This window comes from Streptomyces parvus, assembly GCF_032121415.1.
Lineage (GTDB): Bacteria > Actinomycetota > Actinomycetes > Streptomycetales > Streptomycetaceae > Streptomyces > Streptomyces globisporus_A.
Window position 1 is genome coordinate 2216244 of sequence record NZ_CP135079.1, and the last position, 56525, is coordinate 2272768.

A 56525-nucleotide genomic window follows, 5' to 3' on the forward strand; every position below is an offset into this window, starting at 1 on the left:
AGCAGGACATGTACCCCTGCCCGCCGGACAAGCCGCTCCCCATCGCGCGCCGCACCCGCGAGTTCCTCCGCTCCTGCGGGCGTCCCGGCTCACCCCTCTGATCCCGGGTGCTCGCTGCTTCGTCCCGGTGCCGCGCTTCATCCTTTCTGTCACAGCAGTAACCGTTTCGGCACACATATCTCCGTTACGCGGGTTTTCTGTCACAGCCGGTCGACAGCCCCACCCCGCCTGCCGCCCGGGGTCGTTCAACCGAGCACAGGCTGAGCGATCGTCGGCTTGGGAAGTGCAGAGAGGTGTCATCGATGACGGACAGAACGCTCTGGTCCTACAAGGACATTGCCGCGCACATCCAGGTCCAGCCGGACACCGTCCGCTCCTATCGCAAGCACGGCCTCCTGCCCCCGCCCGACCAGGTGAAGAACGGGAAGCCGTACTGGTACGGAGACACCGTCCGCGCCTGGGTCGCCTCGCGCCCCCGCAACCGGGGGCGCTGACGCCCCGCTACCGCTGGTCGGCGGGGCTGCGGAAGAGGGCCGTCCAGAGGAACGACTCCCCGAAGAGCGGGGATTGGGGTGCCTCGTCGTTCATCCGGCGCAGTTCGATCTCCGTCAGCCCGGAGAAGACGCGGCGCAGCTCGTCGTCCGTGTAGGCGAGTCCGCCGTGCAGGCCGCCCGTCAGGTAGAGCTCGGCGTCCGGCAGTTCGGAGCCCATCCCACCGTGTCCGGCAGCGAAGCAGGTGAGCGCGAAGTGGCCGCCGGGCGCGAGGCAGCGCTCCAGGAGGGCGAGATAGCTGATCCGGCGGTGGGGCGGCAGATGGTGGAAGCAGCCCGAGTCGTAGATCAGGTCGTAGGGGCCGGCCAGGGCGGCCCCCTCCGCCGTCAGGGCGAACGCGTCCCCGTGGTGGAACCGGATGGAGCCGGCTCCCGCTTCCTCGGCCCGCTCCCGGGCCCAGGCCAGCGCCGCCGGGGAGAGGTCGACCGCGTCGACGTCGAAGCCGAGCGCGGCCAGGTGGAGCGCGTTGCGGCCGGGCCCACAGCCGAGTTCGAGCGCGCGCCCCGGGGCGATCCGCCCTTGGCGGAGGTGGGCGTCGAGGTTCTCGTCGGGCTTGTCCGCGAAGAACGGCACCGGCCGTGAACGGTCCGCGTAGAACTCGTCCCACCAGGACGCCCCACCGGCCGTCCACCGGTCCGCCTCCGGGGCGAACAGGCCGTCCATCAAAGCCAATACGTCATCGGTCGTCGATACGTTCCGGTTCATCCGGGCCCCCTTCTCCGTTGAGGAAACTTTAGGCTGGATGAGTATGAAATCCCAGGTCAGCGGCGTTCCACGGATACCACCCGCGGGCCTGTGCAGCCTCCCTGGCGGGCGGAGGGGCCGGGCCCCCGCCCGCCACCCTTCCGGTGGCGGGCGGGCCCCTCCTGCCGCGTCCGGAGGGCATTCCCGGCCTCCCCGAGGGCCCTTTCCGGACGACTTTCTCCGGGGATCTCAGCGTCGCGCCGGTTCGCCGACATCCCTGCTCGTGCCCGGCATCTCCTCGTTCTCCGCTGTCGGTTCGGGGGCTTCCGGCCCGCCCCGGCCGCCCGGGTCCGGCACAGCGGCGGGGGCGGCGGCCGGGGCGGCCTCCCCTTCGCTCAGGCCGAACCTGCGGTGGAAGGCCCGCAGGGGCGCGGGGGCCCACCAGGTGGAGCGGCCCATCAGCTTCATCACCGCGGGGACCAGCAGACTGCGCACCACCATGGCGTCCATCAGGACCGCGAGGGCGATGCCGAGCCCCAGCATCTTGGTGTTGGTGACCCGTGAGGTGCCGATGGCGACCATGACGACCGCGAGGATCACGGCGGCCGCGGTGATCAGCCCGCCGGTGTGCCGGAGCCCGAAGGTGACGGAGTGCTCGTGGTCGCCGGTGCGGTCGTACTCCTCCTTGATCCGGGATATCAGGAAGACCCCGTAGTCCATGGAGAGTCCGAAGGCCACGCAGAACATCAGGACGGGCAGCGTCGTCTCGATGTCACCCGTACTGGTGAAGGCGAGCAGTCCGGAGAGATTCCCGTCCTGGAAGACCCAGACCACCGCTCCGAACATCGCGGTCAGGCTGAGGGCGTTGAGCACGACCGCCTGGAGCGGGATGAGCACGCTGCCGGTGAGCAGGAAGACCAGGAGCAGCGTCACGACCACGATGATCGCCAGGGCCCAGGGCAGCCGGTCGGCTATGGCGTCCTGGGAGTCGACGAGGACCGCCGCCGTGCCCGTGACCGAGATGTCGAGCGAGGAGGCGGCGGACACGGCCCTCAGGTCCCGTACGAGCTGCTGGGTCTCCCCGCCGACGGCTTCGCCCTCCGGCAGCACGCTGTAGTGGGCGACGGGACCCTCGGTGACCGGTCCTCCGACCCGCAGGACGCCGGGGAGCTGTTCGATCCGGTTCTTGAGATCCACGTGGTCGGCGGTGGAACCCTGTCCCTCGGCCAGCACCTCCAGGCCGCCGCCGGGGCTGCCGGGGAACCCGTCGCGGAGGTGTTCCTGGACGACCCGGGACTCCGCGGAGGCCGGCAGCTGGCGATCGTCCGCCGTGCCGAACTTCACGCCGAGGAACGGCAGTCCGAGGAGCAGGAGCCCGACGGTCGTGACGATGGCGAAGACGGGCGCCCTGCGCATCACCAGCGCGCCCAGCCACGCCCAGCCCCGGCCGGGAGACGCGTCGGCACCCCCGGCGGCACCCGCCCCGGGGACGCCGGCCCCGGCACCCGCCGGGTCCGCCCCGGCCGTCGCCGCCTTCTTCCGACGGCGGAGGAGCCGGCGCAGGTCCAGCGAGTTGATCCGGGGGCCGAGCAGCATGAGCGCCGCGGGCAGCAGGATCAGTGCGGCAGCGGCGGCCAGGAGGACCACGGCTATCCCGGCGTAGGCGAAGGACCGCAGGAAGTACTGCGGGAAGACGAGCATGGCCGACAGGGACACCGCCACGGTCAGCGCGGAGAACAGCACCGTACGCCCGGCGGTCCGCAGCGTCGCGCCCACCGCCGTCCGGGTGTCCGCACCTGTCGCCAGCTCCTCGCGGAAGCGGCGGACGATGAACAGGGCGTAGTCGATGGCGAGTCCGAGGCCGAGGGCCGTGGTGAGGTTCATCGCGAAGACGGAGACGTCGGTGAACTCCGTCAGCCCCCGCAGCACGGCGTTGGTGCCGAGGATGGCGACGATGCCGACAGCGAGCGGCAGCATCGCGGCGACGGCGCTGCCGAAGACCATGACCAGCAGGACCAGCGTCACCGGCAGGGCGATCAGCTCGGCCCGCAGCAGATCCTCCTGGATGATCGTCTGCATCTCGTGCTGCACGGCGACGGGCCCGCCGAGGGAGACCGCCACCGGCCCCCGCTCCCCCGCGAAGGCCGGGGCTATCCGGTCGAGGGTCTCGCCCGCGGTCTTCTCGTCGCCCCCGATCCGGGCGGCGATGATCGCCTCCTGACCGTCCTCGGAACGCAGGGCGGGCGACGCGGTCTCCCAGTAGGACCCGACGCCCGATATCCCCGGCTCGGCCTTCAGCCGCTCCGCCAGACGGGCGGCCTCGGCGGCCACGGCCGGGTCGTCGACGCCCGCGGAGCCGCTGTCCACCAGCAGGAGCAGATTGGGCTGCGAGGCGGGGAACTCCCGGGCGAGCACCTCCGTCGCGTAGGTCGACTCGGCGTCGGGGGCCTGCCAGCCGCCGCTGCCCATCCGGTCCGCCACCCCGCTCCCGGCGAACACGGCGAGTGCGGTGATCACCAGCGCGGCCAGCAGCGCGAGCCGTGGCCGGGCGGTGACGAACCGGGTCCAGCCGCCGACCTGGGGCGGCGCGGAACGGTTGACTTCGGGCATGGTGCGGTGTCCCCTTCACCGAGACCCGGGCAGCGCAGGGCAGCATGGGTCGGTCATTGCCGTTTATCGTGGCAAACACGAGCAGTCGCTCGCGTTTCTTTAGAATGCGAGCGGCCACTCGTGTTTGTCAATCGCGTCATGAGAGCTGGGGATGGACCGTGCCGGAGGCCAAAGCCAACAAGACCGCCGCCGAGGCCGCCGTCGAAGCCGCCACCGAGGCCGCCGGGGACACCGCCGACGAGGCGCCGGGCCCCACCCGCCCCCGCCGGCGGCGCCAGGCCCGCGGCGAGGCCCGGATCGCCCAACTGCTCCGGGCCGCCGCCGACGTCTTCTGCACCAGCGGCTACACCGCGTCCAGCACCAACGCCATCGCCCGCGAGGCAGGGGTCTCACCCGGCACGCTCTACCAGTTCTTCCCGAACAAGGAGGCCATCGCCGTCGAGCTCGGCGACCGACTGCTGGACCGCTGGCGGGACACCTACGGCGCCGCCTTCGCCCAGAGCCACACGGAGCTGCCGCTCGACCGCATGCTGGACGCCGTCCTCGACCCCCTGATCGCCTTCAACTGCGAGAATCCGGCGTTCTTCGTCCTGATGCACGGCTCGGAGATCCCCGGCCGGATCACCGAGGCGCACGACACGCTGCACGCCACGATGCTGACGCGGGTCGAATCCGTGCTCGCCGACTACCTCCCGGACATGCCCGCCGCCCAGATCCACCGCACCGCCGAGATGGCCTTCATGGTCTTCAAGGCCGGACTGGACCTGATCATGGCCACCGAGGGCGAGGAGCGCGCGGCCTACATCCAGGAGCTGAAGACGGTGATGTTCCGCTATCTGGATCCCCTGGTCGGGCACGACGCGTCGTGTCCGGCGACGACGGAGCGCCTTGATACCCCCTAGGGGTATAGTATGGATGAGGCGGGGCGCCACGGGGGCCTCTGCGGTCCCACGCGTCCCGCCGTGCCGCCCGAAACGTGTTCGCGAAGAGGAGAACGTCATGACCGCCGAGACCGGCACCACGCCGTCCACCGGTTCCTGCTGCTCGCCCACCGGTTCCTGCCACGACGGCGCGGCCGACGTGCAGATCGAGCAGACCGACTCGGTCACCACCGTGTACCAGGTCAAGGGCATGACCTGCGGCCACTGCGAGGGGGCCGTGTCGGAGGAGATCTCCGGGATCGCGGGCGTCACCTCGGTCGCCGCCGTCGCCTCCACCGGCCTGGTCACCGTGACGTCCAAGGCCCCGCTGGCCGAGGACGCCGTCCGTGCCGCCGTGGACGAGGCCGGTTACGAACTTCTCGGCCCGGCCGCCTGAGAGCCGGCGCTCCGCCGCACCACCCGTCCGCCGTCGGGCCGGCCGCACCAGCCGATACTGGTGGGGTACGGCCCGATCTGCGTTTTCCAGGAGTTCCGGACATGGCCAGCACAGCAGCAGCCGACTTCCCGGCCGCCGACGCCTCCGAGGCCGAGCTCATGATCGGCGGGATGACCTGCGCCTCGTGCGCCGCCCGCGTCGAGAAGAAGCTCAACCGGATGGACGGCGTCACCGCCACGGTGAACTACGCGACCGAGAAGGCCCGCGTCACCTTCGGGGAGGGGCTGAAGCTGGGGGATCTCGTCGCCACGGTCGAGAAGACCGGCTACACGGCCCGCCCCGTCGCCCGGCCGGCACGGAGGACGGCATCGGCGGGACCCGATGCCGCCACCTCCGCGCCCCCGCCCCCGGCGACTCCCCCGAGCCCGGACCCGGGCCCGCCTTCGGCAAGGTCCACGGACACGGACCCCGACCTGTCTCCCCCGGCAACGCCCCCGGACACGGATCCGGCACCGGCCTCTCCCGCGACGCCCGGCACCGCCCCTGCTCCGTCCCCCGGCACGGCTCCGGCCGCTCCCCCTGAAGCCGCCCAGGAGGCCGCCCGGAACTCCGCGCCGGAGTCCACGTCGGAATCCGTATCGGAATCCGTGTCGGAGTCCGCGTCGGAATCCATCCCCGACTCCATCGCCCGGGACGGCGAAGCGGAGCAGGAGGCATCCCTCGCCGCGCTCCGGCAGCGGCTCGTCGTCTCCGCCGTGCTCGCCACCCCCGTCGTCCTGCTCGCCATGGTCCCGGCGCTCCAGTTCGACTTCTGGCAGTGGCTGAGCCTCACCCTCGCCGCACCCGTCGTCGTCTGGGGCGGCCTGCCCTTCCACCGGGCCGCCTGGACGAACGCGAAGCACGGCGCGGCGACGATGGACACGCTGGTCTCGCTCGGCACGCTCGCCGCGTTCGGCTGGTCGGTGTGGGCCCTGTTCCTCGGCGACGCGGGCTTGCCCGGCATGCGCCACGGCTTCGACCTCACCGTCGCGCGCGCCGACGCCACCTCGACGATCTACCTGGAGGTGGCGGCCGGTGTCATCACGTTCATCCTGCTGGGCCGCTACCTGGAAGCCCGTGCGAAGCGGAAGTCCGGTGCTGCGCTGCGGGCGCTGATGCACCTGGGCGCGAGGGACGTCGCCGTGCTCAGAGGAGGCCGGGAGGTACGTGTCCCGGCGAGCACGCTCGTCGTGGGCGACCGTTTCGTCGTCCGTCCCGGGGAGAAGATCGCGACGGACGGGACAGTGGTCGAGGGCTCCTCGGCCGTGGACGCCTCGATGCTCACGGGCGAGTCCGTGCCCGTGGAGGTCACCGCCGGCGACACCGTCACCGGCGCCACCCTCAACGCCGGCGGACGCCTCGTCGTCGAAGCCACCCGCGTCGGCGGCGACACCCAACTCGCCCGCATGGCCGAACTCGTCCAGGACGCCCAGAACGGCAAAGCCTCCGCCCAACGCCTCGCCGACCGCATCTCCGCCGTCTTCGTCCCCATCGTCATCACCCTCGCCCTCGCCACCCTCGGCTACTGGCTCGGCAACGGCGCCGGACTCACCGCCGCCTTCACCGCAGCCGTCGCCGTCCTCATCATCGCCTGCCCCTGCGCCCTCGGCCTCGCCACCCCCACCGCCCTCATGGTCGGCACCGGACGCGGAGCCCAACTCGGCATCCTCATCAAAGGCCCCGAAGTCCTGGAGACCACCCGCCGCGTCGACACCATCGTCCTCGACAAGACCGGCACCGTCACCACCGGACGCATGACCCTCCAGACCACCCACACCACCCACACCACCGACACCACCGAAGCACTCCGGATCGCCGGAGCCCTGGAGAACGCCTCCGAACACCCCATCGCCCAAGCCCTCGCCACCGCCGCCACCACCGCCACCGGCCCCCTCCCCACCCCCGAGGACTTCACCAACATCCCCGGCCTCGGCGTCCAGGGCACCGTCGAGGGCCACACCGTCCTCGTCGGGCGGCCCCGCCTCCTCGCCGACGCCGGCATTCCCCTTCCGCCGGCGTTGTCACGGGCCCTGGAGGAGGACGAGGCGCACGGGCGCACGGTGGTCGCCGTGGCCTGGGACGGGGAGGCCCGGGGCGTGTTCGGCGTGGCGGACGCGGTCAAGGACAGCAGCGCGGCCGCCGTGGCCGAGCTGCGCGCCCTGGGGCTGGAGCCCATCCTGCTGACCGGCGACAACCGGGCGGTGGCGGAGGCCGTCGCGCGTGAGGTGGGCATCGACACGGTCCACGCGGAGGTGCTCCCCGAGGACAAGGTGAACGTCGTCAAGCGCCTTCAGGCCGAGGGAAGGGTCGTCGCCATGGTCGGCGACGGGGTCAACGACGCCGCCGCGCTGGCCACGGCATCCCTGGGACTGGCGATGGGCACTGGGACGGATGCGGCGATCGAAGCGAGCGACCTCACACTGGTTCGTGGAGATCTCAAGGTGACAGCTGACGCAATCCGCCTTTCCAGGCGTACGCTGGCCACCATCAGGGGCAACCTCTTCTGGGCCTTCGGGTACAACGTTGCGGCCTTGCCCCTGGCTGCGAGTGGCCTGCTCAACCCTATGATCGCGGGAGCCGCCATGGCGTTTTCGTCCGTGTTCGTCGTCACGAACAGCCTCCGGTTGCGTGCCTTCACGTAACTTCCACAAAGAGATTTAGATCACACCGATTTCAGGGTAACCATCCGGTGGGTTCGCGAGTCTTAGAGTGCGATTGCCAAGGATGTCTTGGGGGACGTCCGACGGAGTGTCTTGGGGGACGCTCCTGATGGCATGCGTTGGCCGGGGCACGTGCACCGGGGAGCTTTGAGCGGCCCTCCCGTGCGTACGTACCCCGGCAGATCGCGGCACAACAGAACAACGGGAGCTTCGGCTCCGTGCAGACGCCCGGCCGGATCCCGTGGGGGGAATCCGCTCCGGGATATGGGAAGCGCCCCGACCGTCGACCCGTGGGGGGATCGACGGCGGGGCGCTTCTCCCTTCTCCCTTCTCCGGCAGGAAGCGTGCGGCCCCGGCGAGCCCCCGAAACGCCCGGCAGGCCCTCGAAACGCCGAATCGCCCCGGACACCGCGCTCTGTGCGAGGCGCGGTACGCGGGGCGAAGGCAGTCGGCCGAAGAGGCCGGGGCACTACGGGGCGGTCACGAGGTCCGGGTCAGCGACCCTCGACCGGGACGAAGTCGCGCAGGACCTCGCCGGTGTAGATCTGGCGCGGGCGGCCGATGCGGGAACCCGGCTCCTTGATCATCTCGTGCCACTGGGCGATCCAGCCGGGCAGTCGGCCGAGCGCGAAGAGCACGGTGAACATCTCGGTCGGGAAGCCCATGGCCCGGTAGATCAGACCGGTGTAGAAGTCCACGTTGGGGTAGAGGTTGCGCGAGACGAAGTAGTCGTCGGAGAGCGCGTGCTCCTCCAGCTTGAGCGCGATGTCGAGCAGCTCGTCGGACTTGCCGAGCGCGGACAGCACGTCGTGCGCGGCAGCCTTGATGATCTTGGCGCGCGGGTCGAAGGACTTGTACACCCGGTGGCCGAAGCCCATCAGGCGGACGCCGTCCTCCTTGTTCTTCACCTTGCGGATGAAGGAGTCGACGTCGCCGCCGTTGGCCTGGATGCCTTCCAGCATCTCCAGCACCGACTGGTTGGCGCCGCCGTGCAGGGGGCCCCACAGCGCCGAGATGCCGGCGGAGATCGAGGCGAACATGTTCGCCTGCGAGGAGCCGACCAGACGCACGGTGGAGGTCGAACAGTTCTGCTCGTGGTCCGCGTGCAGGATGAGCAGCTTGTCCAGCGCCGAGACGACGACCGGGTCCAGCTCGTACTCCTGGGCGGGGACCGAGAAGGTCATGCGCAGGAAGTTCTCGACGTACCCGAGGTCGTTGCGCGGGTAGACGAAGGGGTGGCCGATCGACTTCTTGTAGGCGTACGCCGCGATCGTCGGGAGCTTCGCCAGCAGGCGGATCGTCGACAGGTGGCGCTGCTGCTCGTCGAACGGGTTGTGGCTGTCCTGGTAGAACGTGGAGAGAGCGCTGACGACCGAGGACAGCATGGCCATCGGGTGGGCGTCGCGCGGGAAGCCGTCGAAGAACCGCTTGACGTCCTCGTGCAGCAGCGTGTGCTGGGTGATCTCGTTCTTGAACGCCGCCAGCTCGTCGACCTTGGGGAGGTCACCGTTGATCAGCGTGTACGCGACCTCGAGGAACGACGAGCGCTCGGCGAGCTGCTCGATGGGGTATCCGCGGTAGCGCAGAATGCCCTGCTCGCCGTCGAGGTACGTGATGGCGGATTTATAGGCGGCGGTGTTGCCGTATCCGCTGTCCAGCGTCACCAGGCCGGTATTGGCCCGGAGCTTCCCGATGTCGAAGCCCTTGTCGCCGACGGTGCTGTCGATCACCGGGTAGGTGTACTCGTCATCGCCGTACCGCAGTACTACAGCGTTGTTGGTGTGCTCGCTCACGTCATCCCTCACCGACGTAGTGCCTCTTCTTCGAGGTGCCCTGACTGTCTTCCACCCTCCCCCATTCGGCTCAGGAGAGTGCACTCGGGGTCGTCCATTGGACCTACTGGCGGCACTGAGTGCCGCCAACTTACTCATCCTGCCCCCTTGACTCCGGTTCCGGAAGACCTCCGTGATGTTTCCCACCGATTTGATCGATCATTTTTGCGCAGGGGTCACGAGAAGTCTTCGCCGGAGCCGCCCCGGAGCCGGAAATCCAGTGCCGTACAGCGCCTGCCTGCGGAAACCGTGCGGACAGCCTGGCCGATCGCCTTACGTGACCCGACGAGCACGACGAGCTTCCTGGCGCGGGTGACGGCGGTGTAGAGCAGGTTGCGCTGGAGCATCATCCAGGCACTGGTGGTGACGGGGATGACGACGGCCGGATACTCGCTGCCCTGGGAGCGGTGGATCGTCATGGCGTACGCGTGGGCCAGCTCGTCCAGCTCGTCGAAGTCGTAGCCGATCTCCTCGTCCTCGTCGGTGCGGACGGTGAGCCTCTGTCCGTCCGGGTCGAGGCCGGTGACGACGCCGACGGTGCCGTTGAAGACGCCGTTCTCGCCCTTGTCGTAGTTGTTGCGGATCTGGGTCACCTTGTCGCCGACCCGGAAGACCCGGCCGCCGAACCGCTTCTCGGGGAGGTCGGGGCGGCCCGGGGTGATGGCCTGCTGGAGCAGTCCGTTCAGATGGCCCGCGCCGGCCGGGCCCCGGTGCATCGGGGCGAGGACCTGCACGTCACGGCGGGGGTCGAGGCGGAACTTGGCCGGGATGCGACGGGCCGCGACATCCACGGCGAGCTTGCCCGCGTCCTCCGTCTCGTCCTCCACGAAGAGGAAGAAGTCGCTCAGACCCTGGGTGAGGGGCGGCTGTCCCGCGTTGATGCGGTGGGCGTTGGTCACGACCCCCGACTGCTGGGCCTGCCGGAAGATCCGGGTCAGCCGGACGGCGGGGACCGGACTGCCCTCCGCGAGCAGATCGCTCAGCACCTCCCCCGCCCCGACCGAGGGCAGTTGGTCGACATCGCCCACGAGGAGGAGGTGGGCACCGGGTGCCACCGCCTTCACGAGCTTGTTGGCGAGCAGCAGATCGAGCATCGACGCCTCGTCGACGACGACCAGATCGGCGTCCAGCGGGCGGTCCCGGTCGTACGCCGCGGCCCCGCCCGGCTTCAGCTCCAGCAGCCGGTGCACGGTGGACGCCTCGGCCCCGGTCAGCTCGGAGAGGCGTTTGGCGGCGCGCCCGGTGGGGGCGGCGAGCACCACCTTGGCCTTCTTCGCCCGGGCCAGCTCGACGATCGACCGGACGGTGAACGACTTGCCGCAGCCGGGGCCGCCGGTCAGGACGGCCACCTTGCGGCTGAGCGCGAGGCGTACGGCCTGCTCCTGCTCGGGCGCGAGATCGGCCCCCGTACGTGTGGTGAGCCAGGCCAGGGCCCGGCCCCAGTCGACGTCTTTGAAGGCGGGCATCCGGTCCTCGCCGGTGTTCAGCAGCCGCCTGATCTGCCCGGCGAGGGACAGCTCGGCCCGGTGGAAGGGGACGAGGTAGACCGCCGTGATCGGCTCGCCGCCCTCGGGCGACGGCACCTTCTCCCGTACGACGCCCTCCGGATCGGCGGCCAGCTCGGCCAGGCACTCGATGACCAGCCCGGTGTCGACCTGGAGCAGCTTGACGCCGTCCGCGATGAGCCGTTCCTCCGGGAGATAGCAGTGCCCCTGGTCGGAGGAGTGGGAGAGGGCGTACTGCAGACCGGCCTTGACCCGCTCGGGACTGTCGTGCGGGATGCCGACGGCCTGGGCGATCTTGTCGGCGGTGAGGAAACCGATGCCCCAGACGTCGGCGGCCAGCCGGTAGGGCTGGTTCTTCACGACGGAGATCGAGGCGTCCTCGTACTTCTTGTAGATGCGGACGGCGATGGAGGTGGAGACGCCGACGCCCTGGAGGAAGACCATGACCTCCTTGATCGCCTTCTGCTCCTCCCACGCCGCCGCGATCATCTTCGTGCGCTTGGGGCCGAGGCCGGGGACCTCGACGAGCCGCTTCGGTGCGTTCTCGATGATGTCGAGGGTGTCGACGCCGAAATGGGTGGTGATCCGGTCGGCCATCACCGGGCCGATGCCCTTGATCAGCCCGGAGCCGAGATAGCGGCGGATGCCCTGGATCGTGGCGGGCAGGACGGTGGTGTAGTTCTCCACGGTGAACTGCTTGCCGTACTGGGAGTGCGAGCCCCAACGGCCCTCCATCCGCAGCGACTCGCCGACCTGCGCGCCGAGCAGCGCACCGACCACGGTGAGGAGGTCGCCGACCCCGCGCCCGGTGTCGACGCGGGCGACCGTGTACCCGTTCTCCTCGTTGGCGTAGGTGATCCGCTCCAGGACCCCTTCGAGGACGGCCAAGTTGGACATGGCCCGACGCTACCCGGTGCCGCTGACAGTGCGGCGGGCCGACCGCGGCCCACTGACCGCCGCCGGAGTGACCGGGCTCCGCGCCACCCCGCGTGGGACTCAGCGTGCGCTCTCGCCCCTGCTCCGGGCGGCGTTGAAGCGCGCCTTCTTCTGACGGTTGCCGCAGGTGTTCATGTCGCACCACTTACGCGTACGGCTCTGGCTGGCGTCGAAGAAAGCGGCCCGGCACGTCGGTGAGGCGCACAGGGCCAGCTTTCCGTCCCGTTCGCCCGCGATGACGTCGACCGCGTCGGCGGCGATCACGCCGAGGGCGTCCTCCACGGAGGAGGAGCCGAGCCGCCAGCGCCGCTCCCCCTCGGGGGTCAGGACCGCCGCCGCCCGCCCTTCGACGCTGCGGTCGCCGATGACCTGCACCGCGGCGGCGGGCAGAGCCTCCCCGAGCGCGGCGGCCGTCGCGGCGGCGTGGATCGACTCCCTCAACTCCCGCGCGAGGTCGAGCTGTTCAGGAGTGCAGGAGTCCACGGCGAGGCCGTACACCGCCAGCCAGTCGATGAGCCGCCGCGGAACGGGGATCCGCTCCACGGCATCGCCGTAACGCTCCGACAGGGTCCCCGTGAAGCTCGTCGCCAGCACGGTGCCGAGGCGGAAATCAGGAAAGCCAGCACGCATGGAACCACCTTAGCCGGTTGCGGGGCGCCGCAGAGGGCTGTTAGAACCGTCTTAGCCGGTTCACGAAGGGGCGGCGCCGGTCCGGATCGATGGCAGGCCGGCGGCGGCGCCCACGATCGCCAGGAGCCCCCCATGCCCCGCCCGACCAGCGACGTACACACAACCAGCGATGTACACGCCTACGAGACCCACGCGTCCGACGCCGAACTCGACGATCTGCGGGCGCGCCTGGCCGCCGCGCGGCTGCCGGAGGCCGAGACCGTCCGGGGCGCGCCGCCCGGCCCCCGCCGATGGGACCAGGGCGTTCCGCTGGCCGACCTCGCCGATGTCGTGGAGTACTGGCGTACGGGATACGACTGGCGGGCGTTCGAGGAGCGCCTGAACCGGATGGGCCAGTTCCGTACGACCCTCGACGGGCTGGGCATCCACTTCCTGCACCGCCGGTCCGCGCGCGCGGACGCCGTGCCGCTGCTCCTGACGCACGGCTGGCCGGGCAGCGTGGTCGAATTCCTCCACGTCATGGACGAGTTGGCGGACCCCCAGGATGCGGAGTCACCGGCGTTCCATGTCGTGGCCCCGTCGCTGCCGGGCTTCGGTTTCAGTGACAGGCCGGCCACCACCGGGTGGGGTACCGAGAGGATCGCGGCCGGGTGGGTGGAGCTGATGGGGAGGCTCGGATACGGCCGGTTCCTGGCCCATGGCGGCGACTGGGGCGGCAACATCACCACGGTGCTGGGCGGCAGGTTCCCGGACGAGGTGCTCGGCGTCCACTCCACGTTCGCCGAGGCCCCGCCCGGCCTGACCACGGACGGGCTGACGGAGGCCGAGCGCAGGTGGACCGAGGAGACCCGCGACTTCTGGGGCCGCCGCGCGGCGTACGCGAAGCAGCAGGCGACGCGCCCCCAGACCATCGGCTACGCGCTCGTCGACTCACCGGTCGGGCTGCTCGCCTGGATTCTCGACAAGTTCGCCGAGTGGTCGGACACCGAGGACAGCCCGTTCGAGACGATCTCCCGGGACCGCGTCCTCGACAACGTCACCCTGTACTGGCTGACGCGGACGGGTGCGTCGGCGGCCCGTATCTATTACGAGAGCCACGCCTCCCTCGATCCCGCGCTCCGGGTCGACGTGCCGTCGGCGATCACCATGTATCCCCGCGACATCGAGAAGACTCCGCGCCCCTGGGCCGAGGAGCGGTACCGGAACATCGTGCGGTGGCGGTCGCCCGGTTCCGGGGGCCATTTCCCTTCGTTGGAGATGCCCGCCTTCTTCGTCACCGATCTGCGGGAGGGCCTCGCGGCGGTGCTGGCCGCCCGCGAGGCCGCATGAGCCGTCGGATCACATGAGCTTGCGGCGGCCGGTCTCCTCCTGAGGCCGCCCACCGCGCGGTTCGGGCCGGTCCGGCAGGAGCGCGTCGAGCCGGGAGCCGCGGCTCTCCACGACGCGCACGATCTGTTGCAGCGACTCGGTCAGCCTGCCGGCGAGGAAGCGGACCTGTTCCCCGGTGGCCCCGTCGTCGGCCAGCAGGTCGGTGGCATGGCCGAGCAGTTCGTCCGCCATGTCCAGTTGGATGCTCTCGATGTCGTCGGCCATCCGCGAGACATGACCGGTGCCGTCCCCGACGACGTAACAGGGCTTTCCGCCCTCGCCCGACCACGGCAGCAGCCGCATTTCGGAGACTTCGACGCGGTCGCCGCTCACGCTCATGCCGCGCCCCCGCCCACCCGGCCGAGGTGAACACCGTGGGCGGCGATCAGCAGTGCCCCGCCCCGGATGCGCCGCCGCCTCGCCTCGGCGGCGCGTTGCTCTGCCACCCGCTGCTCGTGCGCCACGAAGTACGGGCGCACCAAGGGACTGTCCTCGCCGCGCGGAGGGCGCTCGCCGGTGCGGAAGGCGGTCGGCCCTCCGACGTAGGCGCAGGAGTAGGGATAGACGTGGGCGTACGGGTCGAGCGGGTGCCGTTGACTCCGTACGGCGGGCAGCAATCGCCGCACCGGCTTCAGGAGCCGGGCGATAACGTGCTTCATGTCAGCCTGCTTTCTGGGGATGGCCATGCCCCCGGACCGGTTGCGTCGGTCGCGGGGGTCTCGCTTTCCTCGTCGGGGGTTCAGCTTCGTTCCGTAGTGAACCCATCACAGAGTGGGGTCATCCGTCGCTACGCTGCCAGGGGGTCGGGGATGACAGCGCGTCCGTCAAGACGGGGAGTCGGAGCACATGGGCACGAAGCAGGGGCCGCGCACGCCGAGGCAGAAGTACGGCGAGGAGCTGCGGCTGCGGCGCGTCGCGGCCGGGCTGACGCAGGAGGCCCTGAGTGAGATGGTCGTGTGCTCACCGACCCTCATCAGCCATTACGAGGCGGGGCGGCGGCTGCCCAGTCCGGATGACGCACGGCGGATCGACAAAGCTCTGGGGCCGGACGGGTTCTTCGAGCGGTGGCTGGAGGACCTGGAGACCAAGTACACCGACCATTTCGCGGCCGTGGCGGAGCTGGAGCAGCAAGCGGTGCTCATCCAGCAATTCGCGCTGACACTCGTACCCGGTCTCTTGCAGACGGACGATTACGCACGAGCCCTGTTCCAGGCGTACCGGCCCAACCACCGGCGGGAGGAGGTTGACCAAGACGTTGTCATTCGAACAGAGCGTGCCCGACTCCTCGACGGCCCGATGAATCCCGTGATGTGGACCCTGCTGGACGAGGCGGTGCTGCGACGGCGGGTCGGTGGCCGGCAGGTCATGGCCACGCAGCTGCGCAAGGTCGCCGACATGGCAGAGTCCGGGCGACTGCGGCTGCATGTGCTGCCGTTCGAGGCCGGAGCTCACTCACTCCAGCAGAGCCTGTTGACGCTGATGAGCTTCGCGGACTCCGCCCCGGTGGCGTATGTCGAGGGCTTTCAGACAGGCAACCTGATGGATGATCCACGCTTGGTGGCGTCCAGTCGCTCAGCCTACGATCTCGCTCTGGGCGATGCGTTGTCGCACCAGGAGTCGGTGGCCCGCGTGCGGGCCGCAGCGGAGGAGCACGAGCATGGTCACCATTAGGCGGAGCGTCGCGGACCCGTCCACCCTCACCGGCTGGTTCAAGTCCAGCTACAGCGGCGGGGACCAAGGCGAGTGCCTTGAGGTCGCCCGCGGCCATGCCGCCGTCCCCGTCCGCGACAGCAAGGCCGCCGACGGTCCGGCCATCGTCTTCTCGGCCGACGGATGGTCGTCCTTCGTCACCGCGCTCAAGGGCGGGCGCCTCTCGGCCTGATCGCTCAGCCCATGCTCGCCGCGACCTCGCTCCGCAGCCGCGGCAGCTTGTCGTGCAGGATGCCCGGGCAGAGGGTGTCGCCGAAGTCCTTGTGCCCGTAGAGGCGGCTGGGCGCGATGCCGTACTGGTGGCAGACGTACGCGCAGAGCGCCACCAGGACCTCCCACTGGGCCCGCGGCGGCTGTGCGCCGTCGTGGTACGCGCCCTCGTTGGCGATGCCGATGGCCTGGTCGTTCTGGCCGGACGTGTGGGCGCCGAGGACGAAGTCGCTGCCGCCGCGCAGGGTGCTGAGGCTGCGGTGGCGGCCCTCGGTGATCCAGCCGCCCCGGCTGACGAGGAAGTGGTAACCGGTGTCGGTCCACCCGTTCTCGTCCATGTGGAGGTCCTGGACCCAGTGGGCGTGGCGGTGGGCCTGGGCGCGGGAGACGTCGGCGGTGTCGGCGCTGACCGTATGGTGCACGATGATCTTCGCCGGCCGCTTGCCGACCAGGCTGACCGGGGTCCGCGGCGGACGGGCCTGCCACTGCGCCGTGCTGTCGATGTCCGGTTCGACGACGGCGGCGCGGGCATGGGCCGTGCCCGGTAAGGCGGCTGCGGCCAGGCCGCCGGCTCCGGCGAGCAGGATGTGGCGACGGGACGGCTGCGGAAGGTTCACGGCGGGCTCCTGGTGGGTGCGTGGGGGCAAGGCGGAGGAGGGCGGCGCCGCGTCGGCCGGGTGAGCCGCCGACGGGCTCACCCGGCCGACGCGGGGGCTGGGAGGTTACGCCGTGTTGTTGGCGAGGGCCTGGAGCCGCGCGAAGCTGCCGTTGAACTTGTTGCGGTCCACGTCGCCGGAGACTCCGCCGACCCGGCCGGTGGCCGTGTACTGCCAGATCGTCCAGGTGGGGAAGCCGCTGGGGACGGTCGGGCTGGCGGTGCCCCAATGGGCGATCCAGAGCGGCGACTTGGCGGCCATGCCGGTCCAGCTGCCGGTGCAGGTGTTCCACCAGCTGGCCGTCGTGTAGATGACGACGTCCCGGGTGGTGCGCGCCTTGTACGTGTTGTAGAAGTCGTTGATCCACGTCCGCATCTGGGTCGTGGAGAGGCCGTAGCACATGGCGCCGTACGGGTTGTGCTCGATGTCCAGCACCCCGGGGAGGGTCTTGCCGTCCCCGGACCACCCTCCGCCGCTGCTCGCGAAGTAGCCCGCCTGCGTCGCCCCGTTGGAGACGTCGGGGCGGGCGAAGTGGTACGCGCCCCGGATCAGGCCGGCGTTGTAGGAGCCGGTGTAGTTCGCGCTGAACCGGCTGTCCTTGAAGGTGGTGCCCTCGGTGGCCTTCATGTAGGCGAAGTCGATGCCCGCGGCCTTCACCGAACCCCAGTTGATCGCCCCCTGCCAGTGGGAGACGTCGATGCCCTGGACGCCGCTGGTGTCCATCGGCGTGACCCCGCCCGCCGCCGAGGACGACGCGGGGCCCTGCTCGATGCGGGTGCCCGCCCCCATCCACGCCTGGCCGGACCGGACCGGCTCGTCGGGTGCGGGCGGCGCGGCGGCGGCCGTGCCCGTTCCGGTCACGATCAGCGCCACGGCAGCGCCGAGCGCACCGGCCGGCAGAGCGCATCGGGATCTCTTGAGTCGGCGGGACGGAGAACGGTACGCGAGCATGGCCACCTCCGGGCACGTTGACGAGGACGGGGCGCGCACGGCATGGCATCCGATAATCGGATGCCATGCACATGTCATGAGTAATGCACGGGCACGGAAAGGCGTAAAGGGGCCTTTGGGTCTAGACCTGTGCCGCCGTCCCCCACCTGCGAGAACGTCCCGGAAGGGCGAAAATTTTCATTCCTGAAGGCTGCGGCCGTCACTGCCGGAGGCATGCACACGCCGACCGGCTTGCAGGACATGTCGTACGGGTGCGGCGGGCGGGCCCCCGGCACGCGGTGACAGCGGGCCCGAGCCGCGGGCTCCGGTACCGGGACTCAGACGGTCCGCGTCAGCTTCTTCGCCGTGCTGCAGTGGACGCCCCGACCGTGCCGCCACAACTGCACGGTCGTGAGGGCGAACAGGGCCGTGAACGCGACCAGGAAAACGCCCGCGATCCCGACCTGCCGACCGCCCGGGTCCCGGTCTGCCTGAAGGACGAGAACCAGCAAGGAGATGAGCATCCCGCCGAGGTAGACCGGCCGGATCCGCCGCAACTGCCGTACGGCACGGGGTGCGAGAGCTACACGCTTCGAGGTGGCCATGCCCGCCGGATACCCCGCGTCCGGCCGGCCAGTCACCGGGGCGCCCATTCGCTTCACCGGACCCGGACACAATTCGGTGGCCGGTCCCCCGGCCCCCTTGTTACGGTGCTCGCTCCTCGACCGCGGGACCGACCGCGGGTGACCTCTGGGCGCGAGCCCTGGAAAGCAGTTGATGTATGCCCCGGCCAGTGATTCCGAGCCTCCCTCGTCGCGCCTGTGGCGCCGGGGCGACCGGGCTTGACCGTCCGCGGCCGCCGTACGCGACCGACTGCTGACACCTCACGGCCGGCTGCCGTCGCGCAGCCGTCCGGCCCCGCTCCCCGTACGCCCCTGACACGAGGGGTGCTCGGTACTTCCCTGCTGCTTCGTTCCTCATCTTCGGCAAGGAGTATCCGGGTGTCCCACGACCACCCCCAGCACCGCTCAGCCATGTCCTCCCTGGACACCTTCACCTGCGTCCGCTGCGGACTGACCGTCGCCGCGTACGCACCCGACGGCAGTCGGCGCAACCACTGCCCCAGCTGCCTGCACTCGCAGCACCTCGTCGACCACGTCGAGGGCGGCCGCTCCGACTGCGAGGGCCGGATGACCCCGATCTCCATCGCCGTGCTGCGCACCGGCGACTGGATGGTCGTCCACCGCTGCACCCGCTGCGACGAGCTGACCTCGAACCCGGTCTGCGCGGACGACAACCAGCTGATCCTGATGCGGATGGCCGTACGTCCGCTGGCTCAGCCGCCCTTCCCGCTCGAAGCCTTCGGTGACCTGTGAACCGGGCGACCGGGAGGCTCCGATGACGCGGCGGGGACCCCGGCGGGGATCGGGACGACGTGCGCAGCGGGCCAAGGACGTGCTGCACGGGCCGGCCGGGGCGCGCGGTGACGCGTTCCGGTGCGTCGGCTGCCGGCTCGACGTTCCGCTCGCGGCGCCGGGCACCGCTCACCGTAATCACTGCCCGTCCTGCCTGGTCAGCCTGCATGTGGACGGCCGGGTACCGGGTGACAGGGCGGCGGGGTGCCGCGGGCGGATGGCGCCCCTGAGCCTGTCGGTGCGGCAGGACGGGGAGTGGATGCTCATCCACCACTGCCTCGCGTGCGGGCGGCTCAGCGCCAACCGCATCGCGGGCGACGACAACGCGCTGGCCCTCGTCCGGCTCGCGCTGCGGCCGCTCGCGGACGCGGCGATTCCCGTGCGGGCGATGCTCGCCCTGTGACCCGGGGGCCGCCCGGCGACCGCCGGGCGGCCCCAGGTGAACCCTGTCCCTCAAGTCACCCCGGGTCCTCGCCCGTCAGGCCGTCGACCGACTCGCGGATGAGGTCGGCGTGGCCGACATGGCGGGCGTACTCCTCGACGAGGTCCAGGAGGATGCGGCGGAGGTGGGGGCGTTCACCTCCGCGGGTGACATACGCGCCGAGCTGGTCCAGGCCGGCGCCGGTGCTGAGCGCCTCCTCGACCACGGCCCGGGAGCGGGCCGCCGACTCCCGCCACAGGGCGCGTAGTCGGTCGGGGGCATCCTGGGCGGCGGAGCGGTAGGCCCAGTCCGGGTCGCTGGCCCAGTCGACCGCGTTCCAGGGCGCGCCGACCGGGACCCCGAGCCAGAGGCGGGCGAAGTGGCTGTCCTCGACATGCGCCAGGTGCTTGAGCAGACCGCCCAGGGTGACGGAGGACGCGCCGACCGCGGCCCGCAGTCCGTCCGCGTCCAGGCCGGAGGTCTTCCAGGCCAGCGTGGCCCGCTGGCGTTCCAGCGCGCCGAGGACGGCCGCCGCCTCCGTACCGGCGAGGGGAGGTTCGGGCCATTCCTCCGCTGCGCTCTCCGTCATGGCGGCAGATCCTGACGAACGGCGCAAGGCCGGCCGAGAAAGCGGAATGGGGCCCGGCCTCGCGGCCGGACCCCCCTCGCTTTCCCCTCCCGTCGGGCCTTCCCGTTCCCCCCGGACCCCTCCCCGGAAGTCCCGACGCCATGTGTGACCGGGGAGGGTACCCAAAGGTTGCATCCCTTGACGATCTCTTTACCTTCGGTCGCGTACGGCGCTCTCAGCAGGCATGTTGCACGTACCGTTCCGCCACTTCCGCCAGGACCTCCGCCCCGTCGCGGGCCCACAGCGCCTCGTTGAAGATCTCCACCTCGACCGGGCCGTCGAAGCCGGCGGATTCCACTTCCCGGCGGAACGCCCGGAAGTCGACGCTTCCGTCGCCCAGTTGTCCCCGGCCGAGCAGGACGCCCGCCGGGAGCGGGGTGATCCAGTCGGCCAACTGGAAGGAGTGGATACGGCCGCCCCGGCCCGCGCGGGCGATCTGGGCGGGCGCCTGGTCGTCCCACCAGAGGTGGTAGGTGTCCACGACCACCCCGACCTGTTCGGCCGGGAAGCGTTCCGCGAGGTCCAGGGCCTGGGCGAGGGTGGAGACCACGCAGCGGTCGGACGCGTACATCGGGTGGAGCGGCTCGATCGCCAGGCGTACGTCGCGTTCGGCGGCGTACGGGCCGAGGACCGCCAGCGCCTCGGCCACCCGCTCGCGGGCGCCGCGCAGATCGCGGCTGCCGGACGGGAGACCGCCGGAGACCAGGACCAGGGTGTCGGTGGACAGGGCCGCCGCCTCGTCGATCGCCGCCCGGTTGTCGTCCAGGGCGCGGGCGCGTTCGGCGGGGTCGAGGGCGGTGAAGAAGCCGCCCCGGCAGAGGCTGGTGACGGTCAGCCCGGCGGCCGCGAGGAGTCGGGCCGTGCGCTCGACGCCGTACGCCCGCACCGGGGCCCGCCACAGGCCGACCTTGCCGATGCCCGCCTTGGCGCAGCCCTCGGCCAGCTCCGGCAGCGACCACTGCTTGACGGTCTCCTGGTTGATGCTCAGACGGGCCAGGTCCGCGTTGGTCATCGGGCGCCTCCGTGGACGGCGAGCAGCGCGCGCATGCGGTGTGCGGCCAGGTCGGGGTCCGGGAACAGGCCGAGACCGTCGGCCAGTTCGTACGCCGTCGCCAGATGCGGCAGCGAGCGGGCCGACTGGAGTCCGCCCACCATCGTGAAGTGGTCCTGGTGGCCGGCCAGCCAGGCCAGGAACACCACACCCGTCTTGTAGAAGCGGGTGGGCCGCTGGAAGAGGTGGCGGGACAGCTCGACCGTGGGGTCGAGGAGGTCCCGGAAGCCGTCCACGTCCCCCGTGTCCAGCACCCGTACCGCGTGCGCCGCCAGCGGGCCCAGCGGGTCGAAGATGCCCAACAGCGCGTGGCTGAAGCCGCGCTCGTCGCCCGCGATCAGCTCCGGGTAGTTGAAGTCGTCACCCGTGTAGCAGCGCACCCCGCCCGGGAGGCGGCGGCGGACGTCGACCTCACGGGCCGCGTCCAGGAGGGAGATCTTGATGCCGTCCACCTTGTCCGGGTGCTCGGCGATGACCTTGAGGAAGGTGTCGGTGGCCTCGTCGAGGTCGCGGCTGCCCCAGTAGCCCTCCAGGGCCGGGTCGAACATCGGGCCCAGCCAGTGCAGGACCACCGGTTCCAACGCCTGGCGCAGGAGATGGGCGTACGTGGCGAGGTAGTCCTCGGGGCCTCGGGCGGCGCGGGCCAGGGCACGCGACGCCATGAGGATCGGCTGGACGCCGTGCTCCTCGGCCAGGGCGAGTTGCTGCTCGTAGGCCGTGCGGACGTCCGCGAGCGTGACCTCGCCCGCCGACGGCAGCTGGTCGGTGCCCACGCCGCAGGCGATCCGGCCGCCCACCGCCTTCGCCTCGGCGGCCGAGCGGCGGATCAGTTCGGCCGCGCCCGCCCAGTCCAGGCCCATCCCGCGCTGCGCGGTGTCCATGGCCTCCGCGACGCCCAGGCCGTGCGCCCACAGGTGGCGGCGGAACGCGAGCGTGGACTCCCAGTCGACGGCCGCCGGGTCGTCCGGGCCGATGTCCGCGTACGGGTCCGCGACCACGTGCGCCGCCGAGAAGACCGTACGGGAGGAGGGGGCCCCGACGCCCGGCGTCAGGGTGAGCGGGGTGGCGCGGGGGGTGTAGGGGCCCTGCGGGAGGTGGATCGTGGTCGTCATGCCGGCCGCTCCCCGTCGTTGCGCCAGGCGGTCAGGCTGTACGTCACAGCGTCAGCTCCGGGATGTCGAAGCGGCGGCCCTCCGCGGACGACTTCAGCCCCAACTCGGCCAGTTGGACGCCCCGGGCCCCGGCCAGCAGGTCCCAGGTGTACGGCGCGCCCTGGACGACGTGGCGCAGGAACAGCTCCCACTGCGCCTTGAACCCGTTGTCGAACTCCTGGTTGTCCGGGATCTCCTGCCACTGGTCGCGGAACGACTCGGTGACCGGGAGGTCCGGGTTCCAGACCGGCTTCGGGGTCGACGAACGGTGCTGGACACGGCAGTTGCGCAGTCCGGCGACGGCCGAGCCGTGCGTCCCGTCGACCTGGAACTCGACCAGTTCGTCGCGGTTGACCCGTACCGCCCAGGAGGAGTTGATCTGCGCGACGGCCCCGCCCGCCAGCTCGAAGATGCCGTACGCGGCGTCGTCGGCGGTCGCCTCGTACGGCTTGCCCTGCTCGTCCCAGCGCCGCGGAACATGCGTCCGGACATGCGCGGTCACGGAGGTGACCTGGCCGAACAGCTCGTGGAGCACGTACTCCCAGTGCGGGAACATGTCGACGACGATGCCGCCGCCGTCCTCCGCGCGGTAGTTCCACGAGGGGCGCTGGGCCTCCTGCCAGTCACCCTCGAAGACCCAGTAGCCGAACTCCCCGCGCACGGAGAGGATCTCGCCGAAGAAGCCGCCGTCGATCAGGCGCTTCAGCTTGCGCAGGCCCGGCAGGAAGATCTTGTCCTGGACGACGCCGTGCTTGATACCGGCGTCCCGAGCGAGGCGGGCCAGGTCGAGGGCCCCCTCGACGTCCGTGGCGGTCGGCTTCTCGGTGTAGACGTGCTTGCCCGCCGCGATCGCCTTCTTGATCGCCTCCACCCGGGCGGAGGTGACCTGGGCGTCGAAGTAGATCTCGACCGACTCGTCCGCGAGCACCGCGTCCAGGTCCGTCGACCACTCGGTCAGACCGTGGCGCTCGGCGAGTTCCTCCAGGGCGTGGGCGCGACGGCCGACGAGCACGGGCTCGGGCCACACCACCTCGCCGTCGCCGAGATCCAGGCCCCCCTGTTCGCGGATCGCGAGGATCGAGCGCACCAGGTGCTGCCGGTATCCCATGCGTCCCGTGACGCCGTTCATGGCGATGCGCACTGTCCTGCGTGTCACGAAGTTCCCTCCATACAGCCGTAGCAAGCGCTTTCTACGGAGGATGACGCTAGCCTGCCGACAGCGGCCGGACAAGAGGGGGCCGCACGTGACCTCACGGAGGACAGCGATGACAGTCACCCTGGCGGATGTGGCGGCCCGCGCCCGGGTGTCCCCGGCCACCGTCTCCCGCGTGCTGAACGGCAACTACCCGGTGGCGGCGTCGACCCGGGAACGGGTCCTGCGCGCGGTGGACGACCTGGACTACGTGCTCAACGGACCCGCCAGTTCGCTCGCGGCGGCCACGTCCGACCTGGTCGGCATCCTGGTCAACGACATCGCCGACCCCTTCTTCGGGATCATGGCGGGGGCGGCGCAGACGCAGATCGGCGGCCCGGGGGACGGTTCGGGACGGGCGGGGGGCGAGAAGCTGGCCGTCATCTGCAACACCGGCGGCTCCCCGGAGCGCGAGCTGACCTATCTCACGCTCCTCCAGCGCCAGCGCGCCGCCGCGGTCGTCCTCACCGGCGGCGCGGTCGAGGACCCGGCGCACCAGGCCGCGATGGCGGCGAAGTTGGCGAAGCTCGCGGACGCGGGCACCCGGATCGTCTTCTGCGGGCGGCCCCCGCTGCCCGATGGCGACGCGCTCGTCGCCGCGCTCGCGTTCGACAACCGGGGCGGCGGCCGCCGTCTCACGGAGCACCTGATCTCGCTCGGCCACCGCAGGATCGGTTACGTCGCCGGGCCCCGGGAACGCACCACCACCCGCCACCGGCTGGAGGGCCACCGGGAGGCGCTGCGCGCGGCCGGGCGGGCCGACGGTTCCGGTGAGCAGGGGGCCGACGACGACCGGCTCATCGTGCACGGGCCCTACGACCGGCGCTCCGGGTACGAGGCCACCCTCGAACTCCTGCGCAGGGCACCGGACGTGACCGCGATCGTCGCCGCCAACGACACCGTGGCGCTGGGTGCGTGCGCGGCGGTACGGGACCAGGGGATGCGCATCCCGCAGGACATCTCGGTCGCGGGCTTCGACGACCTGCCGTTCTCGGTGGACGCCGTACCGGCCCTCACGACGGTCCGGCTGCCGCTCTTCGAGGCGGGCGCCCGGGCGGGACGGCTCGCGATGGGCAAGGAGAACCCGCCGCCCGGTGGCATCGCGACCATCGCGGCCGAGCTGATGGTCCGGGGGTCAACGGCGGCGCCCCGGGGCTGAGCCGGTCCCGTACGACAGGCGCTGAGCCGATCCGGCCGGCAGGCCCTGGCCCGGGTCGTTCGCAGGTCGTGGGGGCGGTTGCGGGCCGGAGGGCGAAAGATGGGGGTGGCTCCCCCATGTGCCCGTACCCCCTCCCCCGCCACGATGGGCGCGGGCGGCCCGCACGGGGCCGGCCCGGGACCGGGGAGGTGCGGTGCGATGGCGGAGAAGAACCTGATCGACAGAGGTACGAGCCGTCTCCCCGCCCCCGGTGACACCTCGCCCGTCCTCGACCCCCTCGCCCCGTTCGCGCGTGCGGCCTCGGAGCCGTGGTGGCTGCCCGGTGTCGTCGGGGGCAGCACCTCCGGCGAACCAGCCTGGGCGGCCTTCGCCCGGGAGGCGGTCGCCGCCGCCCCGCGCGATGTGGTGGTCGCCGACCGTGCGTACCCGGGGCTCAGCGGCTTCCGGCCGATCGTCGCGCCGTTCGTCGAGGTGGCGGAGGGAAGGCTCCGAGAGGCGCTGGCGGATGCGGGGGCTGGGGTGGACGGCCTGGTGGCGGACGGCCGAGCAGCATCCTCCCCTGCGGCAGCCGGCCCGGGGGCGGGCGGCGCGGTGGCAGCTGGCCCTGCGGCACCCCGCCCGGCGGCAGCCGGCCGAGCAGCAGGCTCCCCTGCGGTAGCCGGTCCTGCGGCAGACGGCCCCTCTCCCCTCCTGGCCGACTTCCGGCGGCAACTGACCCGGCGGCTGGCCCGCATCGCGGCGCGCACGCTGGTCACCGAGTTGCACGAGGCCCGGCGGCTGGGCCGGTTGAGCGGTGCGGGGCCCGAGGAGCGCTTCCGGGACTTCGTCGCGCTGACGGCGCGTCGCGACGGCCTCGACCGAATCGTCACCGGCTATCCCGTGCTGGCCCGCCTCCTGGCGACGTCCTGCCTCAACACCGCCGACGCCTTCGCGGAGCTGGTCGCGCGGCTCGCCGCCGACCGGCATCTGCTGGCCCCGGCGGGGGTCTTCGGCGACCGGGGCGGTTGCCCGGACGGAGCGCTCCGCACCTACGCGGGGCCGGGGGCGCTCGCCGGGGTCGAGGCCGGTGCGGGCGACAGCCATCGCGGTGGGCGGTCGGTGATGCTCCTGCGGTTCGCCGACGGCACCCGGCTGGTCTACAAGCCGCGTCCGCTCGCGGCGCACCGGCACTTCAACTCCCTGGTCGAGTGGTTCGGTTCGCTGCCCGACGCCCCCGACCTGCGGGTGCTGCGCGTCCTGGACCGGGGGGAGTACGGCTGGGCCGAGTTCGTCGAGGAGCGGCCCTGCGCATCGGAGGCGGAGACCCGGCAGTTCTACCGGCGCCAGGGTGCGCTGCTGGCCCTGCTGCACGCGCTGGACGGCACGGATCTGCACCACGAGAACCTGATCGCCTGCGGCCCGCACCCGGTGCTGGTCGATGTGGAGACCCTGTTCCACCCGCCGCTGGGGCCCGCCCGTTCCGCCGACCCGGCCGCCCGGGCCCTGCACGACTCCGTCCACCGGGTGGGCCTGCTGCCCCAGTTGCTCGTCGGGGACACGACCGCGCTCGACATGTCCGCCATCGGCGGGGGCCGGGCGGCCTCCTCCCCCATCGAGACCGCCGACTGGGCGGAGGCCGGGACCGACCGCATGCGGCTGGTGCGGCGAGCGGGGCGGTTCACCGAGTCCGCCAACCGGCCCCGGCTCGGCACCGAGGCCGCCGACCCCTCCACGTACACCGAGGCCCTCTGCGACGGGTTCCGCGCCGGGTACACCGCGATCCACGACCACCGCGACGAACTCCTCTCCCCGGACGGGCCGTTGCGGCGGTTCGCCGGGGACGAGGTGCGCGTCGTGCCCCGCCCCACCTGGACGTACACGACGCTGCTGGACGAGTCGACGCACCCCGACCTGATGCGGGACGCCACCGAACGGCACCGGGTGCTGTCCCTGCTGCGCACCCCGCTCCTGGGCGTGCCCGCGCTGTCCGGTGTGGAGGACGAGGAGATCGCCGAGCTGTGGTGCGGCGACGTGCCGGTGTTCGCCACCCGGCCGGACTCCGCGGAGCTGTGGAGCGGTACCGGCCGTACGGTCGCGGGTCCGGTGCCCGACGGATCCGCGTCCGGGGCGGACGCCCCCACCGGTCTCGCGCGCGTCGAGGCGAAGGTACGCGCGATGGACACCGTCGACCGCCAGGACCAGGAACGGATCATCCGGACCGCCATGGTGAGCACATCGCCCCGGCCGCCGCACCGGCCCGGACCGGGCGGCCGGGCGCCGAGTGCGGCGACCGCGCCGGAGCCCGAGCAACTGCTCTCCGCCGCACGGTCGGTGGGCGACCAGCTCGTCTCCCTCGCCTACCGGCACGAGGGCCGCACCAACTGGATCGGGCTCGAACTTCTCGGCGAGCGCTACTGGCGGCTCACGCCGATGGCGGCGGACCTGGCGGGCGGTTACACCGGCCCCGCGCTCTTCCTTGCTCAACTGGCCGCGCTCACCGACGTATCCCGGTACGCGGAGGCCGCCCGCGAAGCACTCGCCCCCGTCCCGGGGCTGCTGGACGCCCTGCACGGGCGGGCCGACGAGCTCGGAGCCCTGGGCTCCGGCGCTTACGCGGGCCTGGGCGGCATCGCGTACGCGCTGACCGAGGTGGGCACGCTGCTCGGTGACCCGGAGGTGCTGGACCTGGCCGGTCCGGCCGTCCGGCTGAGCTGTGCGGCGAACGCGGCCGAGGACGGGTACGGGGTGCGCGGCGGTGCGGCGGGCGGGCTGGTCTCGCTGCTCGCGGTGTACCACGCCACCGGCCGCCCGCAGGCCTGGTGGGGCGCCGTGCGCTGCGCCGACCGGCTCGCCGCCGCACCTGCCCCCGACACCGGAGGCTTCGCCGACGGGGCCGCCGGGATCGGCTGGGCGATGCTGCGCCTCGCCGGGGCCGGGGGCGACGCCCGCCACCGGAGCGCCGGGCTGGCGGCCCTGCGCCGGGCGACCGCGCTGACGGACGCCGCGACGGTTCACGGGCCCGCCTGGTGCGAGGGGGCGGCCGGGGTCGCGCTCGCGATCGCGGACAGTCCCGCCGCACGGGAGGACCCGGAGCTGTCCGGCTGGCTGACGTCGCGCTCCGCCGAGCTGGCGGACATCGCTCCGCTCGCCGACGACAGCCTGTGCCACGGGGAGTCCTCACTGCTCGAACTCCTCGCCCACAGCGCCCTGCCCGCACTCCTGCCCGACGTACGAGCCGCGTGGGTGCGCCGGGCCGGGATGCTGCTGGCCTCGGCGGACCGGGCGGGACCGCGGTGCGGGACGCCCGGCGGCGTACCGCACCCGGGGCTGCTCACCGGGCTCTCCGGAATCGGGCACGGGCTGCTGCGGGCGGGGTTCCCCGACCGGATCGGCTCCGCCCTGCTCCTGGACCCCTCCCGCGCCCCCTGACCCACCGACGCACCGTCCCGTACCCGTGCCCCGGCACCGAGTACCCGTCATCCAGCGCCAAGTACCAAGCACCCCGTTCCCATCACCGATCAGCAGAGGATGAGGCAGAGATGAAGCAGTTCGGCGAATCGGCCCTGCAGGCGTCCGGCGACATCGCTCACGAGGGCACCCCGGAGCACCCGGCCGGGCAGATCTCCCTCGGGTCCACCGGAGGACTCGGTGCGCGCAGCAGACTCCTCAGCGCCTCGGAGGGCGAGAGCGGCTTCAGCCACGACCTGCCCTGGACCACCATGACAGCCCCGTGGTGACCAGATCCGGCCAACTCGACGGCGATTGAGCCGAATTGGCCCACTGCCGTGGGAGTTGTCGCTCCAGTAATCTGCGGCCATGCGAGCCACTTCGCCGGTCATCGTCGGGCGGGACGAGGAGATCGGACTGCTGAGCAGCGCCCTGGACGCCGTGCAACGGCGTTCGGGGCGCGCGCTGTTCCTCCTCGGGGAAGCCGGTATCGGAAAGTCCCGGCTGGTGGGCGAGTGCGCCTACCGGGCCTACGGGCTCGGCATGCCGGTGCTGCGCGGCCGGGCCACCTCGACCGGACTCGTCGTGCCGTTCCGCCCGCTCGTGGAGGCGCTGGCGTCCCGGTTCCGGGCGGCCGGCACCCCGACCGATCCGGAGCTGGCGCCCTACCATCCGGCGCTGGCCCGGCTGGTCCCGGAGTGGCGCCGGGCCGGGTCACCCGGGTATCCGGAGACGGTCGTGGAGCTGGCCGAGGCGCTGCTGCGCCTGCTGTCCGTGCTGGGCAGGGACGCGGGCTGCACGATCCTGCTGGAGGATCTGCACGACTGCGACACGGAGACCGTCGCGGTCGTCGAGTACGTCATCGACAACCTCGCCGACCTGCCCATCCTGTTCCTCGGCACCCTGCGCCCCGAGCCGGGCCCCGCGCTGGACCTCGTACGCTCCGCGGAACGCCGACACGCCGCCAGCGTGCGCGAGTTGGGGCCGCTCCACGACGACCAGGTGCGGACGCTGACGGGCGCGTGCCTGGAGGCCGGGCCGCAGGAGATACCGGAGGCGGTGCACCGGCGGCTGGCCGAGCGCGCCGCGGGCAACCCGTATCTGCTGGAGGTGCTGCTGGCGGACCTCCTCGACACCGGCCGGCTCCGGCGGACGGACGGCGTCTGGGAGGCGATGGAGCAGCCCGGCGGTTCCATCCCCTCGGACATCGTGCGCAGTTGGGCCCGGAGGCTGGAGCGGCTGGACGAGCCGGTACGGGATCTCTTACTGGCGTCGGCCACGCTGGGCAGCCAGTTCTCGGTGACCGTGCTCCAGACCGTCACCGGATTCGGGGACCGGGCCCTGTTCACGCATCTGCGGTCCGCTGTGGAGGCCGGAGTCATCGCCCCGGACGGTGCCGCCCCCGACCGCTACACCTTCCGGCACTCGCTCACCGCCGAGGCCCTGATCTCCTCGCTCGTCCCGGCCGAGCGTGCCTCCCTGGCCCGCCGGGCCGCCGCGGCCATCGAGCACTCCGGGGAGCCGCTGGACGAGGACGGGCGGCAGCTCGTGGCCTCGCTGCAACTGGCGGCGGGCGACCGGGCCGGGGCGGCCCGCCAGTTCGCGGAGGCCGGAAGACGCATGCTCGCTTCGGGAGCGCACGGCTCCGCCGTGGTTCTACTGGAGCGGGCGCACCCCCTGGCCGCCGAGGCCGACCGGGCCGCCGTCGCCGAGTCGTTGGCGGTCGCCCGGGCCGAGGGCGGCGATCTCGACGGCGCGCTGGCGCTGGCGGAAGCCCTGCCGCCCGTTCCGGCGCGTTCCGAAGCCGCGGCGCGGCGCGGACAGTTCCACATCGACCTCGCCTGGGCGGCGGTGATGGCGGAGCGCACCGCCGATGCCGCGCTCCAGGTCGAGGCGGCCCGCGTGCTCCTGGGCCCGACGCCGCCCCCGGGCCGCCGGGCCGCGCTCGTGGTGGTCGACGGATATCTGGCGCTGCTCCCCGGGCTCCCCGGGAAGGGGCGGCCGTACCGGGATCCGGCGGAGACCGAGCAGGCCGTCCAGAAGGCCGCCGAGACCGCTGAGGCCGAGGGACTGCCCGTGGTGGCTTGCCAGGCCTGGCAGTTGCTGGCGCTGCTGCGGCGCGAGGAGGGCTTCGACGCGGCGGACGCCGCGCTGGAGCGCATGCTGTCGATCTCCACCGAGCACGCCCTGCCGGTCTGGCGGGTGGAGGCGCTGGTGCGGCTCGGCGCGAACGCCTTCATGCGGACCGGGGACGCTTCCCGGCTGCTCTCCGCCCGGGCGGCGGCCACCGATCTGGGCGCGCTGCTGCTGACCCGTACGGTCGACGGGCTGCTCGCGATGAACGCGGTGCTGTGCGCCCGGTGGGAGGAGGCGCAGGAGATCATCGACCGCTCGGCCGGGGCCAGTGCCCGGGTCGGCGATCTGTCCGCCCACCGCTACCTGCTGCTGGCCGGGGCGACGATGGCCGCGCACCGGGGGCGTCGGCGGGACATGGACCGGGCGCTGGCCGCGTTCCGGCGGGCCGGTGGCGAGCAGTCGCTGCTGGTGCCGCTCCGGTCGGGGCTCTGCCGGGCGTTCGGGGCGCTGCTGGAGGAGGACCGGGAGCGGGCGTCGGCGGGCCTGGACGAGGCGCTGGCCTGGGAGTTGGACCACCCGAGCTACTACTACCTGAGCGGGCGGTACGGGCTGCGCCCGCTGCTGCGGGTCCTCGCGGGGCAGGCGGACCGGACGGAGCTGGAGGAGGCGCGGGCGGCTCCCGGCGGCTGCCTGGCCTGGAACCGGCAGTTCCTGGACCTGGCCGACGCGGTGCTGCTCGGCCGGAAGGGGGACCCGGCCGGGGCCGCCCGGCTGATGGCGTCCTTCGTGCAGCGCTCCGCCCCCTTCCCGGTCGCCCACCACCTGGGGCTGCGGCTGGTCGCGGACGCGGCCCGGGCGGACGGGTGGGGCGAGCCGGTGGCGTGGCTGCGCACCGCCGAGGAGTTCTTCTACGGGGCCGGGGTGCAGCCGGTCTCCGCCGCCTGCCGGGCGGCGCTGCGGCAGGCCGGGGCGAGCGTGGGCCAGCACCGGGGCGGCTGGGACCGGATCCCGTCGCCGCTGCGGACCAGTGGGGTGACGCCACGCGAGTACGAGGTGTTCGTCCTGCTGCCCGAGCGGCCCGGGAACCAGCAGATCGCCCGTCGGCTGTCGATCTCGCCCCGCACGGTGGAGAAGCACATGGCCAGCCTGCTGAACAAGACCGGCCGCGCGGACCGGGCGGCGCTGTGCGAGTTCGCCGCCGAGTGCGCCGCCGAACCGGCCTGAGCGCGGCGAGCAGGACGTACCGCGCCCCGTCCCGCGGGCACGCGGGCACAGGGGCCCGGGGCAGCACGCACGGGGGCCGCGCCGCGGACGTACGGGCATGGGGGCCGGGGCGGGCAACATGGGGGTGCCGGACGGTTTCGGTCGGGTGCCCGGGCGGAAAATGCGGGCGGGACCCCGATGTGCGGGGGCCCGGGCGGCAGCAGGATCGGCCGTGCGTACGGTCCAGTCCGCCGCCCGTCCCCCTCCCGGAGGCCCGCTGATGACCCGACCTCCCGTCCGTACCGGTGCCGCCGGTACCGTGCACTTCTCCCTGCTCGGTCCGCTGACCGCCCGGCGGGACGGCCGTGAGCTGGCGCTCGGCCCGCGCAAGCAGCGCCTGGTCCTCGCCACCCTGCTGGCGCGGCCCAACACCCCTGTTCCGGTGGACGTGTTGACCGACGCGGTATGGCCGGACGATCCGCCCCGCACCGCCCGTAAGAACCTCCAGGTGTACATCAGCGCCGCCCGCGCCCTCCTGGGCCCCGGCGGGGACGGCGGCACGGACCGGCTGGTGCACGGTTGCGGGGGCTATCTCCTGCGCATCGCCGAGGACGAACTGGACACCCTGCGCTTCGGGTCGCTGGCCCGGGCCGGGCGGGCGGCGGCGGAGCGGGGCGATCTTCCCGGCGCCGCCCGGCTGCTGCGCCAGGCGCTCGACCTGTGGGAGGGGCCGCCGCTGAACGATCTGCGGGACTCGGCCGGGGTGGCCGACGAGGCGGACCGCCTGGAGGCCCGATGTCTCACGGTGTACGAGGACTGGGCGGAGGCCGAGATCGAGTTGGGCCGGGCCGCCGTCGCGGTGGACGGGCTGCGGGATCTGGTGGAGCGCCATCCGCTGCGGGAGCGGCTGCGGGCCGCCTGGATGAACTCCCTGCACCAGTCCGGCCGGCAGGCCGAGGCGCTGGCGGTGTACGACGACTACCGGCAGCTGATGGCACGGGAGTTGGGCCTGGAGCCGAGTCCGGCGATGGCGGCGTTGTACCGGTCGATGCTCGGCCGGGGGCGTGAGGCGCGGCGGCCGGCCGCGCCCCGGGAGACGCCGAGCCCGGTGGCGCTGCCCGCCGGTACGGGGGCGTTCACCGGCCGCCGCGAGGAGCTACGGGACCTGCTCGACGTCCTGGGCGGTGGCGAGGAGCGCGTGGTGGTCGTCTCGGGTCCGGGCGGTGCGGGGAAGTCGGCGCTGGCGGTCCGGGCGGCGCACCTGCTCGCCGACCCGTTCCCCGACGGCCGCGTGCACGTCCGGGTGCGCGGGGAGGACGGCGCGGCGCGCGGCCGGGCGGAGATCCTGGCGGAGCTGGGGCGCTGGTGCGGGGTGGCGGCGGCAGGCGCGGAGGCCCCCGCGACGCCGGCAGGCGCTGAAGCCCCCGCGTCGGCCGGTGCCCTCGCGGTCCTCGCGGAGGCCTGGCAGGAGTGGCAGGCCCGGCACCGGGCGCTGGTGGTCCTGGACGACGTGCCGGACGAGGCGTCCGTACGAGGGTTGCTGCCCCGGTCGGGGAAGTGCGCCGTACTGGTCACCGCCCGGGGGCAGTTGTCCGGACTCGCCCCGGTGCACCGGATCGCGCTGCCGGCGCTGGCGGACGGGGAGGCGCTGGAGCTGCTGGGGAAGCTGATCGGCGCCGGGCGGCTGCGGACGGACCCGGGGGCGGCGCTGCGGATCGTCCGCGCCTGTGGAGGGCTGCCGCTGGCGGTGGAGGTGAGCGGGATGCGGCTGGCGGTACTGCGGCATCTGCCCTTGGCGGAGTACGCGGACCGGCTCGACGACCCGTCGGCCGCGCTCGACGAACTGGTCGCCGGGGACGTCTCCGTACGGGAGCGGATCGCGTCCGGCTGGCACGACCTGGCCGATGGCAACCGGTGGGTGCTGGGGCGGCTGGCCGGGCTCGCCGATGAGGGATGCTTCACCCTGGACCGGGCCACGGTGGCGCTGGGCTGCGGGGAGCGGGCGGCGATCCGGGCCGTGGAAGCGCTGATCGACGCCGGTGCGGTGACCTCCCCCGCAGGCGAGGTCACCGCGCATGCGGCGCTGTACGAAGTGCCGCGTCTTCTCTGCCTGTTCGCGCGCGAGCAGCGGGCAGCGGGCGAGCAGCGGGCAGCGGGCGAGCAGCGGGCAGCGGGCGAGCAGCGGGCGGCGGGCGAGCAGCAAGGGCCGGGGGACCGGACCGGCGCGCCTGCCGCCCCCGCCCTCAGCCCAGGGTGAGCAGCTTCAGCAGATCGTGCGGCCGGTGGCCGTCGCCCCGGGGGGCATGCCCTTCCGGTGCGGCGGCTCCGTCGGCGTCCGCTCCGGCGAGGAAGTGCAGGGCGAGCAGCAGCCCGGCCGCCCCGGTGGCCAGGTCGGCGGAGCAGCGCCGCAGCCGGGACCCGGGCACCAGCAGCCGGTTCCCGTCGGCGACCAGGTGCCAGGACAGGTTGCGCACGGAGGCGAGGACCTCGGGCCCGGCCGGGCCGCCGTCCTCCAACTGGCGGGCGGTGGAGACGAGTCCGGCGCGTCCGGTGAACAGCCCCGGCTCGCGCACGAACTCGTTGCCGCAGCCCTTGCGCACCCCGGGCAGCAGTCCGGCGAGCGCGGGCGCTTCCTGTCGGGCCAGGTAGGCACGGGCGACCAGGGCGAAGCCGCCGCTGCCCTGGTCGAGGTAGAGCAGGTGGCGGCGGCCGTCCTTGACCTGGACCGTGCCGTCGTCCATCGCGACGCAGTGGCCCGAGTCCCGGTACAGGGCGGTGCGGGCGGCGCGCAGCAGCCACTCCTCACCGGTGAGCGCGTGCAGTTCGAGGTGGAGGAGCGCCGCCCCGCTGAGCCCGCGCAGCAGTCCGGCCGACGGCGGGGCCGCCGGTCCGCCCGCCACCGTCTCGCCCCGCACCAGGCAGTCGAGGTCCCAGGCGGTGTGCAGGGCGGTGTCCAGCAGCTCCGGGTCCGGGGCGCCGGGTCCGGCCGTGGCCAGGCGGACGGCGGCCAGGGCGATGCCCGCGCGCCCGGTCAGCAGGTCGGCCGAGGGGGACGGGCGGGTGGCCTCGACGGTCCGGGCGAACAGTTCGCGCGCCTCGTCCGGGCGGCCGAGCAGCGCCAGTGTCACCGCTGTGCCCGGCAGCCCCTCGTAGAGGCCGCCCGGGGCTGCGGGGTCGCGGCGGCGGGCGGTCTCCGCGAGCCAGTCGGTCCAGTCGGCCGGGACCGGGGCCCCGACGCGGTGGAGGGCGTAGAGGACCCCGGCGGCGCCGTGCGCCAGATCCGTACCGCCGGTGGCGAAGCCCTTGGGATCGCCGGGGAAGAGCCGGTCGCGGCGCTCGGGCGTCGCGCCCGCGCGGATACCCGCGATCAGCCGGGCGCGCAGTTCGGCCCAGTCGGGCACGGGCCCGCCGAGGAGGGCGGCGATCTCGCCCTCCCGGTCGGCGGCGCGCTCCGCCGCCCGCAGCAGGGCGGGGCGGGCCGGGCCGGCGTCGGGTGCGAGGCCGTAGCGCTCCCTGGCCCAGGACTCCAGGGAGAGCGCCTTGGCCCGGTCGTGGGAGGCCATCTCGGTCAGCGGCATCAGCATGGTGAGCCAGGTGGCCCACAGGGCGTAGGCGTCGGCCTCCGCACCCGGGGTGCCGGGCGGGGCCTGGAGGCCGGGAGCACCGGCCAACGGGGTCTGTTCGTCGTCGAGTCCGGTGGCGTACTCGAAGTCGACGAGCGCGAGCCGGCCGTCGGGCCGCAGGATGATGTTGGAGGGGTGCAGATCCCCGAAGCGCAGGCCCCGGCCATGGATCTGGCGCAGTGCGTCGGCGAGCTGCCCGGTCACCTGGTCCACCCACGCGGTGTACGGGGCGAGTTCGTCCGCCGTACGGGCTCCGCGTACCAGCGCGAAGCGGGCCACGATCTCGTCGAGCAGGGTGGGCCCCTCGACGTACTCCGTCATCAGGAACCGGTGCTCCCACACGGTCCGTACGCCGTACACCTCCGGTACGCAGTCGAGCCCGGCCAGCGCCGTGAGGGCCCGGTGCTCGCGCTCCAGCCGGGCCACGGCGTCGTCGCCCACCGCGTCGAGCCCGCAGTGCGGGCGGGCCTCGCGCAGCACGACCCGGTGGCCGGTCTCCCGGTGCCGGGCGAGGTAGATGCCGCCCGCGTTGGAGAACTGGAGCGCCTCGGTGACGGTGTACGGGAAGGAGTCGTCGCGTGCGGCTGCGCGGGCGGCGAGGTGGGGCCGCAGCAGTTCGGGCACCTTCACCCAGGCGGGCGTGCGGAACACCACGCCCCGTTCGTCGGGCACGAGTTCACCGGAGGGATGACGCAGGGCGGGCACCCGCTCGCCCCGGGCGTCGTGGCACCAGCGGTCGACGAAGGAGCCGTACCGTACGTAGACGGGGGCGTCGCCGATGCGCAGATCGCTCAGGATGTACGGGCCCCGGCGGCCGGACAGGGTCGTGGTCAGTTCGTCGAGCAGGCGGGTCAGGGCCGTCTCGTCCGGCGGGTAGAGGGTGAGGAACTTCCCCGCGCTGCCCCGGGACATGTACTTCCCCGACATCAGCAGGAGCGCCTGCTCACTGCGGAGGAATTTGAACGGGACCCGGTGCCGGAGGCAGATCGCGGCGGTGTCGCGGAGGGTGCGGGCCGCCTCGTCGGGGACGGTCGACACGTGGATCTTCCAGCCCTGTTCGGCCGGATCGCAGCCCTCGGGCAGCAGTGACGTCCACAGCCCGCCGGCCACGCGCCGCCATCCGTCGGGCGGCTCGGCCGTGTCGAGTCGGTAGCGGGTCTCCTGGTCGGGGAGCCGGGCCGGGGTGTCGTAGTACCGGCGGTCGGCGAGGCAGTACAGCTGGGTCTCCTGGATGCCGGGCACGGCATTACCTCCTCAGAGTGCGCCGGGACCGGCGGCGTCGGGGACGGGGCGAGGCGTGGGCTCGCGCGGACCGGGGACGTCGGCCTCGTCGTCCGGTGCGGCGGGGCTCGCGGGCGGCGGGACGGCCCCGGACCGTACGGAGGGGGCGAGCGTCATGACCGCCGCCGAGACGGCCAGCACCGCGCCGACCACGCCGAAGGCGTTGCGCGGGCCGAGCGCGGTCAGCAGCGCGCCGCCCGCGAGCGGGCCGAACGGCTGGACGATCGACGACAGGAAGGAGGCCGCGCTCTGCACCCGGCCGACCCGGTCCTCGGGGGTGACGACCAGCAGGGTCGACAGGAAGCCGATGCTGGCGACGGTCGACAGGCCCATGCACACCGCGCAGAGCAGCCCCGCCACCAGCGGGCTGCTGAGCCAGGCCAGCACCCCCGCCGTCAGCACGCAGCTCCAGCAGGTGACGACCAGGAGGGCCCGGATATGGCGGTCGGGAGAGAGCCGGGGGGCGAGCAGCGCGCCGACGAGAGCACCCGCCGAGACACAGGTGATGACGAAGCCGCCGCCGAGCCCGGAGCGGCCGCCCTCGGAGAAGACGGCGAGCGCGGTGAAGGTCAGGGCGCCGAACGCGAAGTTCATACCGAGACCGAAGACGAGCAGCACCGTACGCAGGTAGGGCAGGCGCCAGAGGAAGCCGAGCCCGGCGGTGAGCTCGTCGCGGCTGAAGACGGACCCGGCCTTCTTGTGGGCGGCCGAGCGGGTGCGCACGAGGGCCACGCAGACGGTCGACAGGAACAGGCCCAGGAACTGGGCGGTGAAGGGCAGCGCCTCGTGGACGCCGAAGAGCGCGCCGCCGACGAGCGGGCCGACCAGCCGGACCGTGGCGGTACGGGCCTGGAGCCGGGCGGTCGCCGTGCCCATCTGGTCCGGCGGTACGACCGCGCGCAGCAGACCGAAGGCGGCGGGGGCGTAGACGCTGTTCAGTACGGCACCGGCGGTGGCGACCAGCAGGACGAGCACCATGGGGGCGTGGCCGTTCCACACGGCGACGGTCAGGGCGGTGACCGCGAGCAGGCTCCCCGCGTCGCACAGCCGCATCAGCCGGCGGCGCTCGACCCGGTCGGCCATGACGCCGCCGGGCAGCATCGTGATCAGCACGGCGCAGATGGAGACGGTCCCCACGGTGCCGGCCTGCACGGCGGAGCCGGTCTCCTTGAGGATGAGCAGGGGCAGCGCGAGTGCGCTCATCTGGCTGCCCAGAACGGCGAACAGGCCGCTCATCCAGAGCAGCCGGAAGTCCCGGTTGGAGCGGAGGGGCGTGGCCATCGGCAGGCTCCCGGAGATCGGCGGGCGGGGGCGTTCGGGGCGGAAGCTCGGGGGGCGTCGTGCGGGGGTAGGCCGGGGCGGAAGCGCGGCGGGGCGGCTCCCGTCGCTCGCGGAGCCGCCCCGTACCGCCTGTCCGCCGGCCGGGCGCCGCGGGGGCGAGGTCTCGGCCTCGTCCCGCCGCGGCGCACGGCCCGGTGGGTTCAGCGCTCGGTTCAGCGCTGCTGCTCGACGACGCTCAGCACGCTGATGCAGTTGCCGTCGGTCGTGTCGCCGCCCTGGACGGAGGTCTCCTGGAGGTCCAGGACGGAGTGCGCCTCGACCTCGGGGGTCTCGTCGCCGGCGGGCTGGGTGTTCTCGGACATGGTGGTCTCCATCCACTCGTCACGGGGCCGAAACGCTGGGGCCGTGCCCCTGGTTCGTGCGGTGTGCGATACGCGGTGTGCGGCGGGGCGAGATCAGTTCTCGACGACGCTGAGCACGCTGATGCAGTTGCCGGGCGGCGCGATGATGTCGCGGTCGGCGTTGACGGAGGTCTCCTGGAGGTCCAGGACGGAGTGCGCCTCGACCTCGGGGGTCTCGTTGGTCTCGTCGCCGGCCGGCTTCGTGTTCTCGGACATGGTGGTCTCCATCCACTCGTCACTGCGGAACCGGTACGCCCGAGGGGAACCCCCGCGGTGTCCGGTGCGGCGGGCGGTGCCTGCCGTTGCCGAGAAAGTTAGGAAGCCGGGCCTGGCAATCGCTTCGCCGCCGGTATGGCACCGGTATCGAGCCAGCTCGCGGCGGCACGGGCGCCCCCGGCGGGCCCGGCCACCACCCCGGGAACCCGCTGCGACCTGGGCCCATACCGCTGCCGAAGCGCCTTCGGACCGTCCTCGAACCGGTGGCCCACAGCCTGGGTACGCGCCCGACGCGCCCCGGCCCCGAAGGAGGCGGCCCGCATGGAACTCGCCGAACTCGTCGCACGGCGGCCCTTCCCCGCCGCAGGCCTGCTGCTCGGCCTCACCCGGCGCTGCCCGCTGAGCTGCGCGCACTGCTCGACCGGGTCGGGCCTGTTCACCCGCCAGGAGCCGGACGCCGCTCAACTGGAGCGCTTCGTGGGCTCGTTCACGGTGGAGAACCGGCCGGACGTGGTCATGCTCACCGGCGGGGAACCGCTGCTCCTGCCCGCGCTCGCCGAGCGGCTGAGCACCCTGGCGCGGGACGCCGGGTCCCGTACGGCCCTGCTGAGCGGCATGTTCTTCGCCCGGGGCGGGAGCGGGCGGGGCGGCGGCCGACGCGGCTGGCGCGGCACGCCGGGCGGGGGGCTCACGGGCGGGCGGGACGGGGCTCCGCGGGGCGGACGGAGGGGGGCGATTCCGCCCGCCATCCTGCGCGCGATCCGTTCGGTCGACCATTTCTCGGCCTCCCTCGACGCCCACCACGAACGCGAGGTGCCGCGGGCCGACGTGTTCCGCGCCCTGCACCTCGTCCGGGAGGAGGGGGTGGCCGTGAGCCTCCACCTCACCGGGACCGGCGGCTCGGACCCGTACCTCGCCGACCTCACACGGGCGGTTGCCAAGGAGTTCGGCGGCCAGGTGCCGTGCCTGGTCAACGAGGTGCGGCCGTTCGGCCGGGCCGCTTCCTGGGCGCGGGCCGCCCGCACCGGACCCGACCCGGCCGCGGCGTCCCCGTGCCCGATGGCCGCCTGGCCGGTGGTCGCCTTCGACGGCCGGGTGCTGGCCTGCTGCAACCAGGACACCGTGGACCGCCGCCCCGTACCGGCCCATCTGGACCTCGGCCATATCGCGGAGGACGACTGGGCGGCCGTACGCCGCCGGGCGCTGGAATCCCCGGTGCTGCGGATGCTCCGCACGGTCGGACCGACGCATCTGGCCGCCCGGTACGGTTCCGGCCCCCGGCCGGGCTCCTACTGCGACGGCTGCCGGGCGCTGGGCGGCGACGAGGCGGTGGCGGCCGGGGCGCGGACGGTGGCGGGCGGCGCGGCCGGGGAGCTGCTGGATCTGACGGCCGCGATGCGCGGCTCCCGGGAGGGGGCGCAGGGCATCGTGCGCCGCCACGGCTGTGCGGCGTACGCGCCGCTGGTCGTCGCGGGCGGGCCGGCCCTGCCGGAGACCGGCGAACGGGACGTCCGATGAGCACCGGCGCCTCCGCCCGGCTGCGGACCAAACTCCTGCTGCTGGAGCCGGAGTTCCGGGGCGCGACGCACCACATGTGGCGTTCCGAAGGGTTGTTGCCGCGCTACCGGACGTATCTGCGCACCATGCACGCCGTCATCCGGGCCTCCGTCCCGCTGATGGAGCTGGCCCTCGACCGCCTCCGCGCCCGCACCGCTTCCGGCGACCCGCTCGCGGCGCCGCTCGCCGCGTATCTGGCGGAGCACATCCGGGAGGAGGAGGGCCATGACGCCTGGCTGCTGGAGGACCTCCGGGCGGCGGGCGGAGCGCCCGAGGACGCGCTCGGCCCGCCGCCCCCTCCGCTGGTCGCCTCGCTCGTCGGGTCCCAGTACTACTGGATCGAGCACCACCACCCGGTCGCCCTGCTCGGCTACATCGCCGTGCTGGAGGGCTACGCGCCCGCGCCCGGCCTGACCGACCGCATCGCCCGGCACACCGGGCTGCCCGCCGCCGCCCTGCGGACCGTACGGGAGCACTCGGTGCTCGACACGGCGCACCTGGACGAGCTGTACGCGCTCCTGGACCGGCTGCCGCTCGGCCGGGACCGGGAAGCGGCCGTGGCGGTCAGTGCCCTCCACTCCCTCGACGCGCTCACCCGGCTGTTCGTCCGGCTCGGGCGCTCCGCGCCGACGCCGTCGCCGCGGGGAGCCGGACCTGTCTCACCGATGGGAGTCACACCATGACCGGACCACCCGAGAACGGCGGACGTCCGCCGCTTCCCCACGCGCTGTACGAGGCGGGCTTCCCCGTCGACCTGCTCACCGAGGAGCAGCGCGAGGTGCTGAGCGGGCTGACTCCGGAGGAACTGGCGCTGCTGCTCGATGTGAAGAGCCGGCTGGACGCCGTGGGACCGGAGGTCCAGGCGCACGGCGAGATCGCCGGGGGCGCGCTGTTCTGACCCCGGCCCGCCCCGGTTTCGCCCGGTCGGCGGCACGGGCCCGGCGCCGCGGTCACCGCCGCCGGGCCCGTACCCGCCCGACATCCCGGAGAGAAGGACCGTCATGAACTGCCTCTCGTGCCAGCAGGATCTGCCGCCGACGGCCCGGTTCTGCTCGTCCTGCGGGACGCCGTGCGCGACCGCCGCTGCCCCCGCCGTCGCGGCCGGCGGGGCCGGACCGGCCGCCGCCGCACCCCCGCCCGGTGACGAACGCAAGCCGGTGACCGTGCTGTTCTGCGATCTCGTCGGGTCGACCGCCCTGTCCGGCGTGCTCGACCCGGAGACGCTGCGCACGGTGACCCTGCGGTACTTCGAGGCGATGAGTGCGGAGATCGTGGCGCGGGGCGGCACCCCGGAGAAGTTCATCGGGGACGCGGTGATGGCGGTGTTCGGCGTCCCGGTGGTCCGGGACGACGACGCCCGTCGGGCGCTGGCGGCGGCGCTCGGGATGCGCCGGGCGCTGGCCCGGCTGAACGAAGAGCTGGACGCCACCCTCGGCATCGAGCTGGCCATCCGGATCGGCGTCAACACCGGTCAGGTGGTGGCGGGTTCGGACCGCACCGCGCGGCAGGCGCTGGTCTCCGGGGAGACCGTGAACATCGCCGCCCGGCTGGAGCAGAACGCGGGCCGGGGCGAGATCCTGATCGGCCCCGGGACCCTGCTCGCCGCCGGTCCGACGGTGAACGCCGAGCCCACGGGGCCGCTGCGGCTGAAGGGCAAGCGGGACAGCGTGGAGGCCCACCGGCTGCTCGCGCTGGGCGCGGACGACCCCGAACTGCTGCGCCGCTTCGACGTCCCCTTCGTCGGGCGCGACGCCGAGCGGCGGGCGCTGGACGCCGCGCTGGAGCGGGCTGTGGGCGCAGGCGCGGCCGGCCTGCTGCGGGTCACCGGGGAGGCGGGGATCGGAAAGACCCGGCTGATACGGGAGTGGCTGGCGGGGCGGTCGGCGTCCGGCGGGCTCGCCCACGGCGCGGGGCGGTGCCGCAGTTACGGGGACCACGGCACCCTCGCACCGCTGGCCGACGCGGTGCGTTCCCTGCTGGCCGCGACGGACTCCGGCCGCCCGGCGGACGCGGCCGAGAGGCTGGCGGTCGACGACGCGATGGCGCTGCTGTCCGGGGGCCTGTTGAGCGACGGCACGCCGAACGCGCCCTTCGAGGACATGTGCGCGGCCCTGACGACGGTCCTGGAACGGGTGGCCCGCGTCCGCCCGGTCGTCCTGGTGCTGGACGACTGGCACGCGGCGGCTCCGCTACTGGTCCGCACGGCGCACCGGCTGGCGGACGGCTCGGGGTGCGCGGGCGTGCTGGTGCTCTGCGCGGGGCGGCCGGACGGGCCGGGCGGCGACGACGCACCGCTCTCCGATGCCGGGACGTTGCTCCAGCTGACGGGGTTGCCGTACGAGGAGGCCGCCCGGCTCGCCGCCGTCCTGGCCGGCCCGGACGGCGGGCCGCCTTCGGCGGACGACCGGCCCCCCGCACGTGACGCTTCGATCCGGCCCGGCGACGACGACGGGGCACCCGGCCAGGACCTGCTCCTGGCGCGGGCCGGGGGCAACCCGCTCTACCTGGAACAGCTCCTGGTCGGCGACCGGGCGGACGCCGGGGGCGGGCCGGCCGGCGAGGATCTGCCGCCCACGCTCCAGGCCCTGCTGGGCGCGCGTATCGGTGCGCTGGCCCGGGCGGAGCGCGATGTGGTGGACCTGGCCGCCGTGATCGGCCGGGAGTTCACCGCACCGGAACTTGTCCGGCTCCAGCTGTCCGTACGGGCCGCGGAGGGCCACGAGACCACCTCGCAACAGCGGTTCGTGGAAGAGGCGCTGGAGGCACTGGCTCGCCGACGGCTGGTCGAGTCGGGTGCCCGCGGAGACCGGGCGGCCGAGGCGGCGTACCGGTTCAGCAGCGGGCTCGTGCACGAAGTCGCGTACGCCTCGCTGTCCAAGCGGGCCAAGGCCGAACGCCACGCCTGGGCCGCTGAGTTGCCCAGCGTGCTGCGCAGCGGCGACGGTGCGGTCGGCGGCCACCTGGAGCGGGCCTACCGCTACCGCGCGGAGCTGGGCCTGCTGGACGACCGGGCCCGGCGGCTGCGCGAGCGGGCCGCCGCCGCGCTGGGCCGGGCCGGGGCGCAGGCCGCCGCCCGGTCCGACCTGCACTGGGCGCACGGCCTGCTGGAGCGGGCGGTGGACCTGCGCCCCGGCGACCCGGCGGCGACCCGACGGCTCGGCGAGGTGCGGGTGGCGCTCGGCCGCGCCGCGGAAGGGGCCGAACTGCTGCGCCAGGTCAGGGACATGGCTGTCGACACGGTGGAGGCCGCGCACGCCCGGCTGGCGCTCGCGGTGCTGGACCCGGGCGGCCCCGGACCCGGCCCCGCCGCCGTGGCCCGTACCGTGCTCCCGGTGTTCGAGGCGGCCGGGGACTCGGTCGGCCGGGCGCGGGCCCATCTGCGACTCGCCCAGCAGTTCCAGCGGTCCGGGCGGCACGAGGAGGCGGAGCGGGACCAGGCGCGGGCCCTGGAGCACGCGGTGCTGGCCGGCGCGGAGCCGGAACGGGCCGGGGCGCTCGGCGCGATCGGCATCTCCCTGTGGCGCGGGCCGGTCCCGGTGCCCGCCGCGGTGATCCGCTGCCGGACCCTGCTGGCGACGCACGGCGCGGGCCGCCCGACGGTCCGGGTCACGCTCAACTGCCCCTTGGCGGTGCTGTACGCGCTCCAGGACGCGGCCGAGGACGCGTACGCCTGCCTGGCCGAGGCGGAGCGGCTGGCCGGGAAGCTGGGGTTCGCGGAGGCGGAGGTCTTCCTGCCGATGTTCCGGGCCACGGTGGAGGCGCTCTCCGGCCGGAACGCCGCCGCGCTGGAGCTGCTCGGCCGGGCGGACGCGGCGGCCCGGCGCACGGGGGCGGCCGGGATGCGGACGGCGGTGGCGCTGGACGCGGCCCGCCTGGAGCTGGACGAGGGCCGGGAGGACCGGGCCGCCGAGCACGTGGCGGGCGTCGGCGACGCATCGGGGCTGAGCCGGGCGGACGCGGTGGACCTGGCGGGGCTGCGCGCCCGGCTGACGGCACGGGACCGACCCGAGGAAGCGGCCGCGTTCGCGGCACAGGCTGTGCGGGCGTCGCTGCTCACCGATTCCCCGCTGGTGCAGGCGACGGCCGAACTGGACCGGGCGCACACGCTCGCCGCCCTGGGCCGGCTTCCGGAGGCCGCGGCATCGGCCGGGGCGGCCGCGGTGCACTTCACCGGCAAGGGGCATCTGCCGGGGTTCCGCCGGGTCTCCGGGTTCCTCGCGCGCCCGCCCCTGCCGATGGCCACCACGAGGAGAGGAGCTGACCGATGACGACCACGGAACCGGCACAGGCGGGATCGGCACGGCCCCGGGCCCGTACGGCCCCGGGCCAGGGTCTGACCTGGAGTCTGCGCGGGCGCGGCCCCGACGACGTACCGGTGCTGGCGGACGCCGGGCCGCCACTGGGCCGCCCGGCCGGGCCCGCCACCGGGCGCGGTGTCCGCGTATGCGTCGTGGACTCGGGCGTGGAGCGCGACCACCCGCTGGTCGGCCCGTTGGCCGGGTCCTGGGTGGTCGTCAAGGACGGGGAGAGCGGCGACATCACCGTCGAGCCGACCACGACCGGGGACACCTGCGGCCACGGCACCGCGTGTGCGGGGATCATCCGCCGGACCGCCCCGGAGTGCGAGATCCACAGTGTGCGGGTGCTCGGCGAACGGTTCTCCGGCACCGGCGACATCCTGATGGCCGGGCTGCGCTGGGCGGTGGAGCAGCGGTTCGACGTGGTCAACCTCAGCCTGTCGACGACCCGTACCCGGTTCGCCCAGGAGCTGCACAGCCTGGCGGACAGCGCCTACTTCGCCCGTACGGTGATCGTCGCCTCGGCGCACAACACCCCGGTGGAGAGCTTCCCCTGGCGGTTCGCCTCCGTGATCTCGGTGGGCAGCCACCAGGAGGACGACCCCGAACTGCACCTGTACAACCCCGAGCCCCCCGTGGAGTTCTTCGGACCGGGCCAGAACGTGACCGTGCCCTGGCTGGGCGGCCGGACGATCCGCACCACGGGGAACAGCTTCGCCACGCCGTACGTCGCCGGACTCTGCGCCCGCGTCCTGTCCGCGCATCCCCGGATGACGGCCTTCCAGCTCAAGAACGCCCTCTATCTGTCCGCGGCCAACGTGAGCCACGCGCCGCGTCCTTCTTCCACTCCGGCAGGAGATACCCGTGATGACTCCGAGAACTGAATCCGCCGCCGCCTTCTCCTCCACCACCACGGTCGCCGACGCTCCGCGCAGCGAGCTGCTCCAGTCGGTCGTCGACGTTGCCCGTGCCATCTTCGGAGCCGAGGCCAGTTCGGTGTTCCTGCTCGACGAGGAGGCCGACGAGCTGGTCTTCCAGGCCGTGTCCGGACAGGGCGAGGAGTTCCTCGTGGGCCGCCGGTTCCCGGCCGGGCGCGGGATCGCCGGGTGGGTGGCGACCTCCGGCGAGCCGATGGTGGTCGACGACCTGAGCGCCGATCCGTCCTTCGACCGCTCGCTGGCGGAGTCGACCGCGTACGTACCGAACGCACTGATGGCGGCTCCGCTCATCAGCGACGCCCGGATCCTGGGCGTCCTGGAGGTGCTGGACCCCTCCCCGCAGGCCCGGTCGGGGGTACGGGAGCTGGATCTGCTCGCGATGTTCGCCCGGCAGGCCGCCGCTGCCCTGCGGGTGATCACCCCGGAGCGGGTACGGGAGGCCGAGGAGCGCACGGCCCTCGCCGGGGCCACGCTGGCGGGCGCGCAACGCGAGGACGCGCTGAAGCTGCTGGGTAGCCTGGAGCGACTGCTGCGGGGCGTCGGCTGAAGCGGCCCCCGTACCGGGTCGCGTACGGGAGCAGCACGGCCGGGGCAAGGGAGTAGCCACCGGCCCGGCGGGCAGGAGCGGGGCGTCGGCACAAGGGAAGGACACGCACGATGAAGCTCGCTTTCTCCACTCTCGGGGTGCCGGGGACGCCGGTCGCCGAGGTGGTCCGGCTCGCCGCCGGGAACGGCTACCAGGGGGTGGAGCTGCGCGTCCACCCCGAGGAGCCCGTGCACCTGGGGCTCTCGTCGCTGGAACGGGCCGACGTGGTCGAGGCGTTCAAGGCCGGCGGGGTGGAGATCCTCACCCTCGCCGGGTACGTCCAGGTGGCCGCCGAGGGGGACGACGAGCCGGTCCTCGCGGAGCTGTCCGAGCTGGTGAAGCTCGCCCGGGACCTGGGCGCGCCCTATGTCCGGGTCTTCCCCGGCGGCGGCGACCAGGAGCAGGCGGAGGCCGACGCGACGGCCGCCCGGCGGCTCGGCGCGGCAGCCCCGGCCGCCGCCGACATGGGCGTGAGCATTCTGCTGGAGACCCATGACTCGCACCGCGCGGGCCTCGACGTCGCCCGGGTCGTCGCCACGGTCGGGCACCCCCGGGTCGGCGCGATCTGGGACGTGCTGCACACCTGGCTCGCCGGTGAGGAGCCCGCGGCCAGTCACGCGGTGCTCGCCCCGCACCTGGGCTACGTGCAGGTGAAGGACGTCGCCTCCGCGGAGGACCTCACTCCGCTGCCGCTGGGCTCCGGGGTGCTGCCGCTGGCGGAGTGCCTGGACGGGGCGGGTCCGGACACGTGGGTGTGCTGGGAGTACGAGAAGCGCTGGCACCCGGGGGCCGCGGAGCTGCCGGGTCTGCTGGGCGCCGGCCGTGACCACCTGCTGCGGCTCGGGGCCCCGAAGCAGTAGTCGAGCGGCGGGGCGCGGCGGTCCGGAGCCCCGACGCCCGAGGTCGGCGCCACCCCGCCCACCAGCGCAGCGGGCTCACGCGCACGGCGGGCCACGAGCCCGGCATCCGGTACCGGGCGGACACCGCGGTGGCCGCCGGCCTGGCAGCGCCATGATGCCCCGGCCGGGGCGGGGGCCGCTCCCGGACGGGGTGGTGGCGGTGCGTCTGGACCCGGTGCCGGAGCGGCGGCTGTACGGGCTGTGGCGTACGGAGGCGGCGGGGCGCCCGGCGATCACGGCCGCGGTGGAGGCGCTGCGGGCACGGTGCGGCGGCCGGACCGGCGTGGGACCGGCCCGACGGCCGTCCCTCGTGTCCCACCCTTCCCACTCTTCCGGCGGCACGTCACTCACGGGCCCGGCACGGCCTCTTGACCGGAAGTTATTTTCCCTATAAGCGTACTTCCTTGGAAGTTTCTTTCACCCCGGGAAGGAGCTCACGTGCCCCACCGCACCTCAAGACGCACCCTCCTCACCGCCACCGCGGCCGTCACCGCCGCGGCGGCGACCGGCGCCCTCACCCCGCCCGCCGTCGCCTCCGCGCCCTCCACGAACATCTCCACCGACCGCCGGCTGCGGCGGATCATCGCCGGGATGAGCCTGGAGGAGAAGGTCGGCCAGCTCTTCGTGATGCGGGTCTACGGGCACTCCGCCACCGACCCCGACCAGGCCGACATCGACGCGAACCTCAAGGAGATCGGGGTCCGTACGGCGGCCGAGCTGATCTCCACGTACCACGTCGGCGGCATCATCTACTTCACCTGGGCGCACAACACCCGCGACCCGCACCAGATCGCCGACCTCTCCAACGGCCTCCAGCGCGCCGCGCTCGCCGAGCGCCACCGGGTGCCGCTGCTCGTCTCCACCGACCAGGAGCACGGCATCGTCTGCCGGGTCGGCGAACCCGCCACGCTGCTGCCGGGCGCGATGGCCCTCGGCGCGGGCGGCTCGCGCTCCGACGCCCGGCGTGCGGCCTGGATCGCGGGCGCGGAGCTGGCCGCGCTCGGCATCAACCAGAACTACGCTCCGGACGCCGACGTCAACGTCAACCCGGCCAACCCGGTCATCGGCGTACGGTCCTTCGGCTCCGACCCCGACTCCGTGGCCGACCTGGTCGCGGCGCAGGTGAAGGGCTACCAGGGCGCGGGTATCGCGTCGACCGCCAAGCACTTCCCCGGCCACGGCGACACGAACACCGACAGCCACACCGGGCTGCCCGTCATCAACCACACCCGCGCACAGTGGGAGGAGCTGGACGCCCCGCCGTTCCGCGCCGCGATCCGGGCCCGGATCGACTCGATCATGACCGCGCACATCGTCGTCCCGGCCCTCGATCCGTCGGAGGACCCGGCCACGCTCTCCCGGCCGATCCTCACCGGCATCCTCCGCGAGGAGCTGGGCTACGACGGGGTGGTGGTCACCGACTCGCTCGGCATGGAGGGGGTGCGCACGAAGTACGGCGACGCCCGGGTTCCGGTCCTCGCGCTGCTGGCGGGCGTGGACCAGCTGCTCAACCCGCCGAACCTCTCCGTTGCCTGGAACGCCGTGCTGGAGGCGGTCCGCAGCGGTGAGATCAGCGAGGCGCGGATCGAGGAATCGATCCTGCGGATCCTGCGGCTGAAGAGCGGACTCGGCCTGTTCCGGGACCCGTTCGTCAGCCATCGGGGCGTCGAGCGCACGGTCGGCAGCCGCGCGCACCGGGCCGCCGCCGACCGGATCGCCGAGCGCACGACGACCCTGCTCGCCGACCCGGGCTCGCTGCTGCCGCTCTCCCGGCGCACCCACCGGAACCTGCTGGTGGTGGGCGCCGATCCCGCCTCGCCCTCCGGGACGACGGGCCCGCCGACCAGCACCCTGGCCCACGCCTTCGGCGAACTGGGCTTCATCGCACGGGCGTTGTCCACCGGCACGGCCCCCGCCCGGGCGAAGATCGACGAGGCGGTCGCCGCCGCCGAGGGCAAGGACGCGGTGGTCGTGGCGACCTACAACGTCACGGCGAGCAGCTCGCAGCGCGCGCTGGTGACCGCGCTCGTGGCGACCGGCGTCCCCGTCGTCACCGTCGCGATCCGCAACCCGTACGACATCGCCCACCTCATCGGGACCGGCGTCGCGGCGAGCCTCGCCGCGTACTCCTGGACCGATGTCGAACTGCGCGCCGCGGCACGGGTGATCGCGGGCCGCGCCGAGCCGGAGGGCACCCTGCCGGTTCCGGTGCAGCGCGCGGACGACCCCACACAGGTGCTGTACCCGGTGGGCCACGGGCTGTCGTACTAGCCCTACGGCGACCGGACGCCCCCGGCCTCCGACCATCGGCGCAAAGCACCCCCGCATCTGGCGTGGCCCCGCTCCGGCGGGGCCACGCCGGGTGTACGTCTTCGGTGACGTACTGGGGGGTTTCATGGATGAGCGCACGTCCCCGGGGGCCCGGAGCCGACGGCCCGCCCCGTTGCCGGCCCGCGTGCTCCTGGCGGTGGCCGCCGCCGTGCTCCTGCTGACGGCCTGCGAGGCCCCGGGCCCTACGGTCGCCGACGACCGGGGGCCCGTCCCCGCCCCGCCCGGCCCGTCCCCGTACGGAGTGGTGTTCCTCGGGCCCGGGGACTGCAGTTCGCGGGGCCCGGTGATCCGGGAGGTGTTCTGCCGCAGCGAGAAGGCCGCGGCCGCCGTCCTCGCCCGGCACCTCGGTACCCCGTCGTCGGGCCCGCCCTGCCCGGACGCCACCGACTTCGTCCTGCATGTCTCCGAGACCGGCACCGGGGCCCGTTCCCGGCTCACCACCGGCTACGCCTGCATGCGGAACCTGGAGCCCCCGCACCCGGGCGACCCGGGACAGGGCGGCGGACCGCTGACCGTCGTCGGCGACTGCGTCACCGCATCCCGCGCGGGCGAGGTCACGGAGACCGCCTGCGCGGACGCGGGCGGCCGCGCCCCGCGCTACCGGGTGGAGTCGGCGGTGCGGCGGCGGGCCCAGTGCCCGGACGACACGGACCTGTTCGTCTCCCTGCGCGGGGAGCGGCCGGTGGGGTGCGCCCGCCGGTCCACCGGATGGTGACGGTGCGACCGACGGGCGCCCGACGCGAGCAACCAGCGACGACTACGGACGCAGCGTGGCCTCGTCGCGCTCGACCTCGCCGTTGCGCTGGTCCAGCCTGCTGTCGAACTTCGCCAGCGGCTTCGCCTTCGCCGGGTCCTTCTCGACGCCCGCCGGGGCGACGCCCGCCCAGCGCAGGATGTCGGCGGTGGCCTTCGCCCGCTCGGCCTCCGGGAGACCGGAGACCCGCGCGCCGTGGTTGCCGCCGGGGACGGTGTGAACGGCGCTGTCCTTCGCGCCGCGGCCGAGACGGAACGGCTCCGCGCTCCACGGGTCGTTCTCGCCGTTGACGTACATCATCTGCCGGGCGTTGTGCCGGACCCAGCGGTCGACGTCCCGCATCGCGCCCCGGTCGAACTTCATCGGGATGGAGCGGGGCACGAAGTTGCGCGGGGGCTGGTAGCCGTAGCGGCTCAGGTTGCCGAGCCAGGGCTGCTCGATGTCCGGCGATCCGAGCTGGGTGCCCGCCTGGTAGTAGTACGGGGTGTACGTCTCCAGGCCCTGGTCGGCGTAGGCGGAGAAGCCGGAGATGGAGTCGACGGAGTTCCAGATGTCGTCGTCCGTGGCCTTCTTGGCGTCGGCCGGGATGTCCACGCAGTCGGCGACCAGGCTGTACTGCCAGAACGCCCACACGTAGTCCATGACCGTGGCCTCGTAGGCGCGGTCCAGGGAGCCGATGGTGTTGAAGGTCCAGCCGTTGGCGGCGGCCTGCTCCTTGTACTTCTTCTGGAGCGGGGCCCGCCGGATCAGCGCCTCGCGCTGCACGCCGGCCAGCTTGTCGCGGCACTCCTTGGTGCCGACGTTGCGGAAGAACCGGTCGTACGCCGAGTCCTCGTCGTTGACGACGTCGTTGGGCGCGACGTAGGCGACGACGCCGTCCATGTCCTTCGGGTAGAAGCGCTCGAAGTAGGTGGCGGTCATGCCGCCCTTGGACCCGCCGGTGGCCAGCCACTTCTTGCCGTAGATCTTCTTCAGCGCCGCGAAGACCCGGTGCTGGTCGCTGGCGGCCTGCCAGATGTCCAGCTTGGACCAGTCGGCCGGAGCCGGGCGGGAGGGGGTGAAGAAGCGGTACTCCAGGGAGACCTGGTTGCCGTCGATGATCTGTGTCGGCTCGCTGCGGCTGGGGTTGGTCGAGACGTTGTACCCGCTGGTGGAGAAGACCGTCGGGCGGGAGACGTCCTTGTGCAGCACGGTGATGCGCTGCTGGAACGTTCCCTTGGACGGGCGCCGGTGGTCGACCGGCTGGGTGTAGTTGAGGACGAAGTAGCGGTAGCCCGCGTACGGCTTCTCCTCGATCAGGCTCATGCCCGGGATCGCCAGGATGCGTTCCTTGATGTCCTCGGTGCTCGCTTCGCCGCCGAGGGCGGTTCCGCTGCTCCGCTTCGCGGCCGGTTCCGCGGCGGTGGCCGCACCGGCCGAGGCCCCCGTGGCTCCGACCGTGCCTATGAGCACGGCGAGCGAGAGAACCCCTGTGAGTGACTTGCGCATGCACTCTCCCCTTGATTCACAACAGTCGCCGTGAACTTATCGGGGCAACACACGCCACGCCAGACCTGGTTGTCCGTGTCAGCAGAGGATCCACCCGGTGGAGACGGACTTCTTGCCGATCGCGCCGGTGGCCCGGACACAGCGGTTCAGCGCGTTGACCGTGACCGGGCCAGCCATCTTCGTGTACGAACCCTTGTCGGAGACCGCGTGTCCGCCGCGCGCCTGGAGCGTGACGCTCATCGTCCGCCGTTTGCCGGGCTTCTTGGCGACGGTCACCGCGCAGGCGTGGGCACGGGTCTTGTAGACGCGCAGCTCTCCCGTGGAGAACTCGACCGTCTTCGCCGGGCGGCCGGAACAGGCGGAGGCGGCCTGGGCGGTACCGGGGGCGGCGAGAAGAGGGACGAGTCCGCCCAGCAGGGGCAGGACGAGGAGGCCGACGAGCGGCAGCCGTCGCCGCCGCACCGGCTTCACCGCTCCGGCCGGTCCCGCAGCCCCGTCCGGGCCCACCGGCCCCGCAGTTCCGTCGAACACGTTCGCCCCCACCTGACATCCGTACGCCCGCGCGTCCCTGGCTACGACGCAGCAGACGCGCGAGAGGTTGCACGGCACGGGTCCCCGGCCCCGGGAGACCCGCCGCCCGGCAGGCCTCCCCCGGCGGGCCTTCAGGCGGCCGCGGGCTCGTCCTCCCCTATGCCCTCGCCCATGAAGGTGCGCCACAGCCGGGCGTACTGCCCGTCCAGGGCGAGCAGCTCGTCGTGCGTGCCGTCCTCGGCGACGCGTCCGTGGTCCATCACCACGACACGGTCGGCGCGGGCGGCCGTCGTCAGCCGGTGGGCGACCACCAGCGTGGTCCGCCGGCCGGTGAGCCGGTCGGTCGCCTGGTTGACGAGGGCCTCGGTGGCCAGGTCGAGGGCGGCGGTGGCCTCGTCCAGGAGCAGGACGTCCGGGTCGACCAGCTCGGCGCGGGCCAGGGCGATGAGCTGGCGCTGCCCGGCGGAGAGGTTACGGCCGCGCTCGGCGACCTCGTGGAGGTAGCCCCCCTCCAGCGTGGCGATCATCTCGTGCGCGCCGACCGCGCGGGCCGCGGCCTCCACCGCGGCGTCGGTGGCGTCGGGCATTCCGTAGGCGATGGCGTCGCGGACCGTCCCGGCGAAGAGGTACGCCTCCTGCGGGACGACGCCGAGGCGGTGCCGGTAGGCGGTCATGTCGAGCTTGCGGAGATCCGTGCCGTCGGCGGTGACCCGGCCGCCCGTGGGGTCGTAGAACCGGGCGACCAGCTTGACCAGGGTCGACTTCCCGGCCCCCGTCTCCCCGACGAAGGCGACGGTCTGCCCGGCCGGGATGTGCAGGTCGATGCCGCTGAGGGCCTCCTCCTCGCCCCCGTACGCGAAGGAGACGTCCTCGAACGCGATCTCGCCGCGCAGCGAGAGCACGTCGAGCGGCTCGTCCGGGTCGGCGGTCGAGGTGGGTTCGCGCAGCAGTTCCTGGATGCGGCCGAGGGAGACGGTGGCTTGCTGGTAGCCGTCGAAGACCTGGGAGAGCTGCTGGACGGGGGCGAAGAACAGGTCGATGTAGAGGAGGTAGGCGACCAGCGCGCCGACGGTCAGCGTGCCGTTGTCGATCCGGCCCGCGCCGACGATCATGACGGCGGCGGCGGCGACGGAGGCCAGCAGCTGGACGAACGGGAAGTAGACGGAGATCAGCCACTGGCCGCGTACCCGGGCCTGGCGGTAGCTGTCGCTGCGCTCGGCGTAGCGGGCCGCCCCGTCGTGCTCCCGGCCGAAGGCCTGGACGATACGGAGACCGGCGACGGACTCCTGGAGGTCGGCGTTGACGGCGCTGATGCGGGTCCGGGCCAGTTCGTACGCCTTGACGCTGCTGCGCCGGAAGAAGAACGTGCCGATGACCAGCACGGGCAGGGTGGCGAAGACGACCAGGGCGAGCTGGATGTCCAGGACGAGCAGCGCGACCATGATGCCGAAGAAGGTGACCACGGAGACGAACGCGGTGACGAGACCGGTCTGGAGGAACGTGGAGAGCGCGTCGACGTCGGTCGTCATCCGGGTCATGATCCGGCCGGTCAGCTCGCGCTCGTAGTAGTCGAGGCCGAGGCGCTGGAGCTGGGCGAAGATCTTCAGGCGGAGCGAGTAGAGGATCCGTTCGCCGGTCCGGCCGGTCATCCGGATCTCGCCGGTCTGGGCCACCCACTGCACGACCACGACGACCAGCGCGATCGCGGAGGCCGCCCACACCGCGCCGATCGAGAGCCGGCTCACGCCCTCGTCGATGCCGTGCCGGATCAGGACCGGCAGCAGCAGCCCCATTCCGGCATCCACGGCGACGAGCCCGAGGCTGATGAGCAGGGCCGCGCCGAAGCCGCGCAGCAGCCTCCGCAGCCCGTACGACTCCTCCGGGCGCACGGCGCTGGCCTCGTCGACCTCGGGGGTGTCCGTGGCGGGCGGCAGCGCCTCGACCTGAGCGAGGAGTTCGGGGGTGGCGGGCATACCGGCGACGGTGGTGTCCCGATCCTCCTCCCGGCGGATCCACAGCTCGGGCGTGATACCGCGCTCCGCGTCGAACTCGGCGTCCAGCTCCTCCTGGAGGGCGCGGTCGTCCTCGGGGTCCGCCTCGGTGCGCGGCGGCCGGTGGCCGGGCGAGGTGGCGCCCAGCTCGTCGGGGTCGGTGAGGAGGCGGCGGTAGAGGGCGGAGGTGCGCTCCAGCTCCTCGTGGGTGCCGATCGCGGCGAGCTTCCCGCCGTCGAGGACGGCGATGCGGTCGGCGAGCTGGAGGGTGGAGCGGCGGTGGGCGATGAGGAGGGTGGTCCGCCCCGCCATCACCTGCGCCAGCGCCTCGTGGATCTCGTGCTCGACCCGGGCGTCGACGGCGGAGGTCGCGTCGTCGAGGAGGAGGAGCCGGGGGTCGGTGAGGATGGCGCGGGCGAGGGCGACGCGCTGGCGCTGGCCGCCGGAGAGGGTGAGCCCGTGCTCGCCGACGGTGGTGTCGTACCCGCCCGGCAGGTCGGAGATGAAGCCGTGGGCCTGGGCGGCGCGGGCGGCCGTCTCGATCTGCTCCTGGGTGGCGTCGGGGAAACCGTAGGCGATGTTGGCCCGGACGGTGTCGGAGAACAGGAAGCTGTCCTCGGGGACGAGCCCGATGGCGGCGCGCAGGGAGGCCTGGGTCAGCTCGCGGACGTCGTGGCCGCCGATGAGGACGGCTCCGTGGGAGACGTCGTAGAAGCGGGGCAGCAGGAGCGAGACGGTGGACTTGCCGCTGCCGGACGCGCCGACGACGGCGACGGTCTCGCCGGGTTCGACGGTGAGCGAGAACCCGTCGAGCACGGGGCGCTCCTCGTCATAACCGAACCGTACGTCGTCGAACTCGATCCCGGCCGGGGCGTCGGCGGGCAGCTCCTTCGTACCGTCCTCCATGGACGGCTCGGTGTCGATCAGCTCCAGGACGCGTTCGACACCGGCACGGGCCTGCTGGCCGACGGTGAGGACCATGGCGAGCATCCGGACCGGGCCGACGAGCTGGGCGAGGTAGGTGGAGAAGGCGACGAACGTACCGAGGGTGATCTCGCCCCGGGTGGCCAGCCAGCCGCCGAGGGCGAGCATGGCGACCTGGCCGAGGGCGGGCACGGCCTGGAGGGCGGGGGTGTAGCGGGAGTTCAGCCGGATGGTGCGCAGCCGCCCGGCGAAGAGCCGTCTGCCGACCTCGCGGAGCTTCCCGGTCTCCTGGTCCTCCTGCCCGAACCCCTTGACGACCCGGACCCCGGAGACGGCCCCGTCGACGACTCCGGCGACGGCGGCGGCCTGGCTCTGGGCGTACCAGGTGGCGGGGAAGAGGCGGGTCTTGGAACGGCGGGCGATGAACCAGAGCGCGGGGGCGACGGCGAGGGCGACGAGGGTGAGCGGGAGGGAGAGCCACGCCATGATGACCAGGGAGATGAGGAAGAGCAGCACGTTCCCGATGGTCATCGGGAGCATGAACAGCAGCCCCTGGATCAGCTGGAGGTCACTGGTGGCCCGGCCGACGACCTGGCCGGTGGACAGCTCGTCCTGACGTTTCCCGTCCAGCCGGGTGATCGTCGCGTACATGTCCGTACGCAGATCGTGCTGGACGTCCAGGGCGAGCCGGCCGCCGTAGTAGCGGCGGATGTAGGTGGCGATGTAGACGAGGACGGCCGCGCCGATGAGCAGCCCGGTCCAGACGGCGAGGGAGCGGGTGTGGTCGGTGACCACGTCGTCGATGATCACCTTGGTGATGAGCGGCACGAGGGCCATGACGGCCATGCCCGCGAGCGACGAGCCGAGGGCGAGCACGACGTTCCGGCGGTACCGCCACGCATACCCGGTCAGCCGCCGGCCCCACCCCTGTTGCTCTGCGCCCGTCACGCGTTGCCTCCCCGTCCCGATCGATCTTCCGGAAGGCACCAACGCGGTGGAGGGCGGATTTCATCCCGCCGCAACAAACGGGACGGCAAACCGGGCCGATGGGCGGGGGCGGATGGGGCCAGGGGCGTAGGACCGGTCCGACCCCGGGTTCGTGGGCCCGGCTTCGGCCGGTGTCCCACGGGTAGTCCGGATGCGGCACGGGTAGTGATGGGCATCGCGACCGACCGGGGAGGAAACCCATGGCCAACGCTCTGCCGACCGACGCCTACCGCTGCGGACAGCTGTACGCCGTGATCACGGCTCTGGAGAAGCTGGCCTCGCCGAACGGCAGGTCGGCCCTGGATCAGCCCGGTGCACGGGCCCGGGCGGCGAAGCGCCCGTACGACCATCTGCACAAGCCGCTGAACCGGGCGGTCGAGTTCCTCATGGCGGCGCGGGCCAGGCGCAAGGGGACGGAGGCCGAGGCGCTGTTCCTCGCGATACCGGCACTGCTGCCGCAGACCCTGAGCCTGCCGCGCTCGTTCGGCGACACGCAGCAGGAGCAGTTCGGCGACGGCTTCCACGCCTGGAGCGGGACGGCGGCGGGCAAGGCGTAGCGGGTGGGCGGCGCACCCGCGGGTGCGCCGCCCACGTCCAGCGGAGTCCGCCGGCTACAGATGCGTCGGCTCGAACATCCGCAGCAGGGCGGGAAGCACGACGACCGACGGCCCGGGGGTTGCCAGAGCCTTCGACAGGTCGGCGGCGAGCGACTCCGGGCCGGTCCGGACGGCGGGCACGCCGAAGGACTCGGCCAGGGCGACGAAGTCCGGGCGGGCCAGCTCGGTGCCGGTGGTCTCGCCGAAGGCGCCCGTCATGTACTCGCGGAGGATGCCGTAGCCGCCGTCGTCGACGATGAGCCAGGTCAACGGCAGATCGTACTGGCGCGCCGTGGCCAGCTCCGCGATGGAGTACATGGCGCCGCCGTCGCCGGAGACCGCGAGCACGGGCTTCGTCGGGTCGGCGACAGCGGCCCCGATGGCGGCCGGGAAGCCGTAGCCGAGGCCGCCCGCGCCCTGGGCGGAGTGCATGGTGTTGGGGCGGCGCGCGTCGAACGCGGACCAGGCCCAGTACGCCAGGA

Annotated in this window: 47 protein-coding genes and 1 pseudogene (2 of these 48 cut by a window edge); 26 read left to right on the plus strand and 22 right to left on the minus strand. The window is 73.2% G+C overall.

The window, feature by feature from the left end:
* Both RNL97_RS10850 and RNL97_RS10855 read left to right on the plus strand, forming a co-directional pair.
* A protein-coding gene (locus RNL97_RS10850) for a sugar phosphate isomerase/epimerase family protein (protein ID WP_030577037.1) crosses the window boundary here: on the plus strand, nucleotides 1–101 show its end. It extends 826 nt beyond the left edge of the window; 101 of the gene's 927 nt are visible here — the last part of the coding sequence; its start codon lies beyond the left edge, outside the window; its stop codon occupies nucleotides 99–101.
* A 201-nt stretch (nucleotides 102–302) separates the two neighbouring features.
* On the plus strand, nucleotides 303–494 hold the full coding sequence (locus RNL97_RS10855; protein WP_010064909.1) for a helix-turn-helix transcriptional regulator: 192 nt from the start codon (nucleotides 303–305) through the stop codon (nucleotides 492–494).
* 7 nt (nucleotides 495–501) lie between these two features.
* On the opposite strand, the gene RNL97_RS10860 is transcribed toward RNL97_RS10855, so the two are convergent.
* Together RNL97_RS10860 and RNL97_RS10865 are read right to left on the minus strand one after the other, a co-directional pair.
* Nucleotides 502–1257, minus strand: coding sequence for a class I SAM-dependent methyltransferase (locus RNL97_RS10860; protein WP_030577033.1), 756 nt, complete (start codon nucleotides 1255–1257; stop codon nucleotides 502–504).
* 228 nt (nucleotides 1258–1485) lie between these two features.
* A complete protein-coding gene (locus RNL97_RS10865; protein ID WP_243314061.1) occupies nucleotides 1486–3846 on the minus strand; it encodes an MMPL family transporter in 2361 nt (786 codons plus the stop codon).
* A gap of 158 nt (nucleotides 3847–4004) precedes the next feature.
* On the opposite strand from RNL97_RS10865, the gene RNL97_RS10870 reads away from it, so the two are divergent.
* From RNL97_RS10870 to RNL97_RS10880, 3 genes are all read left to right on the plus strand, one after another.
* Nucleotides 4005–4748, plus strand: coding sequence for a TetR/AcrR family transcriptional regulator (locus RNL97_RS10870; RefSeq protein WP_030577027.1), 744 nt, complete (start codon nucleotides 4005–4007; stop codon nucleotides 4746–4748).
* A 97-nt stretch (nucleotides 4749–4845) separates the two neighbouring features.
* On the plus strand, nucleotides 4846–5163 hold the full coding sequence (locus tag RNL97_RS10875) for a heavy-metal-associated domain-containing protein (protein WP_030577025.1): 318 nt from the start codon (nucleotides 4846–4848) through the stop codon (nucleotides 5161–5163).
* 101 nt (nucleotides 5164–5264) lie between these two features.
* Nucleotides 5265–7844 carry a heavy metal translocating P-type ATPase gene (locus RNL97_RS10880; protein ID WP_313750629.1) on the plus strand — a complete coding sequence of 860 codons (2580 nt, stop codon included), beginning with the start codon at nucleotides 5265–5267 and terminating at the stop codon, nucleotides 7842–7844.
* Nucleotides 7845–8356: 512 nt separating this feature from the next.
* On the opposite strand, the gene RNL97_RS10885 is transcribed toward RNL97_RS10880, so the two are convergent.
* From RNL97_RS10885 to RNL97_RS10895, 3 genes are all read right to left on the minus strand, one after another.
* The gene (locus RNL97_RS10885; RefSeq protein ID WP_010056523.1) at nucleotides 8357–9655 is read right to left on the minus strand and encodes a citrate synthase; all 1299 of its coding nucleotides are present in this window, start codon (nucleotides 9653–9655) and stop codon (nucleotides 8357–8359) included.
* 215 nt (nucleotides 9656–9870) lie between these two features.
* On the minus strand, nucleotides 9871–12096 hold the full coding sequence (recD2, locus tag RNL97_RS10890) for an SF1B family DNA helicase RecD2 (protein WP_313750630.1): 2226 nt from the start codon (nucleotides 12094–12096) through the stop codon (nucleotides 9871–9873).
* A 99-nt stretch (nucleotides 12097–12195) separates the two neighbouring features.
* A complete protein-coding gene (locus RNL97_RS10895) occupies nucleotides 12196–12765 on the minus strand; it encodes a CGNR zinc finger domain-containing protein (protein ID WP_030592302.1) in 570 nt (189 codons plus the stop codon).
* Between the two features lie 132 nt (nucleotides 12766–12897).
* On the opposite strand from RNL97_RS10895, the gene RNL97_RS10900 reads away from it, so the two are divergent.
* Nucleotides 12898–14094, plus strand: coding sequence for an epoxide hydrolase family protein (locus RNL97_RS10900; RefSeq protein ID WP_030592305.1), 1197 nt, complete (start codon nucleotides 12898–12900; stop codon nucleotides 14092–14094).
* A gap of 9 nt (nucleotides 14095–14103) precedes the next feature.
* Here the strand turns inward: RNL97_RS10900 and RNL97_RS10905 are convergent, their stop codons facing one another.
* Both RNL97_RS10905 and RNL97_RS10910 read right to left on the minus strand, forming a co-directional pair.
* Nucleotides 14104–14472 (minus strand): hypothetical protein, encoded by a 369-nt coding sequence (locus tag RNL97_RS10905; RefSeq protein WP_313750631.1) that lies wholly within the window; start codon nucleotides 14470–14472, stop codon nucleotides 14104–14106.
* Nucleotides 14469–14792, minus strand: a complete 324-nt coding sequence (locus RNL97_RS10910; RefSeq protein ID WP_313750632.1) for a hypothetical protein — start codon at nucleotides 14790–14792, stop codon at nucleotides 14469–14471. The genes RNL97_RS10905 and RNL97_RS10910 overlap by 4 nt, the downstream gene beginning before the upstream one ends.
* Before the next feature lie 187 nt (nucleotides 14793–14979).
* Here RNL97_RS10910 and RNL97_RS10915 point away from each other — a divergent pair, with 187 nt between their 5' ends.
* Both RNL97_RS10915 and RNL97_RS10920 read left to right on the plus strand, forming a co-directional pair.
* The gene (locus tag RNL97_RS10915; protein WP_313750633.1) at nucleotides 14980–15804 is read left to right on the plus strand and encodes a helix-turn-helix domain-containing protein; all 825 of its coding nucleotides are present in this window, start codon (nucleotides 14980–14982) and stop codon (nucleotides 15802–15804) included.
* Nucleotides 15791–16015 (plus strand): DUF397 domain-containing protein, encoded by a 225-nt coding sequence (locus RNL97_RS10920; protein ID WP_313750634.1) that lies wholly within the window; start codon nucleotides 15791–15793, stop codon nucleotides 16013–16015. Before RNL97_RS10915 ends, RNL97_RS10920 begins: the two co-directional genes overlap by 14 nt.
* Before the next feature lie 4 nt (nucleotides 16016–16019).
* Here the strand turns inward: RNL97_RS10920 and RNL97_RS10925 are convergent, their stop codons facing one another.
* From RNL97_RS10925 to RNL97_RS10935, 3 genes are all read right to left on the minus strand, one after another.
* Nucleotides 16020–16670, minus strand: coding sequence for a peptidoglycan recognition protein family protein (locus tag RNL97_RS10925; protein WP_313750635.1), 651 nt, complete (start codon nucleotides 16668–16670; stop codon nucleotides 16020–16022).
* 105 nt (nucleotides 16671–16775) lie between these two features.
* Nucleotides 16776–17660: a GH25 family lysozyme gene (locus RNL97_RS10930; RefSeq protein WP_030592325.1), complete on the minus strand. Its 885-nt coding sequence runs from the start codon at nucleotides 17658–17660 to the stop codon at nucleotides 16776–16778.
* 317 nt (nucleotides 17661–17977) lie between these two features.
* A complete protein-coding gene (locus tag RNL97_RS10935; protein WP_030592327.1) occupies nucleotides 17978–18244 on the minus strand; it encodes a hypothetical protein in 267 nt (88 codons plus the stop codon).
* A 429-nt stretch (nucleotides 18245–18673) separates the two neighbouring features.
* On the opposite strand from RNL97_RS10935, the gene RNL97_RS10940 reads away from it, so the two are divergent.
* Together RNL97_RS10940 and RNL97_RS10945 are read left to right on the plus strand one after the other, a co-directional pair.
* Nucleotides 18674–19015: an RNHCP domain-containing protein gene (locus tag RNL97_RS10940; protein WP_032766718.1), complete on the plus strand. Its 342-nt coding sequence runs from the start codon at nucleotides 18674–18676 to the stop codon at nucleotides 19013–19015.
* A gap of 22 nt (nucleotides 19016–19037) precedes the next feature.
* Nucleotides 19038–19457: an RNHCP domain-containing protein gene (locus tag RNL97_RS10945; protein ID WP_030592331.1), complete on the plus strand. Its 420-nt coding sequence runs from the start codon at nucleotides 19038–19040 to the stop codon at nucleotides 19455–19457.
* Between the two features lie 55 nt (nucleotides 19458–19512).
* Here the strand turns inward: RNL97_RS10945 and RNL97_RS10950 are convergent, their stop codons facing one another.
* The 4 genes from RNL97_RS10950 to RNL97_RS10965 all read right to left on the minus strand — a co-directional run bounded on the left by RNL97_RS10950 (nucleotide 19513) and on the right by RNL97_RS10965 (nucleotide 23461).
* Complete coding sequence (locus RNL97_RS10950) at nucleotides 19513–20064, minus strand: mycothiol transferase (protein WP_243314066.1); 552 nt, start codon at nucleotides 20062–20064, stop codon at nucleotides 19513–19515.
* 214 nt (nucleotides 20065–20278) lie between these two features.
* A complete protein-coding gene (locus tag RNL97_RS10955; protein ID WP_243314067.1) occupies nucleotides 20279–21115 on the minus strand; it encodes a sugar phosphate isomerase/epimerase family protein in 837 nt (278 codons plus the stop codon).
* Complete coding sequence (locus RNL97_RS10960) at nucleotides 21112–22266, minus strand: dihydrodipicolinate synthase family protein (RefSeq protein ID WP_313750636.1); 1155 nt, start codon at nucleotides 22264–22266, stop codon at nucleotides 21112–21114. The genes RNL97_RS10955 and RNL97_RS10960 overlap by 4 nt, the downstream gene beginning before the upstream one ends.
* 43 nt (nucleotides 22267–22309) lie before the next feature.
* Nucleotides 22310–23461 (minus strand): Gfo/Idh/MocA family protein, encoded by a 1152-nt coding sequence (locus tag RNL97_RS10965; RefSeq protein ID WP_313750637.1) that lies wholly within the window; start codon nucleotides 23459–23461, stop codon nucleotides 22310–22312.
* A 109-nt stretch (nucleotides 23462–23570) separates the two neighbouring features.
* On the opposite strand from RNL97_RS10965, the gene RNL97_RS10970 reads away from it, so the two are divergent.
* From RNL97_RS10970 to RNL97_RS10990, 5 genes are all read left to right on the plus strand, one after another.
* On the plus strand, nucleotides 23571–24656 hold the full coding sequence (locus RNL97_RS10970; RefSeq protein ID WP_030592342.1) for a LacI family DNA-binding transcriptional regulator: 1086 nt from the start codon (nucleotides 23571–23573) through the stop codon (nucleotides 24654–24656).
* A gap of 198 nt (nucleotides 24657–24854) precedes the next feature.
* Nucleotides 24855–28064, plus strand: coding sequence for a type 2 lanthipeptide synthetase LanM family protein (locus RNL97_RS10975; protein ID WP_243314068.1), 3210 nt, complete (start codon nucleotides 24855–24857; stop codon nucleotides 28062–28064).
* Nucleotides 28065–28174: 110 nt separating this feature from the next.
* Nucleotides 28175–28372 (plus strand): hypothetical protein, encoded by a 198-nt coding sequence (locus RNL97_RS10980; protein ID WP_010056547.1) that lies wholly within the window; start codon nucleotides 28175–28177, stop codon nucleotides 28370–28372.
* 79 nt (nucleotides 28373–28451) lie between these two features.
* Nucleotides 28452–31382, plus strand: coding sequence for a helix-turn-helix transcriptional regulator (locus RNL97_RS10985; RefSeq protein WP_313750638.1), 2931 nt, complete (start codon nucleotides 28452–28454; stop codon nucleotides 31380–31382).
* Between the two features lie 259 nt (nucleotides 31383–31641).
* Entirely contained in the window at nucleotides 31642–33618 is a 1977-nt protein-coding gene (locus RNL97_RS10990) for an AfsR/SARP family transcriptional regulator (protein ID WP_032766704.1), read from the plus strand.
* Here the strand turns inward: RNL97_RS10990 and lanKC are convergent.
* The 4 genes from lanKC to RNL97_RS11010 form a co-directional block, all read right to left on the minus strand.
* Nucleotides 33605–36226, minus strand: coding sequence for a class III lanthionine synthetase LanKC (gene lanKC, locus RNL97_RS10995; protein ID WP_030592353.1), 2622 nt, complete (start codon nucleotides 36224–36226; stop codon nucleotides 33605–33607). The genes RNL97_RS10990 and lanKC overlap by 14 nt on opposite strands.
* Before the next feature lie 12 nt (nucleotides 36227–36238).
* Nucleotides 36239–37546, minus strand: coding sequence for an MFS transporter (locus RNL97_RS11000; RefSeq protein WP_030592356.1), 1308 nt, complete (start codon nucleotides 37544–37546; stop codon nucleotides 36239–36241).
* A gap of 212 nt (nucleotides 37547–37758) precedes the next feature.
* Nucleotides 37759–37908 (minus strand): hypothetical protein, encoded by a 150-nt coding sequence (locus RNL97_RS11005; RefSeq protein ID WP_199814260.1) that lies wholly within the window; start codon nucleotides 37906–37908, stop codon nucleotides 37759–37761.
* A gap of 93 nt (nucleotides 37909–38001) precedes the next feature.
* The gene (locus tag RNL97_RS11010; protein ID WP_164873496.1) at nucleotides 38002–38163 is read right to left on the minus strand and encodes a hypothetical protein; all 162 of its coding nucleotides are present in this window, start codon (nucleotides 38161–38163) and stop codon (nucleotides 38002–38004) included.
* A 321-nt stretch (nucleotides 38164–38484) separates the two neighbouring features.
* On the opposite strand from RNL97_RS11010, the gene RNL97_RS11015 reads away from it, so the two are divergent.
* The 10 genes and pseudogenes from RNL97_RS11015 to RNL97_RS11060 all read left to right on the plus strand — a co-directional run bounded on the left by RNL97_RS11015 (nucleotide 38485) and on the right by RNL97_RS11060 (nucleotide 49487).
* Nucleotides 38485–39681 carry a radical SAM family protein gene (locus tag RNL97_RS11015; protein WP_030592359.1) on the plus strand — a complete coding sequence of 399 codons (1197 nt, stop codon included), beginning with the start codon at nucleotides 38485–38487 and terminating at the stop codon, nucleotides 39679–39681.
* Nucleotides 39678–40403: an iron-containing redox enzyme family protein gene (locus tag RNL97_RS11020; protein WP_030592361.1), complete on the plus strand. Its 726-nt coding sequence runs from the start codon at nucleotides 39678–39680 to the stop codon at nucleotides 40401–40403. Before RNL97_RS11015 ends, RNL97_RS11020 begins: the two co-directional genes overlap by 4 nt.
* Entirely contained in the window at nucleotides 40400–40618 is a 219-nt protein-coding gene (locus RNL97_RS11025; protein WP_030592363.1) for an aroma-sacti cluster domain-containing protein, read from the plus strand. The genes RNL97_RS11020 and RNL97_RS11025 overlap by 4 nt, the downstream gene beginning before the upstream one ends.
* A gap of 103 nt (nucleotides 40619–40721) precedes the next feature.
* Complete coding sequence (locus RNL97_RS11030; protein ID WP_030592365.1) at nucleotides 40722–43988, plus strand: adenylate/guanylate cyclase domain-containing protein; 3267 nt, start codon at nucleotides 40722–40724, stop codon at nucleotides 43986–43988.
* Nucleotides 43985–44902, plus strand: coding sequence for a S8 family peptidase (locus RNL97_RS11035; RefSeq protein ID WP_313750639.1), 918 nt, complete (start codon nucleotides 43985–43987; stop codon nucleotides 44900–44902). The genes RNL97_RS11030 and RNL97_RS11035 overlap by 4 nt, the downstream gene beginning before the upstream one ends.
* Entirely contained in the window at nucleotides 44886–45503 is a 618-nt protein-coding gene (locus RNL97_RS11040) for a GAF domain-containing protein (protein ID WP_243314071.1), read from the plus strand. The genes RNL97_RS11035 and RNL97_RS11040 overlap by 17 nt, the downstream gene beginning before the upstream one ends.
* Before the next feature lie 110 nt (nucleotides 45504–45613).
* Complete coding sequence (locus RNL97_RS11045; protein ID WP_030592371.1) at nucleotides 45614–46402, plus strand: sugar phosphate isomerase/epimerase family protein; 789 nt, start codon at nucleotides 45614–45616, stop codon at nucleotides 46400–46402.
* A gap of 80 nt (nucleotides 46403–46482) precedes the next feature.
* Nucleotides 46483–46835: pseudogene (locus tag RNL97_RS33085) on the plus strand (type 2 periplasmic-binding domain-containing protein); the annotation flags it as partial.
* Nucleotides 46836–46879: 44 nt separating this feature from the next.
* On the plus strand, nucleotides 46880–48712 hold the full coding sequence (locus RNL97_RS11055) for a glycoside hydrolase family 3 protein (RefSeq protein WP_030592373.1): 1833 nt from the start codon (nucleotides 46880–46882) through the stop codon (nucleotides 48710–48712).
* A gap of 124 nt (nucleotides 48713–48836) precedes the next feature.
* Nucleotides 48837–49487 (plus strand): hypothetical protein, encoded by a 651-nt coding sequence (locus tag RNL97_RS11060; RefSeq protein ID WP_243314072.1) that lies wholly within the window; start codon nucleotides 48837–48839, stop codon nucleotides 49485–49487.
* A gap of 42 nt (nucleotides 49488–49529) precedes the next feature.
* Here the strand turns inward: RNL97_RS11060 and RNL97_RS11065 are convergent, their stop codons facing one another.
* The 3 genes from RNL97_RS11065 to RNL97_RS11075 all read right to left on the minus strand — a co-directional run bounded on the left by RNL97_RS11065 (nucleotide 49530) and on the right by RNL97_RS11075 (nucleotide 55408).
* Nucleotides 49530–51014 (minus strand): S28 family serine protease, encoded by a 1485-nt coding sequence (locus RNL97_RS11065; RefSeq protein WP_243314073.1) that lies wholly within the window; start codon nucleotides 51012–51014, stop codon nucleotides 49530–49532.
* A 78-nt stretch (nucleotides 51015–51092) separates the two neighbouring features.
* Nucleotides 51093–51545, minus strand: a complete 453-nt coding sequence (locus tag RNL97_RS11070; protein WP_234313520.1) for a hypothetical protein — start codon at nucleotides 51543–51545, stop codon at nucleotides 51093–51095.
* A 131-nt stretch (nucleotides 51546–51676) separates the two neighbouring features.
* Complete coding sequence (locus tag RNL97_RS11075) at nucleotides 51677–55408, minus strand: ABC transporter ATP-binding protein (RefSeq protein ID WP_030592385.1); 3732 nt, start codon at nucleotides 55406–55408, stop codon at nucleotides 51677–51679.
* 239 nt (nucleotides 55409–55647) lie between these two features.
* On the opposite strand from RNL97_RS11075, the gene RNL97_RS11080 reads away from it, so the two are divergent.
* Entirely contained in the window at nucleotides 55648–56004 is a 357-nt protein-coding gene (locus RNL97_RS11080; protein WP_050500222.1) for a hypothetical protein, read from the plus strand.
* Nucleotides 56005–56058: 54 nt separating this feature from the next.
* On the opposite strand, the gene RNL97_RS11085 is transcribed toward RNL97_RS11080, so the two are convergent.
* A protein-coding gene (locus RNL97_RS11085) for a thiamine pyrophosphate-binding protein (protein WP_030592392.1) crosses the window boundary here: on the minus strand, nucleotides 56059–56525 show its 3' end. It continues 1216 nt past the right edge of the window; only the last 467 of its 1683 coding nucleotides appear in the window; its start codon lies beyond the right edge, outside the window; the stop codon is at nucleotides 56059–56061.

What these genes read in the sequence shown, in the direction of transcription:
- RNL97_RS11030 (WP_030592365.1), top strand. Translation starts at nt 40,722, where the DNA reads ATGAACTGCCTCTCGTGCCAGCAGGATCTGCCGCCGACGGCCCGGTTC.
- RNL97_RS10875 (WP_030577025.1), top strand. Translation starts at nt 4,846, where the DNA reads ATGACCGCCGAGACCGGCACCACGCCGTCCACCGGTTCCTGCTGCTCG.
- RNL97_RS11000 (WP_030592356.1), bottom strand. Translation starts at nt 37,546, where the DNA reads ATGGCCACGCCCCTCCGCTCCAACCGGGACTTCCGGCTGCTCTGGATG.
- RNL97_RS11010 (WP_164873496.1), bottom strand. Translation starts at nt 38,163, where the DNA reads ATGTCCGAGAACACGAAGCCGGCCGGCGACGAGACCAACGAGACCCCC.
- RNL97_RS11065 (WP_243314073.1), bottom strand. Translation starts at nt 51,014, where the DNA reads ATGCGCAAGTCACTCACAGGGGTTCTCTCGCTCGCCGTGCTCATAGGC.
- RNL97_RS10880 (WP_313750629.1), top strand. Translation starts at nt 5,265, where the DNA reads ATGGCCAGCACAGCAGCAGCCGACTTCCCGGCCGCCGACGCCTCCGAG.
- RNL97_RS10900 (WP_030592305.1), top strand. Translation starts at nt 12,898, where the DNA reads ATGCCCCGCCCGACCAGCGACGTACACACAACCAGCGATGTACACGCC.
- RNL97_RS10930 (WP_030592325.1), bottom strand. Translation starts at nt 17,660, where the DNA reads ATGCTCGCGTACCGTTCTCCGTCCCGCCGACTCAAGAGATCCCGATGC.
- RNL97_RS11020 (WP_030592361.1), top strand. Translation starts at nt 39,678, where the DNA reads ATGAGCACCGGCGCCTCCGCCCGGCTGCGGACCAAACTCCTGCTGCTG.
- RNL97_RS11025 (WP_030592363.1), top strand. Translation starts at nt 40,400, where the DNA reads ATGACCGGACCACCCGAGAACGGCGGACGTCCGCCGCTTCCCCACGCG.
- RNL97_RS10915 (WP_313750633.1), top strand. Translation starts at nt 14,980, where the DNA reads ATGGGCACGAAGCAGGGGCCGCGCACGCCGAGGCAGAAGTACGGCGAG.
- RNL97_RS10975 (WP_243314068.1), top strand. Translation starts at nt 24,855, where the DNA reads ATGGCGGAGAAGAACCTGATCGACAGAGGTACGAGCCGTCTCCCCGCC.
- RNL97_RS10910 (WP_313750632.1), bottom strand. Translation starts at nt 14,792, where the DNA reads ATGAAGCACGTTATCGCCCGGCTCCTGAAGCCGGTGCGGCGATTGCTG.
- RNL97_RS10905 (WP_313750631.1), bottom strand. Translation starts at nt 14,472, where the DNA reads ATGAGCGTGAGCGGCGACCGCGTCGAAGTCTCCGAAATGCGGCTGCTG.
- RNL97_RS11040 (WP_243314071.1), top strand. Translation starts at nt 44,886, where the DNA reads ATGACTCCGAGAACTGAATCCGCCGCCGCCTTCTCCTCCACCACCACG.
- recD2 (WP_313750630.1), bottom strand. Translation starts at nt 12,096, where the DNA reads ATGTCCAACTTGGCCGTCCTCGAAGGGGTCCTGGAGCGGATCACCTAC.
- RNL97_RS11080 (WP_050500222.1), top strand. Translation starts at nt 55,648, where the DNA reads ATGGCCAACGCTCTGCCGACCGACGCCTACCGCTGCGGACAGCTGTAC.
- RNL97_RS10980 (WP_010056547.1), top strand. Translation starts at nt 28,175, where the DNA reads ATGAAGCAGTTCGGCGAATCGGCCCTGCAGGCGTCCGGCGACATCGCT.
- RNL97_RS10935 (WP_030592327.1), bottom strand. Translation starts at nt 18,244, where the DNA reads ATGGCCACCTCGAAGCGTGTAGCTCTCGCACCCCGTGCCGTACGGCAG.
- RNL97_RS11005 (WP_199814260.1), bottom strand. Translation starts at nt 37,908, where the DNA reads ATGTCCGAGAACACCCAGCCCGCCGGCGACGAGACCCCCGAGGTCGAG.
- RNL97_RS10985 (WP_313750638.1), top strand. Translation starts at nt 28,452, where the DNA reads ATGCGAGCCACTTCGCCGGTCATCGTCGGGCGGGACGAGGAGATCGGA.
- RNL97_RS10865 (WP_243314061.1), bottom strand. Translation starts at nt 3,846, where the DNA reads ATGCCCGAAGTCAACCGTTCCGCGCCGCCCCAGGTCGGCGGCTGGACC.
- RNL97_RS10990 (WP_032766704.1), top strand. Translation starts at nt 31,642, where the DNA reads ATGACCCGACCTCCCGTCCGTACCGGTGCCGCCGGTACCGTGCACTTC.
- RNL97_RS10950 (WP_243314066.1), bottom strand. Translation starts at nt 20,064, where the DNA reads ATGACGGAGAGCGCAGCGGAGGAATGGCCCGAACCTCCCCTCGCCGGT.
- RNL97_RS11045 (WP_030592371.1), top strand. Translation starts at nt 45,614, where the DNA reads ATGAAGCTCGCTTTCTCCACTCTCGGGGTGCCGGGGACGCCGGTCGCC.
- RNL97_RS11015 (WP_030592359.1), top strand. Translation starts at nt 38,485, where the DNA reads ATGGAACTCGCCGAACTCGTCGCACGGCGGCCCTTCCCCGCCGCAGGC.
- RNL97_RS10955 (WP_243314067.1), bottom strand. Translation starts at nt 21,115, where the DNA reads ATGACCAACGCGGACCTGGCCCGTCTGAGCATCAACCAGGAGACCGTC.
- RNL97_RS10855 (WP_010064909.1), top strand. Translation starts at nt 303, where the DNA reads ATGACGGACAGAACGCTCTGGTCCTACAAGGACATTGCCGCGCACATC.
- RNL97_RS10945 (WP_030592331.1), top strand. Translation starts at nt 19,038, where the DNA reads ATGACGCGGCGGGGACCCCGGCGGGGATCGGGACGACGTGCGCAGCGG.
- RNL97_RS10860 (WP_030577033.1), bottom strand. Translation starts at nt 1,257, where the DNA reads ATGAACCGGAACGTATCGACGACCGATGACGTATTGGCTTTGATGGAC.
- RNL97_RS10920 (WP_313750634.1), top strand. Translation starts at nt 15,791, where the DNA reads ATGGTCACCATTAGGCGGAGCGTCGCGGACCCGTCCACCCTCACCGGC.
- RNL97_RS10895 (WP_030592302.1), bottom strand. Translation starts at nt 12,765, where the DNA reads ATGCGTGCTGGCTTTCCTGATTTCCGCCTCGGCACCGTGCTGGCGACG.
- RNL97_RS11035 (WP_313750639.1), top strand. Translation starts at nt 43,985, where the DNA reads ATGACGACCACGGAACCGGCACAGGCGGGATCGGCACGGCCCCGGGCC.
- RNL97_RS11060 (WP_243314072.1), top strand. Translation starts at nt 48,837, where the DNA reads ATGGATGAGCGCACGTCCCCGGGGGCCCGGAGCCGACGGCCCGCCCCG.
- RNL97_RS10960 (WP_313750636.1), bottom strand. Translation starts at nt 22,266, where the DNA reads ATGACGACCACGATCCACCTCCCGCAGGGCCCCTACACCCCCCGCGCC.
- RNL97_RS10940 (WP_032766718.1), top strand. Translation starts at nt 18,674, where the DNA reads ATGTCCTCCCTGGACACCTTCACCTGCGTCCGCTGCGGACTGACCGTC.
- RNL97_RS10970 (WP_030592342.1), top strand. Translation starts at nt 23,571, where the DNA reads ATGACAGTCACCCTGGCGGATGTGGCGGCCCGCGCCCGGGTGTCCCCG.